Raw genomic sequence first — 55211 nt, forward strand, 5'->3', positions numbered from 1 at the left:
CCCCCCCCCCCCCCCCCCCCCCCCCCCCCCCCCCCCCCCCCCCCCCCCCCCCCCCCCCCCCCCCCCCCCCCCCCCCCCCCCCCCCCCCCCCGCGGACGTTACCGAAGCCCGGAACCGCACAGAGGACCCAGACGCCCATGCTGAACCCACTCGACGCTCCGGACGCAGTGTCGGCCGCAGCCGAACCACTGGAGGAACTCCTCGACGACTGCAACCACGTGTCGTCCGTAGAGCTCTTCCCTGTAGTGCCAGTGGCTGGGACCACAGCTGGGCATGGCTGGTTGGAGGGTCTCGCTCAAGCCGTGTGCGACGCGGGGGCCAGTGGGCACCAGGTGGGAATGCCGGTCGAGTTCGAGTCACCACAGGCCTGGCGGGACATATTCCGGCAAACGGTGACCGAGGGGTTCATGCAGCCCGCCGTCAGGTTCTCGGACCCCGGCGTGCGCACGCCCGCCGAGATCCGGCGGGCAGGCGAACTCGCCGACGGCCTCGCCGACCTCATCGAAGCCCATCTGGGGCCCGTCCGAAGCACCGCCGACGTCAGCGCCCCGCGCGCTGGCGACATAGGGTGGCGCAGCTTGCTGCTGGTCACCAGCGACTGGGCCACCATCCTTCATCTCGGGATTTCCGACTGACCGAGCACGCCCCCCGTCATGACATCCCGGCGTGGGTACGACGGGCGGTCGCAGCTCCGCGTCCCCGCCTGATTGGATGCCGGTGGCGGAGATCGGTGCCGAGGCCCGACCGGCTGTGTCGCCGGGGAGCACAATCCGGCCGTCGGGCGTTGGACCGTCGAAGGGAGCTATCTCGTTGGACACACGGCACTACCCGAGCGATGAGGAGGATGTGATGGGCGCGGCCGATGAGGGACGGCAGTGGCTGGACGAGGCCAGTGTCGACAACGCGAGGACGACGCTGCTGCAACTCCTCGCGCGGACGGGCGTACCCTCCGATGACGCGCGGCAACTGATCGGGCTGCTGGAAGCGGGTGCGCTGGCCCTCGCGCACCAGGAGCTGAGCGGCGGCGGCCGGAGCGCGCCGGGGGACAAGGGCGAGGCGTACGAGGCGGGCTGGCTCGACGGCGCCGGCGACCTCCTGGAGGAGCTCGGCACCGTCGCCGAGCGGACCCTGCTACGGGTCGTCGGAGCCGACGGGCAGCAGGGACCGGCGGGGGAGCACCCGCGGGCCGGGCGGGTGGAGGTGGAGCGGGCGCGCGTGGCGCTGACGCCTCTGTACCTGTCGTTCACCGCGGACTCGGACCTGGACCCGGAGGTCACCGAAGAGGTGCTCGGCGCCGTCCTCGGCACGATGAGCCCCCGGCAGCGGGCCGGGTACGCCGGGCGGCTGATGCAGTTCGCCGCGGCCCACCGGGCCCGGCTGGAGCGCCTGTTCGCGGCGTACGGACCGGGCAGTGCCATCACGGTGCACGGCCGCTACTCGCTCCTCCACTCCGCCACGAGCATCGCCGTGCTGGAGCGGCTCATCGCCGTGCCGCAGGAGCTCCGCGAGGAATGGGACGCCGCGGAGCTGCCGCCGGCGTGGCTGGACGGCATGACGACCGCCTGGGACGCCGCGGCCTGACCACGTCCTTCGGAGCGTCACCGCCGACCGACGCGAGAGACCCCCGCACCGGCCGTACGGGGGTCTCTCGCGTCGGTCGGCTGGCAAACGGTCAGCCCGGGACGACTGCGTCCCACTGGTCGCGGGTCGGGCCGTCGTACCGCGGCGAGAACTCGGGGTTGGCCGCCAGCCAGGCGGTGACGTGCCGTTCCACCTCGTCGGTGCCGTAGGCGTCGCGTGCCGGTCGCACGAGATGGCGTACCTGGGCCCGGGCCCTCATCACGACGGGATCGTCGAAGGCGCAGGCACCCACGGCGGCGGCCCGCCGGTCCGATGGTGCCGCGCTCTCGGCGAGGCGCTGCCCGGTGGTGCGGTCGGCCGTCACCTGCGCGTCGAACCACGGGCGCAGGCTCTGCGTCGTCCAGGTGTGGTAGCTGGTGGGGTCCGCCGCGATCCGGTCCACATGGGTGGCGAGGTACTGGGCGGCGCGCAGGCCGAGGGACACGCCGTGGCCCGAAGTGGGGTTGGTGTGGATGAGGCTGTCCCCGGCGTTGACCAGGCCGGTGACGACGGGTCCCGCATCGTCCACGAGGGAGGTCCAGCGGTTGTCCAGGCCGCCCATCGCCAGTACGGCGGACTGCGGTTCGGGGTCCAGGTCGAGCCAGGCCGCAGTGGCGGGGAAGCGGCGGGCGGCAGCCTCGAACACGTCGGGGTCGGTGAGCGCGCCGCGGGTCGGATCGGCCGTGGCGAGCACCACGTGGATGGCGAAGGTGTCGTTGTCGGAAGGGAAGACGCCCGCAATCGCGAACGGTGCCGCCGAGCCGGTCTTCACCCGCCCGGGGTCGCGCGGGCCGTCGGCGCGCAGGCGGTACCAGCGGCACAGGTAGGCGATCTCGGTGCGGTGGCTGTCGACCACGGGCGGGTGGCAGCCGGCCGCGACGAGCCAGGCGGGAACCGGCGAGCGACGTCCGGACGCATCGATGACGAGGTCCGCCCGGTGCACCTCCTCGCCCACTCGTACGCCGGTGACCCGCGGCGGGGCGCCCTCCCGGAAGGTGAGGCCAGTCACCCGGCGGCCCTGCCGCACCTCAACGGCGGGTTCCCGCCGCACGGCCGCGGTCAGGGCGGCCTCCAGCACGATGCGGCGGGTGCGCAGGGTCACCAGGTCCTCGTCGCCGGCCCGATGCGGGGGATGCTCGCCGAACCAGTCGAACTCGTGGTACTCACGGGCTCCGCGTGCCAGCAAGTCGGCGTAGACATCAGGTATTTCGGCGCGCAGTACGGTGCGTACCGGCGCGAGGAGCGAGTGGGGCTGGACGGCGTGCGGGCTCCGGGGCCTGCGCCAGTGGAAGAAGTCCCGGTGCAGGTCCTCTCCGGCCTGCCGGGCGTCCTGCTCGAACAACGTGACCCTGTGGCCCCGCCGTCCCAGCATGAGCGCCGTCCCCAGCCCGCTGATACCCGCACCGACCACTGCAACCCGCGCCATTCGGCATCCCCTCGCGTCGTGTTGCGGGCCGAGCCTACTGCTTGACGATCTTCGCGCCGGAACCGGGGCGCCGTCCCTCCTTCAGGGGCGTTCGAGCATCCGGCGCCGCAGGCTGTCGTAGATCGGTTCGCTCTCCAGCCAGTCCGCGGTCACGGTCGCGGCGAAACAGGCGATCAGCAGCGGGACCAGCAGCACGGACGTGCCGGTCATCTCCACGACCAGGACGGCGCCCGTGAGCGGCGCCCGCACGACCCCCGCGAACAGGGCCGCCATCCCCACCGCGGCGAACGCGGCGGGACCCGCCGCGTGGTCCGACAGGAGAGGGGAGGCGAGCGCGTGGGCGAGGGTTCCCCACAGGGCCCCCAGCGCCAGCAGCGGGGCGAACAACCCGCCGGGCGTCGCGGCCGCGTAGCTGAGCGGGCCCGCCACGAACCGGACGGCGAGGTAGGCCACCAGAGCCCCCACCGTCATGCTGCCGCCCGCCAGCAGGCGCAGGCTCAGCGGGTCGCCGCCGCCGGCCAGGAGCGGATCGATGGCCATGAGCGCTCCGACCACGGCACCGATGGCTGCCGCCCGGACGGTGAGCGGCACCCGGGTCAGCCCGTCGCACACCTCCAGGGTCCGTACGACCAGGGCGCTGTACGCGGCGCCCAGCGCCCCGGCGGCCACGCCGAACAGCAGGAAGACCGGCAGCATCCACACGGGCGGGTCGGGGACGTCCGGCATCGGGAGTACGGGCTCGCCCCCCACGACGAACAGGGAGCAGACCACCGCGGCGACGGTGCCGACGAGCGTCAACAGCACCAGGCGGGGCCTGATCGTGCGGGTCACCTCCTCGCAGACGAACAGCAGCCCGCCCAGCGGAGCGATGAACGCCGCCGCCAGTCCCGCCCCGCCGAGCGCGGTGTGGACCAGGCGTGCGTCCTCGGCGTCCAGCCGGCCGCGATGACCGGCCACGGACCCGATCGCGGCGCCCATGTGGACGAGCGGACCCTCCCGCCCCAGGACCAGGCCCGAGCCGATGGCGATGACCCCGCCGACGAACTTCGCCGGTACCAGCCACAGCGAATGCTGATCGGACTCCTGCCGCCACACGGCTTCCACGTGCTGGATCCCGCTGCCCGCCGCGTGCGGGACCCGTTGGGCGATCGCACACGCCACCGCCGCGCCCACCGCGCAGAGTGCGACCGGGACCAGCCACCCCACGACGCCCAGACCTGCGGCAGTCCCCACCAGCGAGGCGCGCAGCTTGTCGGCGTGCTCCAGGCACCACCGGAAGGCGCCGCCGACCAGCCCGACCAGACAGCCGGCCGCCGCAGCGACGACGAATGCGCGGCCGGTCCTGAGGAAAGGCCGAGCACCGGGCATGGACCGCCTCCACCGAGCCGCACGGGGACGCCCACCGAGCCGCACGGGGACGTCCGCCGAGCCTGCACCCATCAGCCGGCCATCCCCGCACACCTCGCCGTAGTCACCTCCCGACCCACCCCGACCGGGTGAACCCGACGCCCGGTGCGCGCGGCGCCCGGCACGCGCGCCACCTGCACCTGGTCGGGCCAGACGCAGGCCGTCGGCTGCCGCGAATGGCCCAGGATCGGGACACAGGGGAGGCAGCCGTGAGGATGAGATGGCTAACGTCGATGCCGGACACATCACATCGGATCGCGAAGGTTATGGAGACGTCATGTCCCATCGAGGCCGCCGCCTGGCCGGCGCCTGCATAGCTACGGTCGCCGCCGCCTGTCTGCTCGCCACCGGCGGCGCCGTCGCCACGCCGCCCGAAGAGGCTTCCGGCGGCAAAACCGGGCCCAAGGTCGCCGTGGGCGCCTACCTCCACTACGGCTCGCCCGGCGTCGAGAGGATGCGGGACCTCTCGCGCTGGCTCGGCGGTACCGAACTGCGCGCCGGGCACACCTACCTGCCCGGCGACACCTGGGCGAACATCGAGGGTGAGCCCGACTCCTTGCGCAGCTGGGCACGGTGGCGCAAGGCGGGAGCCGATCGGCTGTTCGTCCTGAACGTGCCCATGCAGGAGGAGAACGAGGCCGGCGTCCCCGACGAACGGGTCGCCGAGCTGATCCGCGCCGGCGCGGAGGGGGAGTTCGACCACCACTTCCACCGGCTGGCCCAGCGCCTGGTCGCCCTCGGGGTGCCGGACACGGTGATCGTGCTCGGCTGGGAGATGAACGGCTTCAACTACACCCACCGGTGCAGCCCCGACCCCGAGAGCTGGAAGCAGTACTGGCGCAACATCGTGTCGGCCATGCGCGCCGTGGAGGGGCAGCGGTTCCGCTTCGACTTCGCCCCCAACCGCGGCAGTGACGCGGTCCCCTGGACCAGGTGCTACCCCGGCGACGACGTGGTCGACATCATCGGCATGGACTCCTACGACCAGCCGCCCGGCAACACCTTCGACGAGCAGATCAACCAGCCCTACGGACTCCAGCATCAGGTCGACTTCGCGAGGGCGCACGGCAAGCGGATCTCGTACCCCGAGTGGGGGCTCTTCCGGAACGGCGACAACCCGGAGTACATGCGGCGCATGCTGGCCTGGATCGCCAAGCAGAAGCCGATGTACCACAGCATCACGGACTACTGCCCGCACGGCGTGTGGCAGTGCAGCAAGAACCCCCGCTCCACCCGCGTGTTCAAAGAGTTCCTGTCCAGCAAACGGTGAGGTTCACCAGATCGCGTGCAGGGCCCGGGGCGAGCGATGGATCAAGGTGGGCCGCATGGTCGGCGAAGGGGCGCCGGGATCCAGCCGCAGACCCGGCAGGCGGGAGGTCAACAGCTCCAGGGTCAGGCGCAGTTGTTCGCGGCCCAACTGGGAGCCGGGGCAGCCGTGCGGTCCGTGGCCGAAAGCCAGGTGGTGGCCGGCGGGGCGGCTGATGTCGAACCGGTCGGCCCGCTCGTGGCGGTCCTCGTCGCGGTTCGCCGAACCGTAGGCGACCAGCACATGGGCACCGGCCGGCAGCTTCGTCCCGGCGAGCGACACCGGCCGGGTGGCGGTGCGGCGGAAGGCCTGCACGGCCGTGTCGTAGCGTGCCGCCTCCTCCACGGCCGCCGGGATCAGCGCCGGATCGGCGCACAGCATCTCCCACTGCGACCGGTCGCGCAGCAGGTGCAGCAGGGTGCTGCCGATCATCGCGCTGGTGGTGAGGAATCCGGCGATCAGGAGGTTCTGGAGGCTCGCCACCAGCTCGTGACGCTGCTCCAGGGTGAGTTCACCGGTGCCGGGAGCCAGAGCCGCCACCATCGTCGAGCACAGATCGTCCCGGGGAGCGGTACGCCGGTCGCGCAGGTACCCGTCCAGCAGGTGCTGGAGCGCGACCACGTCCGCAGCGGCGGCCGCCTGCTCCTGCGGAGGCATCGGCCGGAACAGCAGCTCTTCGGCCCGGTACCCGCCGTGCACCGCGGCGGGCACGTCCGCCGGGTCCAGTCCGATCAGCCGGCCGATCACCAGCCCGGGCAGCCGGCGGGCGTACGCTTCCACGAGCTCCGCCGACCCGTCCGCGGCGATGCCGTCCACCAACTCCCGTGCACACTCCCGGGCGTACGGCAGCAGGGCCGCCACGCGCGCGGAGGACAGCCCGCGGTTGAGTACCGCCCGGTGCCGCCTGTGCTCCGCGCCGTCCGTGCTGACGACGGTGGGACGCGGTCCGAACCCCTGCGGCAGGATGCCCAGTGCCGCTTGCGACAACTGGACGTCCGGGAGCAGGGAGTTGACCGAGGAGAAGTCCTCGGGGCGCAGCAGCACCTCGCGTACGTCCTTGTCCCGCGCGACCAGCCACGCGTCGAACTCGGGTACGTAGGTCAGCCCCTCGGCCCTGCGGGCGCGGGCGTACAGCGGGTACGGGTCGAGGTACAGCTCGTCGCGCCCTGCCTGGTCGTGGGTCGGCACACGGGCCTCCGGGTCGCGGTCGGTTACGGGACGCGGGAAGGCCCGCGCGGGTGCACTCCGGTGCCGGGCCATGATGCAGGAGCCCGGCCGCGCAAGGAAGTACGCCTCCGCGCCCCGCCTCGGGCCCGCCGCCTCAGGCCCGCCCGGCGCCGGCCGCGGGCGCGATCGCGTGCAGGGCGGTGCGCGTGGCACGGGTCTGCGGGTGGTCCGCGCCCAGGGTCCGCGTGCGGCGGTCGAGGACCTGCGCGAGCTCCGCGGCCGCCTGCGCGGTGCGGCCCGACGCGGCGAGGATCTCGGCATGGGTGTGGCGGGTGGCCAGGGTGTAGGAGTGGTCGTCGCCGAGCACCTCGCGTTGCGCGGCGAGGACCAGGGCGGTCTCCGGTTCGGCCTCCTCGCCGCGGCCCTGGGCGAAGACGGCCCGGGCGAGCTCGTGGCGGGTGGCGAGTGTGTAGTAGTGGCTTTCGCCGAAGGCCTTCCGCTGGTCCGACAGGACGGCACGCAGCTCGTGTTCGGCGTCCTCGCAGCGGCCCCGGGCCAGGAAGGCCAGGGCGAGGTTGTGCCGAGCGGTGGTCACCAGGGGGTGGTCCGGGCCGAGCCGGCGCCGCCGGTCGCGGAGCAGTGCCTCGAACTCCTCCGTCGCCTTCTCCACGTCCCCCTGGGCCAGCAGCACCCTGGCCCGGTGGTGACGCGTGGTCAGGGAGGCGGGGTCGTCGGCGCGTGGGCCCGGCCCGGCGAGCACCGCGTCGAACTCGGCGAGCGACTCGGCGTACGCCCCCTGGGCGAAGAGCACCCGGGCCAGCCGGTGCCGGGTCCTGAGCGTGACGGGATGCCGCTCGCCGAGGAGCTCCACCCGGGCGCGGAGCACGAACTCGAACTCCGCCCGGGCCTCCGAGCGCCGGGCCAGGGAGTTCAGGACCGCGCCGAGGTCGTGCCGGGCGGCCAGGGTGGCGGGGTGCCGCTCTCCCGACGTACGGCGGCGCACCTCCACCACCTCGCGCAGCCCGTCCTCGGCCTCCCGCAGCCGGCCCATCGTCCGCAGCGTCGTCGCGCGGGCATGGGCGGCCGCCTGGACGACCGGGTGCTCGCGGTCCCAGCGGCGCTCCGCGGCGTCGCGCACGAACTCAATGTCGGCGTGGGCCTGTTGGAACAGCCCGCTGTCGCGGTGGTGCACGGCAGCCCCGAGCGCGGCGGTGAGGGCGGGTTCGACCACGGCGTCGGCGGCGTCCGTCTCGACGGCGCACCGTGCCAAGTGGCGGGCGTGCGCCGCGAGCACGTTCCAGTCCGGTCCCCGCTGCGCCTCGTGGGGGTCGGCGGAACGGTCGGCTCCGGCCGCGCGGCTCAGCAGCCGGACGGCGAGCGGGAGCAGGGAGCGGTCGGCGTTGAAGGCGCGGACCAGCGGATGGAGGTACAGCAGGTGGGGGGCGTCGTCCTCGGGCACGGGCAGGTCGAAGAGCCCGAAGTCGGCAGTGGCCCGCAGGTGGCTCCACAGGCCCGGGCCGTCGAGGCCGCTGAAGCGGTCCTCGGCCGCGAGCGTCGGCGGGTGCAGGAGGAGGGCGTACGGCACGGGGGCGTCCGCGAAGACGCAGAGCAGCCCGAGCAGGCCGCGGGCCCGGGGCAGGCCGCGCCGGTCCAGCAGGTCGAGGGAGAGCCCCCAGGTGCTCGCGAGGGACCCGTCAGGGTCGAGCAGTTCGGGCCCGGAGTCCAGGGCCTCCCGGTACGCCGAGAACCCGGTGGGCACGGTGGCCCCGCGGAACGAGTCGGGCACGGCCGTCGCCTCCGCGAGGTACTGTCCCGCGGTGCGCAGGGCCAGCGGCAGCCCGCCCAGCCGCCGCGCCAGCCCGGCGGCTTCCGCCGGTCCTCCCGCGCCGGAGCCGGCGTGGTCCAGCAGCACCCGGGCCGCGTCCCGATCCCCGAGGATGCCGAGGCGGTGCGGGGCGCAGGCAGCCCCCCAGGTGCTCCGGGCGGCGTCGCGGCTGGTGACGATGACGTGCCCGTACGGGGCGAGGTGGGGCCGGACCCATCCCGTACCGGCGGCCAGCCGGCCGTTGCCGTCCAGGACGGAGGGGTCGTCGGCGTTGTCCACCACGAGCAGCCAGGGTGCTTCGAGGTGCGTCAGCCGGTCCCACAGGCCGTCCGCCGGGTCACCGGTGCCGTGGTCCAGGGGAGCGCCCAGGCGGCGCGCGACGGCCAGCAGCCCGGTCTCCAGGGAGGACCGGTGCCGGGCGTCGATCCACCAGCGCCGGAACGGCACCCGGTGCGCCGCTTCGAGTGCGAGCGCGGTCTTCCCGCACCCGCCGGGCCCGCACAGGACGTGGACCGTCCCGTCGGACGGCCCGCGGAGCAGCCGGGTGAGGCGTTCGAGCTCCTCGTGCCGGCCGCGCAGCGGTCGCCCGGGGTCCCGCAGCCCGAACGGCGGCGCGGTGCTCACCACGGGGCCGGGCGGCGGGACCCGGCCGTCAGGGTTCTGGAAGCGGACGGTGACGTCGCCTCCGGCCTGGATCACCGGCATGTGGAAGGTGCCGTCGCGGATGACGTTCTCGCGCTCCGCCGCTGGGTCCGACCCCATGCCGCGCCCCCGTTCCCGCGCCCTTGGCGTGCCCGCCTCGTCGGGGGAAGTAGACACCCTGTGGGCCACCCCGTCGAGGAGTTCCGTCCTTCCGGACTATGCCGCCGGCTGCGCCTTGGTGAGGGTGCAGACGCCGTCCGCACACTCGCGCTCCAGACGGCCGCGGGAGATGGTCTGCGCCAGGCCGACCATCCAGCAGGTGGGGCAGCCGCGGAAGGCGATCAGGGCCAGCGGCGCCGCCAGCAGGGTGACCGGGCCGGCGACGGGCACCAGGGCGACCGAGCCGACGATCACCCCGAACCCGATGGCGCCGCGCGCCAGGTGGCGCGGGACGGACTTGCTGGCGTAGTTCATTGTGGTGAGCCTCCTCCGACTGGCTGGTCGATGAGTGGATCCGGTGTCCGGCCGTTCGCTTCCAGGGAGTGGCGCAGCGCCGCGCGCGCCCGGTGCAGCCGCGATTTCATCGCGGCGCTGCTCAGACCGAGCGCATGGGCGACGGTCCTGCCGGGCAGGCCCTGGACGTCACGCATGATCAGGACCTGCCGCTGATCGCGGGGAAGGGCGCTGACCGCGGCCGCGATCCGTGCCACCTCCAGCCGGTGCAGCACCGCCTCCTCGGCGGACGGTTCCGCGGCCGTCTCCGGTTCGGCCGGGTGCTCGTCGCTCCGCGAGACGAGCACCCGTACCTGCCGGAGGCATTCGTTGCGCACGATCCGGAACATCCACGAGGCGAGCGCGCCGGTGGCCCGCAAGGTGCCGATCTTCCGGTAGAGGATGATCAGCGCCTCCTGAGCCGCATCCTCCGCGTCCTGCGGCGACGAGCACAGCGACAGGGCGAACTTGCGCACGTGCGGCTGCGATTCCATGACGACGGTGGTGAGCGAAGCGACGTCGCCGTCCTGAGCGGCCTTGATCAGCCGCTCGTCCGGCCACGAGAACTGCCGGCTCATGCGCGGCTCTTGTAGCGCCGCACCAGGTGCCAGCTGCACGCGCCCACGAGCAGGGCTCCGATCACTACGAGGCCAGTGACCATCATGGGTGTTCCTCCCGGTTCTGCCGGCGCGTTCGGCCGGTACACAGACAAGAGTCGGGGAGCCCCGAAAAGGATTCACCTCTGGCCGAAGGTCATCTCCCCCGGAAGCGGAAGATACGCCACCACGCCCGACCGCGGCCCTCGCTGCGGGCCGTCTCTGGAGCGATCACCTCCAGCAAGAGGTCGAACGCGGCGTCCAGGTCTCCCCCTCTGGCATGGCGTAGGCCCTGGACGAGCCGGATGCCTCCGAGCGCCATCGACTCGCGCCGACGTTCGCCCAACTCCTTGTGGATGGCCGCAGCGGACTCCAGCGCGTCGCTCCGTCGCGTACAGGCGGACAAGGTCATGCATCCGCCAGAGGCCGTCACTCGCGGGTTCGATCAGATGCGCGCGGCCGAGTGCTTCCAAGCAGCGCCTCGCAGCGCGTCCGTGGACATCGGCCGGCGAGGCGGCGGCTCCTACCGAGACGTGGGGCCCGGGTGCGAGCGGGAGCAGGCGGAAGAGGTGCGCCTGCTCCCGAGGCAGGTGGCGGAACGACAGGTCGAACGCCGCCCGGACACCCAGGTCTTCGCGTTCGAGTTCGTCGAGCCGGGACCGTGAGTCCGCCAGGTCCTCGGCCATCCTGCCCAGGGTGCGCTCAGGCTGATCGGCGAGCAGGGAAGCGACGACCTGCAGAGCCAGGGGAAGGTGCCCGCACGGCTCCGCGATCCTCTCGGCGTCCCCCGGGGAGTCGTCCACCCGGGTATCGGTACGTCCGTGGGCTCGGAGGAGGGCGTTGCGCAACGGATCCAGTGCGGCACCGGGGCTGAGGGTCTTCAGATCGTGCAGGCGGGCGCCCAGATCGGCGAGGGTGTGCCGAGAGGTCACGAGAACAGCTGTCGTCCCGTCGGCCGGGAGCAGTGGTTTGACCTGGTGCGTGGCGGAGGCGTTGTCGATGACGACCAGAACCCGTCGGCCCTGTTCGGCGTACTGGGCAAGGATCGAGGCATAGAGCCGTGAGCGGTCCTGCAGTCCGTCGCGAATGTGCTCGGGCGGTACGCCGAGTGCGTTGAGGAAGCCGTAGAGGGCGCGCTCGGGTGGCACCCGGCGTTCGTCGTCGTATCCGAGGAGGTCGTAGAACAGGACCCCTCCCGGGAACCAGTTGCTGCGGCGAGGGCTTGGCCGGCGAACGCGCGGGAGGGGGCAGGGATGCCGGCGAGGGCGGGAACGATCTGCGGCGGCAGGTGCACGGTGACGTGCCGGCCTTGCACCACGTACCCGATGATCAGGCCCCCGCTGATGTGGTTGTGGACCACGTCCCCAGCCTCCCGGCCCGCGGTCATCGGTCCGTTCCGGCTTCCTCCTCGCCGTCCGCGGTCTGCCGGACGTCCCGCGCTACGAGCCGGGGCGAAGCCGTGGTGGTGAAGGTCTGTCCGTGGAAGTCACGGCCCTGCAGGACAGGGCCGTACAGGGTCCCGCCACTGATCTCATTGCGAATGGTGGTCTGCCCGGGAGGGGTGGGTGGGGATGCTGCTGCTTCGATGAGCGCCCGCAACTCTGCTGCGGCCTCAGCGCGCCGGTCTTCGGGCAGGGCCTCCATGAACACCTCGAACCGGGTCTGCCAGGAGATCGCCTGACGCGTCCTGGCCTCCTCCACGGCGCCTTCGTCGGCATGGGCCAAGGCCTCGGCGGTCCGGTCCAAGCGCTCCAGTTCCGCCTGCTCCCGTGCGCCATTGCTGCGGCCGAAGAACCTGGCCACCTGGTCCCGCACCCCCGGCCAGGCATCCGACATGGCCGCCTCGACCACCGCGGTGCCACCTGCGGCAGCCAGCCCTGCCAATACCTCCGGCAACATCCAGTAACCCCCGTCAGGACGTGTTGTGTTGTCACCGCGACCGTATCGAGGGCATCGCCTGCGACAACGGCACAACTCGGCGACGTCCCGGTCGGCCGAGGGCGGCCGGCCGGGACGTCAGCCGGGGTTCCGGGATCAGGCGAGGGCGAGGTCGAACCTGTCGAGGTTCATCACCTTGTCCCACGCCGCCACGAAATCACGTACGAACGTCTCTCCCGCGTCCTGGGACGCGTAGACCTCCGAGATCGCGCGGAGCTGGGAGTGCGAACCGAAGACGAGGTCGACGGCGGTGGCCGTCCACTTGACCTCGCCCGTGACGCGGTCCCGGCCCTCGAAGACGTTCTCGGCCGAGGTGGACGCCTTCCACTCCGTACCCATGTCGAGCAGGTTGACGAAGAAGTCGCTGGTCAGCGTCTGCGGCCGCTTGGTGAGGGCGCCGTGCGCCGACTGATCGAACCCGGTGTTCAGGGCCCGCATGCCGCCGATGAGAACCGTCATCTCCGGTGCGGTGAGCGTCAACAGGTTGGCGCGGTCCAGCATGAGCATCTCCGGCGACAACTTCTCCCCCGCCGGTAGGTAGTTGCGGAACGCGTCCGCCCGCGGTTCGAGCACGGCGAACGACTCGACGTCGGTCTGCTCCTGCGAGGCGTCCGTACGCCCGGGCGCGAACGGGACCGTGATGTCGTGCCCCGCGTCCTTCGCGGCCTTCTCCACGGCCGCGCACCCACCCAGCACGATCAGGTCCGCGAGCGAAACCTTCTTTCCGCCGGCCTGCGAGCCGTTGAAGTCCTGCTGGATCCCTTCGAGGGCCTGCACCGCCGCGGTCACCTCGGGCAGGGCATTGGACTCCCAGTCCTTCTGCGGCGCGAGCCGGATCCGTGCCCCGTTGGCCCCGCCGCGCATGTCGGTGCCGCGGAAGCTGGCGGCCGCCGCCCAAGCGGTGGTGACCAGCTGGGAGACGGAGAGTCCGGAGGCGAGGATCGTGCCCTTGAGGGCGGCGACGTCCTGGTCCGAGACCAGCTCGTGGTCGACCCGGGGGACGGGGTCCTGCCACAGTTGCGGCGCGGCGACCCACGGGCCGAGGTAGCGCGAGAGGGGGCCCATGTCGCGGTGCAGCAGCTTGTACCAGGCCTTGGCGAAGGCGTCCGCGAGCTCAGCGGGGTTCTCGTGGAAGCGCTTCGCGATCGGAGCGTAGACCGGATCCACCTTCAGCGAGAGGTCGGTCGTCAGCATCATCGGAGCGTGCCGCTTCGACGGGTCGTGGGCATCGGGCACGGTGCCCTTGGCCGAGGGATCCTTGGGGGTCCACTGCTTCGCACCGGCCGGGCTCGTCGTCAGCTCCCAGTCGTACCGGAACAGGTTGTCCAGGTACCCGTTGTCCCACTTGGTCGGCTCAGTGGTCCACGCACCTTCGAGACCACTGGTGAGCGTGTCGACGCCCATGCCGCTGCGGCAGGTGTTCCGCCAGCCGAGGCCCTGCTCCTCCAGGGGGCCGGCCTCGGGCTCCGGACCGATGTACTCGGGATCGACCGCACCGTGACACTTGCCGAACGTGTGGCCGCCGATGATGAGGGCGGCCGTCTCCTCGTCGTTCATCGCCATACGGCCGAACGTCTCGCGGATGTCCCGGGCGGCGGCGACCGGATCCGGATTGCCGTTGGGCCCTTCCGGATTGACGTAGATCAGCCCCATCTGCACGGCGCCGAAAGGACCGGTGAGTTCCCGGTCGCCGACGTAGCGCTCGTCTCCGAGCCAGGTGTCCTCGGGTCCCCAGAAGATTTCCTCGGGTTCCCAGACGTCCTCCCGTCCGAAGCCGAACCCGAACGTCTTGAAGCCCATGGATTCCATGGCGCAATTTCCGGCGAATACCAGGAGATCGGCCCATGAGATCTTCCGACCGTACTTCTGCTTGACCGGCCAGAGCAGACGGCGCGCCTTGTCGAGGCTGGCGTTGTCCGGCCAGCTGTTGAGGGGCGCGAAGCGCTGGGCGCCGGCGCCGCCGCCACCCCGGCCGTCGGCGATGCGGTACGTGCCGGCGGCATGCCAGCTCATGCGGATGAAGAGCGGCCCGTAGTGGCCGTAGTCCGCGGGCCACCAGTCCTGCGACGCCGTCATGACCTCGAAGACGTCCCGCTTCAGCGCGTCGACGTCGAGGGTCTTGAACTCCTCCGCGTAGTCGAAGTCCTCGCCCATCGGATTGGACAGGGGCGAGTGCTGGTGGAGAACCTGAAGGTCGAGTTGGTTCGGCCACCAGTCCCGGTTCGTCCTGGGGCGGGTCGGCGCGGGGGTCGGGGAGGGGATCGCTGGGTTCTCGCTGTCGCTGCCGGACACGTCCGTCCTTCTTCCTGTCTCGATGTTTCCGCCTGCCGGCTGCTCGGCACTTGGCGCTCAGCGCTTTCCGCTCTCGCTTCCCGCTTTCGCCTTTCGGCCTTCCGCCTTCCTCTCTTCCTCTTTTCTGCTTTCCGAGTCGAGCATTGCGACCCGCGCCCGCAGCGCGCCATGGCGTATCGGCGTCCGTATGGTCGCGCACCGCAGACCGCACGGCTACGAGAACACGCGTGGGCGGCTCTCCCGGTATCGGAAATGCGCGAGGAGTGGTGACATTTTCAGATCGCGACCGGCCGCCACCGCGCCGTCGGCCACAAGTCGAAATAGGCCCGGACGGTCGTCCCCGCGGCGCCGGTGTGGATGCGGACCAGCGTGGCGAACTCGTTGACGAGGAGCAGACCGCGGCCTCCGGGCCGTTCGACCGGGGCCGGTACCCGACCGGCGAGCGGATCGCGCAGCAGCCCGACGTCCCGTACGTCGCACACCAGCTGGCCCTCTTCGGCCCAGAGCCGCAGGGTTCCGCGCCCGCCGCCGTGCACCACGCTGTTGGTCGTCAGCTCGGCGACGGTCAGCAGAACCGCCGCACGGTCCTCGTCGGCCGCGCCGAGCCGTGCGGCGGTCCGGTCGGCGAAGAGTCGCGCCTCGTGCAGGAGCCCCTCGTCGAAGTCGAAGGCGGGGGCGCCGTCGGGGTGGGCCAGCGGCTCGTTGCCGAGCGCGAGGGCGCGGGTGGGGGAGAAGACGCCGCTCGCCCGCTCGCGGCTGTTCTCCATGACGGTCGGATGGGTGACCCGCGCGTCGGCGAGCGCCTCGGCGGGCAGGCGGTCCGCGTCGTACGGGCACAGGATGGTCACGTCCCGACCGTGGAAGGCGGCGTTGATCAGGGCCTCGTGCTGGACGCACGCCGGGTACTCCAGCGGGGTACGCCCCGGCCACACGGGCTCGCCGACGATACGGACGTGCCCGGATCCTTGGGCGTCGGCGAAGGCCCGCAGAACCCTGGGGATGATCCGGCCCGGGTTGCGCCCCGCCTGCGTCATGTCGAGGAAGCGCACACCGGGCCCCGCCGGGTCCGGGTCCCAGTCGCCGATCTCCGCCCTGATCAGTTCGAGGTTCCCCGGCGGTACGGCCACGGCGACGGGCTCTCCGGCCTCCGTGCCGTTCCTGATGAACGGCACCACGGCGGCCACGTACTCGCGTTCGCCCCGGTAGAAGAAGGCAGGGTGTCGGAAGGGCTCCTCAGGCGGCATGAAGTCCTTCACGGTTCGGGCGACGCCCCCGCTGGTCATGGCGATCCTTTCCTGGTGTTCATCTGTCTACGAGCTGCGCACCGCCGGTACCGCGATCACCCGTTCCGGTCCTTTCCCGGGCTCTGCCCCGGACGGCCCGATTGGGCCCGCGTACGCCGGGGTAGGCGCGAACGGAGTGAGAATGCGGCTCTTCCCGGTGCACGCTGACGTGGAGGAAGCGCCGGCCGGGCGCAGCACTGGTGAGTCAGGTAGCGGAGGAGCATCATGGGCGATCGCCCGCCACTCGATCAGACCCGCAGCCTGGTGCTGAACGGCACCCAGGACGCTGTCGGTCGGTGCCGGGACTTCGCCCGCCGGACGCTGGCGGAGTGGAGCTGGGCGTCCCGTGACGGTGCCGCCGAGGCAGTCGATGACGTGCTGCTGCTGGTGTCCGAGGTGGTGGCCAACGCCTGCCTGCACGGTGGAGGTCCGAGGTCGCTGCTGATGCACCGTGCAGGTGCGCGGCTGCGGATCGAGGTGACCGACCACAGCCCGGTCGCTCCCACGCGGCGCCCCAGGCCCGATCCGTCCTTGCCGGGAGGTCACGGCATGCTCATCGTGGAGCGGCTGGCCCGGGAGTGGGGTTCGGTCCCGGTGGACGGCGGCAAGTGCGTGTGGCTGGAGGTCTCCTCGCCGCCGGGGTCCGACGACGGCAGTCGGCCGCGCGCCGGGTGGCTCGGCTTCTTGGCCGGTCGTTCCGGCCGCGATCCCGGACGGCCCTCGGGCGGCGGTTGATCGGCGCGAGCGTCTGCGTCGGCCAGGTCGTCGTCGGTCGGCCCGTCGGTCAGAAGGCCGGTCCTCAGCTGCTGCATGATCCGGTTCAGTAGCCGGGAGACGTGCATCTGGGAGAGGCCGAGCCGGTCGCCGATCTCGGACTGGGTGAGTTCCTCGCCGAATCGCAGGGCCAGGATCTGCCGGTCGCGCTCGCTGAGGGAGGCCAGCAAGGGCTTGAGCGTCTCCAGGTACTCGATGCGGTCGTACGCCGCCTCCTCGGCGCCGAGCGAGGACAGCAGCGGCGTCACGTTCGTGTCCTCGTCGAGAGGTGCCTCCAGGGAGCCCGCGGTGTAGCCGTTGCTGGCCAGCAGGCCCTCGGTCAGCTCCGCGTCCGTGATTCCGAGGCTCAGCGCCAGCTCGTGCTCGGTCGGACGGCAGCCCCGCCGCTGTTCGAAGGCGTCGTAGGCCTTGGCGATGTCGAGCCGGAGCTCCTGGAGGCGTCTGGGAACCTTCACCGACCAGCTGGTGTCACGGAAGAAGCGTTTGATCTCGCCGGTGATGGTGGGGATGGCGAAGGTGGCGAATTCGATCCCGCGTTCGACGTCGTACCGGTTGATGGCTTTGATGAGGCCGATCGTGCCGACCTGGATGATGTCGTCCAGCGGTTCCCGGCGTGCGCGGTAGCGGCGTGCCGTGTACTTCACCAGGCTGAGGTTGAGCTCGACCAGGGTGTTGCGCACGTACGAGTACTCCGGCGTGCCCTCTTCCAGGGTCTTCAGGCGCCGGAACAGCGCGGCCGACAGCGGTCGGGCGTCGGCGGTGCTCACGCCGATCGGGTGCTCGGGAACGAGGGCGCGGAGGGAGTCCGGGAGGACCTCGGTATGGAGGGGGTCCGCGGTGTCGCGGGAAATGGGTGACATGTGAAACCTCCGACGGCTGGGGCTGCAGCTGAGAGGCGCAGCGGGGGCCGTCGTCGTCTTCCCGATCGGTATATACCCCTCGCGGGGCGCAATGACCCTTCCCCGTGTCAGAGTGGATCGCAGCGAGGTCCGATATGAACGATTCCGACCGGATTCTGGAAAAGCTGCTGGCCGGGCTCACCGCGGTGCGGGACGGGGATCTGAGCACCCGGCTCCCCGACGACGCGGCCGGCCTCCCGGGTCAGATCGCCGCCGTCTACAACGGCATGGTCGACCAGCTGTCCCTGGTCACGGCCGAGGTCACCCGAGTGGCCCAGGAGGTCGGCGGCCAGGGCCTGCTCGGCGGCCACGCCCGGGTTCCGCGTACCGGCGGCGTCTGGCGCGAGCTGACCACGGGCGTGAACAGCATGGCCGACAACCTGACCTCGCAGGTGCGCAACATCGCCCAGGTCGCCACGGCCGTGGCCAGGGGCGACCTCACCCAGAAGATCAGGGTGGACGCGAGCGGTGAGATCCTGGAGCTCAAGGACACCATCAACACCATGGTCGACCGGCTCTCGGCCTTCGCCGAGGAGGTCAGCCGCGTCGCCTTCGAGGTCGGCACCGAGGGCAACCTGGGCGGGCAGGCGACCGTCCGCGGCGTCTCCGGTACCTGGAAGGACCTCACCGACAACGTCAACTCGATGGCCACCAACCTCACCAACCAGGTGCGCAACATCGCCCAGGTCACCACCGCCGTGGCCAGGGGCGACCTCACCCGCAGGATCGACGTGGACGCCCGCGGCGAGATCCTGGAGCTCAAGACCACCATCAACACGATGGTGGACCAGCTGTCCTCCTTCGCCGCCGAGGTCACCCGCGTGGCGCGCGAGGTCGGCAGCGAGGGCCGGCTCGGCGGCCAGGCCGAGGTCGCCGACGTCTCCGGCACCTGGAAGCGCCTCACCGAGAACGTCAACGAGCTGGCCGGCAACCTCACCCGGCAGGTCCGCGCCATCGCCGAGGTGACGAGCGCCGTCGCCGAAGGAGACCTCACCCGCTCGATCACCGTGGAGGCCCCCGGCGAGGTCGGCGAACTCCGGGACAACATCAACGCCATGGTCGAGTCCCTGCGCGCCACCACCCGGGCCAACGAGGACCAGGAGTGGCTCGGATCCAGCCTCGCCCGCGTCTCGCGGCAGATCCAGGGCATCCGGGAACTCCCCGCCGTCGCCCAGCTGATCATGCGCGAGGTCCCGCCCCTGGTGAACGCCCAGTACGGCAGCTTCTTCCTGGCACAGGACGGCCCGGACGGCCCGGAGCTCGTCGCGATGGCCACCTACGGACTGCCGGACGACCCGGGCACCGGCCCCCGCCGGTTCCGGATCGGCCAGTCCCTCGTCGGCGAGGCCGCCGCCGGCCGCCGCGCCATCACCGTGGAAGACCTCCCGCCCGGCTACGCGACCATCGCATCCGGCACCGGAGCCACCGACGCGACCACCCTGGTCGTCCTCCCGATCGTCGCCGAGGACCAGATCCTGGGCGCCGTAGAACTGGCCGCCCTGCGTCCGCTGCGCCCCCTGCACCGCGACTTCCTCGACCAGTTCACCGAAATGCTCGGCGTCAACGTCCGCTCCCTGATCGCGAACGCCCGCACCGACGAGCTGCTCGACCGGTCCCAGCAGCTCACAGCCGAACTGCGCTCGCGGTCCCAGGAACTGCAGAACGGACAGCAGGAACTACAGCGCTCCAACGCCGAGTTGAAGGACCAGGCGGCGCTGCTCGCCGACCGCAACCGCGACATCGAACGCAAGAACCTGGAGATCGAGCAGGCCCGCCAGGAACTGGAGGCCCGGGCGCAGCAGCTGTCGCGCACCTCCATGTACAAATCGGAGTTCCTGGCCAACATGAGCCACGAACTGCGCACCCCGCTCAACAGCCTGCTGATCCTCGCCCAGCTCCTCGCCCAGAACCCGGAAGGGAACCTGACGGAGAAGCAGGTCGACTACGCGACCGTCATCCACTCCGCCGGATCCGATCTGCTGCAACTGATCAACGACATCCTCGACCTGTCCAAGGTCGAGGCCGGCAAGATGGACGTACACCCCGAACCGGTCCCGCTGGCCCAGGTGCTCGACTACGTCGACGCCACCTTCCGGCCCGTGGCGGACGAGCGGAAGCTGGAGTTCGTGGTGACCGCGGCCCCGAACGTGGCCGAAGAGCTGACCACGGACGAGTCCCGGCTGCGCCAGGTGCTGCGCAACCTGGTGTCCAACGCGCTCAAGTTCACCGAGTCGGGCCGGGTCGCCCTGAGAGTGGAGCGGGTCGGGGCGGGCGACCTGCCGGCCGCCGCGGGCGCCATCGGTGATGCGGTCGCCTTCCACGTCACCGACACCGGCATCGGTATCCGCGCCGATCGCCTGGAGTCGGTGTTCGGCGCCTTCCAGCAGGGCGATGCCGCGACCGCGCGCGCCTACGGAGGAACCGGGCTCGGGCTGTCCATCAGCCGCGAGGTGGCCCGGCTGCTGGGCGGCGCCATCGGCGTGGACAGCGTGGAGGGCCAGGGCAGCCGCTTCACCCTGTACCTGCCCCTGCGCGACGGCCGGGGCGCCCCCGCCAGGGCCGCCCCGGACCGCTCCCGGTCGCGGGGGGACGGGCCGAGGCAGCCGGCCACGGACCTGGCGGGCCGCACCGTACTCGTCGTCGACGACGACGCCCGCAACGTCTTCGCGCTCAGGGCCATGCTGCAATCGGCCGGCATCCGAGTGCTGAGCGCGGACAACGGCGAGGCCGGGATCGCCCTGCTCAGCAGCCGCGATGACGTCGACCTGGTCGTCATGGACCTGATGATGGCGGGCCTCGACGGGTACGCCACCACCCGCGCCATCCGGCGGATGCCCGGCCGCGCCGACCTGCCCGTCATCGTCGTCACCGCCAAGGCCATGGCGGACGACCGGGCCGAAGCGCTCGCCGCCGGGGCAACGGAATACGTGACCAAACCGGTGGACGGCGATCAGCTGATCGAGATCCTCCGGACGTGCCTCACCGACCGTTGAACCCCCGCCCGCGGGCGCCGGGGCCCCGGCAGGGTCCGGCGCGGCAGGTCACGTCACGCGGATCACCACCAAGCTCGTGTCGTCGTCCGTATCCCCGCTGACCAGGGACATCAGCTGGTCCGCCTGTTCGTCGGGCGACCCGGGCCCCAGCTGCTCCGCCACCCGCCGCAGCACCGCCAGGCTCTCGTCCAGCTCCACGCGCCGCCGCTCGACCAGCCCGTCCGTGTAGAGGAGCAGGGTGTCGCCGGGGAGGAGCTCGGTGACCGTCTCCTCGTACGAGGCTCCGGCCAGCGCCCCGAGCAGGATGTTGGGGAACGTCTCCACCAGCCGCGCCCGTCCGTCACGCAGCAGGAGCGGCGGCAGGTGTCCGGCGCTGGTCCAGCGCAGGGTGCGGTCGGCCGGGTCGTACAGCGCGCACAGGACGGTGGCCGTCGGCTGGCCGACCGTGCGCAGAGCCACCTCGTTGAGCCACTCCATCAGCTTGCCCGGGGTCCGACCGGTGAATCCGAAGCCGTGCAGCGCGCCCCGTAGCGTGACCATGCCGGTCGCGGCGGCCATCCCGTGTCCCGCCGTGTCCCCGACCGTGACCAGGACCCGCCCGGTCGGCAGCTGCTGGACGTCGTACCAGTCGCCGCCGACCCGGTGCTCCTCGACCGCGGGCCGGTAGCGGGCCGCGACCTCCAGCCGGGGCGTCGCTTCCAGTGCGGGTGCCTGGGGCACGATCATCTCCTGGAGCTGGAGGACGACCCGGTTGCTCAGGACGGCCTGCGCCTGCGCGGCGTTGAGCTGGTCGAAGCTCGCGCTCAGGGCCACCTCGGTGCGGTGCTGCGCGGAGACGTCCTGGTAGACGCCGGCCAGGGCGCTGAGTGCGCCGCCGGTCAGGACGGGCTCGGCCGCGATCCGGACATGGCGCACGCCTCCGTCCGCGCGGATCACCCGGCACAGTGCGTGGGCGCCCTCGTGGCGCTCGGTCAGGGCGGCCAGCAGCTCCCGCAGCGCCTCGGTATCGGCTGGGTGCAGCCACGGGCCGAGCTCGCGCAGCGGTAGCGCGTCCTCGGAACGGTCCAGGCCGAAGATGGCGTAGGCCTGGTCGCTCCAGTGGGAGCGGCCCGTCAGCAGGTCGTCCTCGAAGGACGCGACCTGCTCCAGTCGGCCGAGCACGCGGGCGAGGACGGGGGTGCCGTCCGCGGCGTCCCACAGCACGGCCGCACGGCCGCGCCCGAGCGACAGCACGCGGACGTGCGCCATGGACCCCGGTGAGGTCCCGTCCTCCGGCAGGCAGGGCGCGTAGTGCGGGCCGGGGCCGCTCGCCGCCTGTGCGAGCAGACGTGCGAGACCGTGATGGGTGTAGGGAAAGACCTGGGGAACCGGCCTGCCGACCGGATCGTGCACACCGGCGACCGCCCTGAGGGCCGCGGGGTTCAGGTGCTCGACCAGTACGGCGCCCTGCGGCTCCGCGTCGACGATCGCGGCGGGCTGCGGCAGGACGTCCAGCAGCGCCGCCATGGTGCCCGGGCCGCCCGCACCGTCCGTGTCCCAGTCCAGCACGATGGCCGCCGGTCCACAGAGTTCGGTGACGTTCCTGCGCAGCGGCTCGTCCAGGGCCGTGGGTTCGCCCCAGACGGCCAGCAGAACCCCGCAGATCCGGCCCTCCCGCCGCAGCGGGAGCATCGCACGGGCCGCGGCCTCGGGGGACCCGGGAAGCCGGGACTCGCCCCGGGGCGTGCCCCCGGGCAGCCAGAGCGGCTCGCCTCCGGTCACCACCCGGTGCAGCGCCCCCGGGCTCTCCGGCGGAACCCACTGCCAGTGCGCCGCCTCCTGGGCGCTCACTCCGCCGTGGCCGACCAACTCCAGGCAGCCGGTCTCGGAACGCCGCCACAGGAGGAGCGACTGGACGCCGAGCTGCCGCAGGCCCCCCTCCAGGAGGGTGCCGACCGCCGCCGAGGCGCTGTCGGCGGCGAGTACCGCCATGTCGTTGCGCCGGGTCCGCCGGACCCGCGAGGTGGCCGGGGGCCGACCGTCGGGAGTGTCGACGACCACCGCCCCGGCGGCGGCATTGACGATGTCCGCGGCCAGGTCCGCCGCCCCGAGCCCGGTGGACACGGCCAGCCGCACCAGATGGTCGGCTGCCTCGTCCGGCGAGGTCCCCATCTGCTCCGTTAGTACGCCCGTGGCCAGGTCGAGGATCCGGCGCCGCGCCCTGTCGGCGTGCAGGGCCGAGATCTCCGCGGCGAGCTCGGTGACGGTCGCGGCCAGAGCGTGCTCGCCCGGCTCCCCGGCCCCCTGCGGGGCGGGCGACTCGGCGGACGGCGACGTCATATCGGCTCCTGTGGCGACACGTCTGGTAGCCGGATCCCCCGTGCCCGAGTCTACGGCTCGCCCCTGTGGCCGAACCGACAGCGCCCCGGGGCCGTCGTGAGGCACGACCGCTCCGGGGCGGGTGGGTAGCGGGACAGCCGCGATTCAGCGCTTGGACTTCTTGAGCTGGTCCGCCGCCTTCTCTCCCATTTCCTGGGCCTTGCCGGTCAGACGTTCGGCGGCCCCTTCGGCTTCCATGCGCTTGTCGTCCATCGCGTCGCCGGCGGTTTCCTTGATCTTGCCCTTGACCTGCTTGGCCTTCGCCTTCGCCTTGCTCATGACGGTTCCGGTCCTCTCGGTCGTGCGGTGCTTCTTCCGACGCGCCGCGACTGCCCGCGACCTCCCGGTGTATGCCTCCCGAGCCGACCGACTTCGAGCAACGGTCCGGGCCACGGGGGCCCGTACGAGTGAACCCGTACGAGTGAACCCGTACGAGTGAAGGCGTGGGCCCTTCCGCCCACCCCGTAGCGCCTGCTCCGCGTCACGGACGCATACTCGGGGCCATGGACGATGGCGGTGACGACTTTTCCTCCGAGGACGCGCGGCTGCCGGTCGACGTGGCAGTGACCGTCTCCTACGAGACGCCCGGCACCTGCGTGATCGCGGCCCGGGGCGAGTTCGACCTGACCACCGTCGCACCGCTCTCCGACGCCCTGGCCGAGGCGGCCCGCTCGCACAGCCGGGTGGTCCTGGACGCCGCCGGGATCCGGTTCGGGGACTCCTCCCTCCTCAACCTGCTGCTCCACGTCCACCGGACCACCGACCTGCGGATCGCCGCCCCCGGGCACCAGCTCCGGAACCTGTTCGCGATCACCGGAGCCGACACCGTCCTCGTCGTGAGGGACTCCGTACAGTCCGCCGCGCAGGACTGATCGCGGGCCCGGCCGCCGCCGGGATCCGGTGCCCGCGAAGGGTTGGGGCGCGCATGCGCGGGTAGCCGCGCGCTGGACCGAAAGGAGCGCAGCCATGCCCCGTGGATCCGGCCCCAAGCGGGAGCGACAGTACGAGCACATCAAGGACAGCGCGCTCGACCGGGGGGAGTCCGAGAAGCGCGCCAAGGAGATCGCCGCCCGGACCGTCAACAAGGAGCGTGCGCGCCACGGCGAGTCGAAGACGGCGAGCCGTCTCTCGCTGGAGGACATGTCGTCCGGCGAACGAGGCGGTCACCGCTCGCACAGCGGAGCCCAGGGTCGCACGTACGACCAGCTGTACCAGGAAGCCAAGCACCGCAACATCGAGGGCCGCTCGAAGATGAACAAGGAACAGCTTCGGCGCGCCCTCGGCGGCGGCAGCTGAGGAGGGCGTCGTGTCCGCCCGCGGAATCGCAGGGACGAGCCGCAGATACGGACGGAATTCCCGGGTACACGCGATACCAGGGCGGATCAAACCGTTCCGCCGCATTCCCGACGCGGGAACGAGGACATCATGATTGTCGCCGGACTCATCCTTCTGCTCATCGGATTCCTGACCGGAATCTCCATCCTGTGGACCATCGGGATCATCCTGCTCGTGGTGGGGGCCGTGCTCTGGATCATGGGCTCGGTCGGGCACGCGGTCGGCGGCCGAAACCACTACTGGTGACCGGTCCATCGCGACCAGAGGCTTTCGAGATCGGAGAACATCATGATTGCCCTCGGAATCGTCCTGCTGATCATCGGCTACATACTCGGGATTTCCATCCTGTGGACCATCGGAATCATCCTGCTCGTCGTCGGCGCCGTGCTGTGGATCCTCGGCTCCGTCGGACACTCGGTCGGAGGGCGCCGCCATTACTGGTAGCCGTACAGCGACCCGGGGCGAGTCGGCGGAACACCACCGCCGACTCGCTTCTGCACGCTCACGACACGCGCCTACGACCCGCGCACGGGCACGCGCAGCGCGGTCCGGCTTCGTAGCCTGACGTGATGCGTCAGCACGATCTTGTCGTCATCGGTGCGGGATCCGGCAACGCCGTCATCGACGATTCCTTCGCCGATCTCGACGTGGCCATCGTCGAGGAGAAGTGGTTCGGCGGAACCTGCCTGAACTCGGGCTGCATCCCGAGCAAGATGTTGGCCTACACCGCCCAGGTGGCCCGCACGGTCACCGCGGCCGGCACCTACGACGTGGACGCGGAGCTGCGCGCGGTGCGCTGGCGGGCCATGCGCGACCGGGTTTTCGGGCGCGTGGACGCTGAGCGGGACGAGGGCCGCCGGGGCCGCCGGGAGTCGGACTCCGTCACCGTGTACGAGGGCAGGGCGCGCTTCACCGGCCCGCGGGAGCTACGGATCGACCTCGCGGACGGCGCCGTCGACATCAGCGCCCGGCAGATCGTCATCGCCGCGGGCGGGCGCCCCTCGGTGCCCCCGCCCGTGGCGGACTCCTCACTGCCGTACGAGACGTCCGACACCGTCATGCGGATCGACGCGCCACCCCGCCGGCTGGCCGTCCTCGGCGGCGGCTACATCGCGGCCGAGCTGGCGGAGGTGTTCGACGCGGCCGGCAGTTCCGTCGTCATCGTCGAGAAGGAGCAGCGCCTGCTCGGCCCCCAGGACGAGGCGGTCGCCGAACGGTTCACCGAACTGGCCCGTACCCGCTACGACCTCAGGCTCGGCCGGGAGGTCACGGCCGTCGCAGGCCGTGCGGGCGCGATCCGGCTGACCCTCGACGACGCTTCGACCGTCGAGGCGGACATGCTGCTGGTCGCCGTGGGCCGCGTGCCCAACAGCGACCGGCTCGACCTCGGCGTCGCGGGTGTGGCCACCCACGACGACGGCCGCACCAACGCACCACGGCGGAAGGGGTCTTCGCCCTCGGTGACATCTGCACACCGGTACCGCTCAAGCACGTCGCCTCGATCGGCGCCACCGAGCAGGACTGCCGGGACCGAGGGCTGGATCCGCTGGTGGGCGAGGCCCGCTACGAGGACGTCGCCCACGGCTGGGCGATGGAGGACACCACCGGCTTCTGCAAGGTGCTCGCCGAACGCGGCACCGGCCGCCTGCTCGGTGCCCACCTCATGGGCCCGCAGGCGGCCACCCTCATCCAGCCCCTCGTCCTGGCGATGACCCTGGGCATCGACGCGTCCACCCTCGCCAGGTCCCCGTACTGGATCCACCCGGCGCCCACCGAGCTCGTCGAGAAGGCCCTGCTCGACCTGGGCCTGTGACGCGACGGCGCACGGCATGGGGTGGCCGTCCCGGGGTAGGCGCAGCCGTACACGACGTTCCAAGGAGGCGTCATGCCTGGTGACAGCACGGCCGGACGTGACGAGACCGTGGAGGAACGCGCGGACCGGCAGTGGCAGGAACTCATCCAGGAGATCCGCGTCGCCCAGACCGGCGTCCAGATCCTCTTCGGCTTCCTGCTCACGGTCGTCTTCACGCCGATCTTCCACGGGCTCGAACAGGCGGACAAGACGATCTACATCGTGACCGTGGTGCTGGGCTCTCTCGCGACGGGCGCGCTCATCGGTCCGGTTGCCTTCCACCGCATCGTCTCGGGCCGTCGGATCAAGCCCAAGGCGGTCACGTGGGCCGCGCGACTCACCTTCACGGGGCTCCTGCTGCTGTTGGCCACCTGTACCGCGGCCCTCTTCCTCGTGCTGCGGGTGGCGACCCACAACGCTCTCGCGCCGTGGCTCGTAGGAGGCGTACTGGCCTGGTACCTGCTGTGCTGGTTCGCACTGCCCCTGTGGGCGCGCATCCGGTACACGGCCGAGAGGTGACCTCGGAGGTGACCTCTACGCCGCTACGCCCCACCGCCACCGTCATCCGCCAGTGCGGTCATCACGTCCGTGTGGGTCCGGAAGAGCCGGTCGGCACCCGTGATGTGGAACATCCGGGCAACCGGCTGGTGCAGGCCGACCAGCTCCAGGCTGCCGCCGGCCGCCTGGACCGCGAGCCGGCCGTGCAACAGCAGGTTCAAGCCCGTGGAGTCGCAGAAATCCAGGCGGCTCAGGTCGACCAGCAGCCGCCCGCCGTCCCGCCACGCGGCATCGAACATCTGCTGGAAGGGTGCGGCGGTGTCGTGGTCGAGTTCCCCCGACATGACCATGACCGTGGCACCGGAAAGGGGGAGCGCCTCAAGGGTGAAACGTTCTCCCTTGGTCATGGGCATCACGCACACACCCTTCCATGCCTGGATTCCGCGGGTCTTCCGCGCATACCCGGTCGTCGGCCGTCCAAGCGCACGGCCGACGCCGTTTCAGGCACGTTCGGCGGGGCAGGCGCCGTGCGCGGCGTACGTCACGCATCACGCCGCGCACGGCCAGGAAATCAGAGGTGAACGGCATGGACTGGACCACCGAACCGCAACCCGAGGGCCCCGGACCCGTCCCGAGCAACCCGGATCCCGTGCCTCGGGAGCCCGAACCCGCACCTCCCGGCCCCAAGCCCCGCGACCCCCGACCGGCGCCCGACCAGCCGTCGCCCGTCGAACGGCCGCCGGTGCCGGAACCCCCCGACTAGGTCAGGGCGTAGCCGAGCGGGCCTTCGGTCTGCTGGCCCTCGCAGTCCGCCTGGTTGGACTCGAAGTGCTCCCCGTTGGCCCGCACCAGGCAGCGGTAGACCGGAATACTGCCCCGGTCGGCGGGCGGCGAGCTGGGGATCCAGCCGAGGCGGGTCACGTACTTGCGGCCCTCGCAGTTGACGTCCGTCGAGGTGAAGGTGTCGGTGTTCACCTTGCACATGTACAGCGGGTGCGTACCGGCTGCCGGGAACTGGTACAGCTGACCGACGCTGCCCTCGTGCCGGTAGCTGTCCGGAACGTTCCACGGACTGCTCATGTGGTCGTTCGAGGACAGGTAGCGGCCGAGGCTGAACGTCGAGCCGGTCGGGGTCGGCTCCCCGGTGCAGTGGATCTCCAGGAGCACCTGCACGTAGCCGTTCGGGAAGCTGCTGACCACGGTCGGACCCTTGCTGACCCGGCATTGCGCCGGGGCGAACCCCCGCTGCCCGGCCAGGCCGTAGGCGTTCTCGCGCGCCGCGCGTTCAGCGATGTTGTACGGGCCTCCGCCGCCCCCGGTGAAGTACAGGTCGACCGGGCCGACCGCGGCCGAGGCCGCCGGCGCGGGCAGGGGCTGGACGGTGGGCGAGGCGGAGGCAGGGGTGGTGACGGCCAACGCGATGGCACCTGTGATGCCGAGCGACGTGGCGAAACGGCGTATCAGACTCATGACGAGCCCTTCCGGGTACGTAGGGGAGGTAGCCGCGGGCACGCGGGCCCGGCCTGCCGCGGCCCCTCCGATCAACCGCGAACGGGCCATGCCTATCAGAGGGCCGAATCGACGCGAGGGGGAACGCACCGCGGGTGACCGGATAGCGCTCAGGAATGTCTCGCTCCCGGACACATCGTCATACGTCGGCCACCGGGGGGTGATGGCCGGACAACGGCCGCTTTTCAGCGCAGGTCGAGCCGCATCAGGACCCGGGGATGGCCGGCCAGTACCGAGGTGGTGTCCGCGGCGTGGGTGAAGCCGGCACGCTCGAAGTTCTTCCGGATCCCGGCGTACGCCATCGTCAGGTCGACCTTGGCGTCCCCGCTGTCGAGGGGGTACGCCTCGATCACCGGCGCGCCGTGGGAGCGGGCGAACTCGACCGCACCGGCGATCAGGGCGTGGGAGATGCCCTTCTTGCGATGCCCGGGGCGGACGCGGATGCACCACAGTGACCACACCGGCAGGTCGTCGACGTGCGGGATCTTACGGCTGTGCGCGAAGGCGGTGTCCGAGCGCGGCGCCACGGCGGCCCAGCCGACCGGCTCGTCGCCGTCGTAGGCGAGCACCCCCAAAGGGGGACCGGTACGGCACAGCTCGGCGACGTACTCGCCCCGCGCCGGCCCGCGGAGCTCGTTGTTGAGCTTGGACGGGATCCGGTAGCTCAGGCACCAGCAGACGTTGGCCCCGGCCGACTTCGGGCCGAGCAGGGTACGGACGTCCTCGAAGTCCGAAGCGGGGCGCACTGCAATGGTCATGGCAACACGATGTCATGACGCGGCACGGCGCACGGGCGCAGGACCATGAGCGAGTCTTCGAGGCTCGCGGCCATGGCGAAGGGGAACCGGTCGAGTTCGAGGCAGAGCGCGACGTCATCAGGGTGGACCCCTTGGCGCACCCCCGTCGCCAACTCGGCGGCGGCGCGCGACCCGGCAGCGCGGCGGAGGTACTCGGCAGGGTCCGTCTCGGCCTCGGCCTCGGTGACCCTTCGGCCGATGTACTGGGCGCAGGCCAGATCCTCGTCGGCCCGCCCGTCCTCGCCGGTGACCACGAACGTGACGCCGTCACTCCTGCGCGCCCGCACGACCCGGGCCGTCGCCTCCGCCACGACGAAGCTTGCGCACAGCACCAGCGACGCCTCCTTGACCGCAAGGGCGCCGACCGTCCCCGCCGTGGTCTTCTGCACGACGGTCCGTCCGCGAAGGTCGAGGGACCGCAGCATGCCGGGCGAGTTGACCATGTCGAACCCTGGCGCCGGGGGACCGTCCTTGAGTGCAGTCCAGCCCGGGTGGCGGGCCTTGAGCGCCAGGGCCTCGTCCAGCGACTCGGCCAGAACGATCTTCTCCGCACCTTGGCCGAAGGCCCAGGCGGCGACGGTGAAAGCACGCATCACGTCGATCACGACCGCCACGGACGGGGCTTCGGCCAGCTCTGCGATGCCAAGGATGCGAGTGTCCATTCCGATCATGATCGTGCATGCCCGACCCGAAGGACGAGGGTGATGCGCGTCATATCGACGCCGAAGGGGAGTGACTCCCGTCACTTCCAGTGACGGATGGGACATAGCTCCCACGAACGGGGGCAGGCGGCCACGAGCACCACCACTGCGGGTGAGCCGCAGTGCGGAATCGGAGGTACAGCGAGTCGTGTCCGACCAGACGACCATCCACATCGCCGGAACCTGGCGTTCCGCGATATCAGGAGCCACCCGAGAGGTCCTCGACCCGGCGGACGCCACGGTCCTCGCCGTCGTCGCCGAGGGTGGCATCGCAGACGTGGACGCGGCCGTCGGCGCCGCCCGCGCGGCCTTCGACGGCGGAGAGTGGCCCCGGACCCCGGTCCTGGAGCGGGCGGCGCTGCTGCGCCGCACCGCCGACCTGCTCCACCGCGACCGCGAACGCCTCGGGCTGCTGGAGAGCCGCGACGCGGGCAAGACCCTGAAGGAGGGCTGCGTGGACGTCGACTGCGTCGCCGACGCCTTCCGCTACTTCGCCGACCTCGTCGCCGGCGAGAGCGCGGGCCGCGTGGTCGACGCCGGCACCCCCGACGTCCACAGCGTCGTCGTCCACGAGCCCGTCGGGGTCTGCGCCCTGATCACCCCGTGGAACTACCCGCTCCTGCAGGCCTCCTGGAAGATCGCCCCCGCACTCGCCGCGGGCAACACCTTCGTGCTCAAGCCCAGCGAGATCACCCCGCTGTCCACGGTGGCCCTGATCGGCCTGCTCGCGGAAGCCGGACTGCCGGCCGGCGTCGCGAACCTGGTCACCGGCCCCGGCGACCCCGTCGGCGCCCGCCTCGCCGCCCACCCCGGCGTCGACCTCGTCTCCTTCACCGGCGGTCTCACCAGCGGTACGAAGGTGATGCGCGCGGCCGCCGACTCCGTCAAGAAGGTCGCCCTCGAACTCGGCGGCAAGAACCCCAACGTGGTCTTCGCCGACGCCTGTGCCACCGAGGAAGGCTTCGACACCGCCGTTGACCAGGCCCTCAACGCCGCCTTCATGCACAGCGGCCAGGTCTGCTCCGCCGGCTCCCGGCTCATCGTCGAGGAGAGCGTCGCCGAGCGCTTCGTCGCCGAACTCGCCCGCCGGGCCGACCGGATCCGCCTCGGCCGCGGCACCGACCCGGACGTGGAGTGCGGACCGATGGTGTCCGGCGCCCAGCGCGACCGCACCGAGGAGTACGTGGCCTCCGCCCTCGCCGAAGGAGCCGTACTGCGCTCCGGCGGCAAGCGGCCCGACGGGCCCGGCTACTTCTACCGGCCGACCGTGCTGGACCGCTGCCACCGCGGGATGCGCGTCGTACGGGAGGAGGTCTTCGGGCCGGTCCTGACCGTCGAGACCTTCCGTACCGAGGCCGAGGCCGTGGCGCTCGCCAACGACACCGAGTTCGGCCTCGCCGGCGCGGTGTGGACCTCCGACCCGGGGCGCGGCCGCCGCGTGGCGGGCCGGCTGCGCCACGGCACCGTCTGGATCAACGACTTCCACCCCTACCTCCCGCAGGCCGAGTGGGGCGGTTTCGGCAAGTCCGGCACCGGGCGCGAACTGGGCCCGTCGGGACTGGCCGAGTACCGCGAGACCAAGCACGTGTACCAGAACCTCGCCCCGCGCCCCGTGCGCTGGTTCGCGGGCTGAAGGAGCAGCAGAGCCATGACCACCCCCACACATACCCCCACACCCACCCCTGCGCCCCCGAGCCAGGAGTACGACTACGTCGTCGTCGGCGGCGGCACCGCCGGCTCGGTGATCGCCTCCCGCCTGACCGAGGACCCGGACGTCACCGTCGCCGTCATCGAGGGCGGTCCCAGCGACGTCGACCGCCCCGAGGTGCTCACCCTGCGCCGCTGGATGGGCCTGCTCGGCGGCGAACTCGACTACGACTACCCCACCACCGAGCAGCCCCGGGGCAACTCGCACATCCGCCACAGCCGCGCCCGCGTCCTCGGCGGGTGCTCCTCGCACAACACCCTGATCGCCTTCAAGCCGCTCCCCTCGGACTGGGACGAGTGGGAGCGGTCGGGAGCCGAGGGCTGGCACGCGGCCGCCATGGACCCGTACTTCGACAGGCTCCTCAACAACATCGTCCCGGTGGCCGAGAAGGACCGCAACGCCATCGCGCGGGACTTCGTCGACTCCGCGCAGAGCGCCCTGGGCGTCCCGCGCGTCGAGGGCTTCAACCGCAAGCCCTTCCACGAGGGCGCCGGTTTCTTCGACCTCGCCTACCACCCCGAGGACAACAAGCGTTCCTCCGCGTCGGTGGCCTACCTCCACCCCGTCATGGACGAACGCCCCAACCTCCGGATCCTCCTGGAGACCTGGGCCTGCCGCCTCGAACTCGACGGCACCCGGGCGCGCGGAGTCCACGTACGCGCCGCGGACGGCACGCAGTCCCTGGTCACCGCGCGCCGCGAGGTGCTGGTCTGCGCCGGCGCCGTGGACACCCCGCGGCTGCTGCTGCACTCGGGCATCGGCCCGCGCGCGGACCTGGAGGCCCTCGGCATCCCGCCGGTCCACGACCTGCCCGGCGTGGGGGAGAACCTGTTGGACCACCCCGAGTCGGTGATCGTCTGGGAGACCGACGGCCCGATACCGGAGAACTCCGCGATGGACAGCGACGCGGGGCTGTTCGTCCGGCGCGACCCCGACTCCGCGGGACCCGACCTGATGTTCCACTTCTACCAGGTCCCCTTCACCGACAACCCCGAGCGCATCGGCTACGAGCGCCCCGCGCACGGGGTTTCGATGACCCCCAACATCCCCAAGCCGCGCAGCCGCGGCCGCCTCTACCTCACCAGCGCGGACCCCGAGGTGAAACCGGCCCTGGACTTCCGCTACTTCACGGACCCGGACGACTACGACGGCCGGACCCTGGTGGACGGCATCAAGCTGGCCCGGAAGATCGCCGCGACCGAGCCGCTCGCCGGCTGGCTGGGGCGCGAGGTGTGCCCCGGCCCGGAGATCACCGGCGACGAGGAGCTGAGCGCGTACGCCCGCTCCGTCGCGCACACCGTCTACCACCCGGCCGGTACCTGCCGGATGGGCGCCGCCGACGATCCCGGGGCCGTCGTCGGCCCGGACCTGAAGATCCGCGGGCTCGAAGGCATCCGCATCGCGGACGCCTCCGTCTTCCCGACGATGCCCGCGGTCAACCCGATGATCGGAGTGCTCATGGTCGGCGAAAAAGCAGCCGAGCTGCTGTCCCGGGAAGGCGGTACCCGGTGAACAGCACCGTGAACACCACCCCTGACGGGTCCACCGGCCCCGCCGCGCCCCCCGTCTTCGCCGTGGACGGCCTGTGGAAGGTCTTCGGGCCGCAGAAGGCGGCCGCGCAGGTCCCCGGCTCCGCCGAAGCCGACCTGTCCGCCACCGAACTGCGCGAGCGCACCGGCTGCACCGCGGCCGTCCGGGACGTCACCTTCGACGTCCGCAAGGGCGAGGTCTTCGTCGTGATGGGCCTCTCCGGCTCCGGCAAGTCCACCCTCGTACGCTGCCTCACCCGGCTCATCGAGCCCACCGCCGGAAGCCTCGCCATCGACGGCGAGGACGTCCTGGCCATGGACACCACCCGGCTGCGCGCCCTGCGCCGCCACCGCGCCGCCATGGTCTTCCAGCACTTCGGCCTGCTCCCGCACCGCACCGTCCTCGACAACGTGGCGTACGGACTGGAGATCCAGGGCGTCGGACGCGGCGACCGCCGGAACAAGGCTGCCGAGCTCGTCGCCAAAGTCGGCCTCGAAGGACTGGAGGACCGGCGCCCCGGCCAGCTCTCGGGCGGCCAGCAGCAGCGCGTCGGCCTGGCCCGCGCCCTCGCCGCGGACCCGGAAGTACTCCTGTTCGACGAGCCGTTCAGCGCGCTCGACCCCCTCATCCGGCGCGAGATGCAGGAGGAGGTCGCCCGGCTCCACCACGAAGAGGGCCGCACCATGGTCTTCATCACCCACGACCTCGCCGAGGCCCTGCGCCTGGGCGACCGGATCGCGCTGATGCGCGACGGCCGCATCGTGCAACTCGGCACGCCCGAGGAGATCGTCGGCTCGCCCGCCGACGACTACGTACGGGCCTTCGTCCGCGACGTCCCCCGCGAGCAGGTGCTCACCGTTCGCACCGCGATGCGCCCCGCCACTGCCGGCGAGGCCGAACAAGGACCCGCACTGGGCCCCGCCACCACCGTGGTCGAGGCCATCCAGGCCGTCGCCCTCAGCGGCGGCCCGGCCCGCGTGGTCGACCGCGGCCGCTGCCTGGGCGTCGTGGACGACGCGGGGCTGCTCGCCGTCGTGGCCGGACTCCCGCCCACCGACGGACGGGAGGTGGCGGCATGACCTGCCCTGCCCGTCCCGCGGCCACCGCCCCCGGCGCCCGGAGGTGGTGCGCATGACCGCGATCCCGACCCGCACCCCGGCCGACACCGGCGCCGCCGCCCCTTCGGAAGCCCCGCAGTCCTCCGAACGGGCGGCAGGCCCGCGTACTTCCCGCGCCGCGGCCGCCCCGCAGGACCGTCCCCGCAGACCCTGGGCCCGCCCGGCCGTGCGCCGCGGAGTCCTCGTCCCGATGGGCGTCGCCGTCGCCCTGCTGGTCCCGCTCGCCCTGGCCTTCCCGGGCTCGGGCAGCTGGCCCGCGGCCCTGACCGTCGACCTCTCCGGCCCGCTCGGCCGCGCCGGCGACTGGATCATCGACCACCGCGACAGCCACCCGCTGTTCCTCTACTTCTTCGGCCACGTCAGCAACGCCGTCGTGGTGTCCGTACGCGCCGTGTACGTGATCCTGCTCGCCGCCGGCTGGACCGGGGTCACCGCCCTGGCCGCGCTGGTCGCCTGGCGCCTCGCCGGCATCCGGCTCGCCCTCACCTGCGCCGCCGCCTTCGCCGTCTGCGGACTGCTCGGCATGTGGGTGCCGACCATGCAGACCCTCGCGCTGATGGTCGTGGCCGTCGCCGCCTCCGTCGTACTCGGCGCCCTGCTGGGCCTCGCCGCGGGGCTCTCCCCGCGCGCCGGCCGCGCCCTGCGCCCCGTACTCGACACCATGCAGATCCTGCCGGCCTTCGCGTACCTGCTGCCGATGGTGCTCGTCTTCGGCATCGGCGTGCCCGCCGCCGTCCTCGCCACCGTGGTCTACGCCGCCCCGCCCATGGCCCGCCTCACCGCCCTCGGCCTGCGCGAGGCCGACGCGGGCGTCATGGAGGCCGCCGCCTCGCTGGGCGCCACCGGACGCCAGCGGCTGCTGACCGCCCGCCTCCCGCTCGCACGCCGACAACTCCTGCTCGGCGTCAACCAGGCCATCATGACGGGCCTGTCCATGGCCGTCATCGCCTCCGTGATCGGCGCGGGCGGCCTCGGCGACCGCGTCTACCAGGCCCTCGCCTCCGTGGACGTCGGCGCCGCCCTGGCCGCCGGCATCCCGATCGTCCTGCTCGCCGTAGTACTGGACCGCACCGCCGACGCCGCCGGCCGCCGGATCGGCGCCGCCCCCGTACCCACCCGCGAACAGCACTTGCTGCGCCAGGTGTTCTCGGGCTGGTACGGCCGCCTGCTCACCGTCCTCGCGGCCGTTGCCGTAGCGGTCGCCGGCCGCATGGCGGGCACCACGCTGTGGCCCGAGTCCTGGACCGTCCCCCTGGCCGATCCGGTGAACTCGGCCGTCGCCTGGATGACCGATCACCTCTACTCCGGCGTACCCGTCGTCGGCGGCACCGCCGACTGGGCCGCCCGCTTCACCGGCTGGATACTGGACCCGCTGCGCGACGGGCTCCAGGCCGCTCCCTGGTGGCTGCTCCTGCTGGCGGTCTGCGCGCTCGCCCTGCTCACGGGCACCTGGCGCACCGCGCTGACCGCCGTCCTCGCCCTGGGCGCCGTCGGGGTACTGGGCGTGTGGGAAGCCTCCCTGGACACGCTCTCCCAGGTCCTGGCCGCCGTGGCGGTCACGCTCGTACTGGGCTTCGCCATCGCCGTGGGCGCCGCCCGCAGCGCCCGCGCCGAACGACTGCTCCGGCCCGTCCTCGACGTGTGCCAGACGCTGCCGCAGTTCGTCTACCTCATCCCCGTGGTCGCCCTGTTCGGCGTCGGTCGCGCACCGGCCGCCGCGGCCGCCGTGGTGTACGCGCTCCCGGCCGTCGTCCGGATCACCGTCCAGGGCCTGCGCGAGGTGGACCCGACCGTCGTGGAATCCGCCCGCTCGCTCGGCGCCACCCGGATGCAGCTACTGCGACAGATCCAACTTCCCCTGGCCCGGCCCGCGTTGCTGCTGGCCGTCAACCAGGCCGTGGTACTGGTCCTCGCCGTCGTCATCATCGGCGGCCTGGTCGGCGGCGGCGCGCTCGGCTACGACGTCGTCCTCGGCCTCGCGCAGGGCGACCTGGCCACCGGCCTGGTGGCCGGAGCCGCGATCGTCTGCCTCGGCCTGCTCCTCGACCGCCTCACCCAGCCCGCGAAGGAGGCATGACATGCGCGACGCACAACGCAGGGGCCGCGGCCTCCGACACAGGAGCGGCGCGGCCGTCCTCGCCGCCGCGACCGGACTCGCCGTCCTCACCGGCTGCGGGGCCGCCGACATGACCCGCCAGTCCTCCCCGTACGCCGCCGCACAGGGGGCGCGGACCGTCACCCTCTCCGTCCAGTCGTGGGTCGGGGCCCAGGCGAACACCGCCGTCGCCTCCTACCTCCTCGAACACGAGCTGGGCTACCGGGTGGACACCGTCCAGGTCGACGAGGTCCCCGCCTGGGACGCCCTCAGCCAGGGCCGTGTCGACGCGATCCTGGAGGACTGGGGCCACCCCGAGCAGGAGAAGCGGTACGTGGAGGGCAAGAAGACCATCACCCCCGGCGGGGATCTGGGTGTGACGGGCCACATCGGCTGGTTCGTTCCCACCTACTTCGCCGAGGCCCATCCCGACGTCACCGACTGGAAGAACCTCGACAAGTACGCCGACCAGCTGCGCACGCCCGAGAGCCGCGGCAAGGGCCAGCTCATGGACGGCTCCCCGTCCTACGTCACGAACGACAAGGCACTGGTGGAGAACCTGGACCTGGACTTCGAAGTGGTCTTCGCCGGCTCCGAGGCGGCGCAGATCACCCAGATCAAGCAGTTCGCCAAGGAGCACAAGCCCTTCCTGACGTACTGGTACGAACCGCAGTGGCTCTTCGAACGCGTCCCGATGACCGAGGTGAAGCTCCCCGAGTACACCGAGGGCTGCGCGGACGATCCGCAGAAGGTGGCCTGCGCCTACCCGCGCACCCCGTTGCAGAAGTACCTGAACACGCGCTTCGCTGAGTCGGGCGGAGCGGCGGCCGACTTCCTGAAGAAGTTCCACTGGACCCAGGCGCAGCAGAACGAGGTGTCCCTGATGATCGCCGAGGAGAAGCTGTCTCCGCAGCAGGCGGCGAAGAAGTGGGTGGAGCGCAACGAGAGCGTCTGGAAGCCCTGGGTGGGGTGAGCGCCGGACCAGGCGTGCACGAAGAATGAATTGAACACGTTCAGCCCGGCTGGCAGAATGGATCCACGTCGCCGGCCGGGCGGACGGGTTCATTTCGCCGTGCCACGAGGGGGGTTGACCGTGCACCAGAAACGGTCGTACGGCCGGATGCTGCTGGTCTCGACGCTGGTGGGCTGCCTGGAGGTGGCGCTCACCGTCGTGGTGATCCTCCTGTACGTCCGGACGCAGCCGCCACCGGACAGCCGCATCGACCACACCACCCTGGTGGCGTCCCTGTTCTCCCTCGGCACGATCGTCGCGGTGATCGCGGTCGTGCTGTCCCTGGTCTTCGTGCTGCCTGCCGTGGCGCTCGCCGACCTGCTCGGCCGCCGGATCGGCGGCCGTGAGGCGTGGTGGTGGGTGCCGCTGACGGTGGCGGTCCTGGTGGCGCCGCCGATCTGGGCCTTCGCCGCGTACAACGACGTGGAGACGCAGTCCGTGCTCGTCTTCTGGGCGGTGGCCACGGCATCGCTCACGCTGGGCGGCGTGGTTGCCCGGTCCCGGCGCCCGGGGCTGGTCCGGCAAGTGGCCCTGTGGGGCGCGGTGGTGGTGGCGGGAACCGGCCTCCTCGGCGCCCTCGGGTTCGAGGCCCGCCTGCCTCCCCGGTACGAGCCGCCGAGGATCGGTCCGGCGACCATGCCCGGTACGTGGGTCGACCACACGAGCGGAGACCTGGTCTTCACCTCGGACGGCCGCGTCACGGCCTCCGGCGTAGGCGACCCCGGCCCCGACGACCGCGCCGACGGCGTGATGCGGCGCTGCTCGGGCTCCGGCACCTGGTCGTACGAGCCCGGGCGGGATGCCTGGACCCAGAAGGTCCGCATCGATGTCCCGGGGTGTTCCTGGACGGCGTGGAACATCGGCGGCACCGACGCGACGCCCCGGCTCTACCAGCACATCGGTCACCCCGATTCCGGGGACAAGTACCAGCTGCGGAAGGCCGCCGACGGCTCCTGAGGCAGGAGGGTCTTACCGGTGGGCGTGCGGCGCCGCCGCGGGCAGCTCCACGGTGATCCGCAGCCCGCCCCCGGAGCGCGGGGTGAGGGTGAGTGTTCCGGCGTGTGCACGGGTGATGGTCTGGACGATCGCCAGGCCGAGGCCGACTCCGGCGTGATCGGTGTGGACGCGCTCGGTGCCGCGCTGGAAGGGTTCGGTGAGCGTCGCGGCCAGCTCCGGGGTGACCTGCTCGCCGGTGTTCTCGACGGTGAGCACCACGCTCCGGGGACGGACGGCGGTCTTGACCCATACGGCGCCCTGTTCGGGCAGGTTGTGGACGATCGCGTTGTGCACGAGGTTCGTGGTCAGCTGCAGCAGGAGCGCGGGCGATCCGAACGTGGGGGTGATGTCGCCGCTGGTCTCGATGGTGACGCCGCGCCGGTCCGCGAGGGGGAGGAGCGTTTCGGTGGCCTCCTCCGCCAGGAGGGACAGGTCGACGGGTTCTCGGGTGAAGGACCGCTGGTCGGCGCGGCTGAGCAGGAGCAGCGCCTCGGTGAGGTCGATGGCCCGGGTGTTGACGGAGTGAAGGCGTGCGAGGAGTTCACCGGTGTCGCGGTTCGGATCGGTGCGGGCCAGGTCGAGGAGCGCCTTCGAGATCGCGAGCGGGGTGCGCAGTTCGTGAGAGGCGTTGGCTGCGAATCTCTGCTGTTCGGCGACGTGCGCTTCGAGCCGTTCGAGCATCGCGTCGAAGGCGTCGGCCAGTTCGCGGAACTCGTCCTTGCGGCCCGGCAGCCGGATCCGGTGGGAGAGCGATCCGTGCGTGGCCATGCGCGTGGCTTCCGTGATGCGGGTCAGCGGGGCGAGCATGCGGCCCGCGAGGAGCCACCCTCCCAGGAGACCGAAGGCCAGCAGGAACGCCAGTACCGCGGCCGCCCTCGGGGCGAAGACGTCCAGGAGGGCGGACCGGACGGGAAAGACCCCGTTCGTGGGCTTGTCCTCGGGGTTGATGAGCATCGCACGGTCGGGGACGTAGCGCAGGAGGAACACCCACACCGCCGCGAGCAGCAGGACGCCGGCCAGCATGAGGAATCCGGCGTAGCTGAGGGTGAGTCTGAGGCGAACGCTCAACCCGGGCGCCCTATCCACGCCCGTCTCCTCCATCTCCCTGGCCTCCCTCGTCGATGCGGTAGCCGACGCCGGCCACGGTGGCGATGATCCAGGGTTCGCCGAGCCGCTTGCGCAAGGCCGAGACGGTGATGCGTACGGCGTTGGTGAACGGGTCGGCGTTCTCGTCCCAGGCGCGTTCCAGGAGCTCCTCGGCGCTGACCACACCGCCTTCGGCATCGACGAGGACTTCGAGCACGGCGAACTGCTTCCTGGTCAGCGCGATGAAGCGGCCGTCCCGGTAGACCTCGCGGCGGAACGGATCCACCCGCAGCCCCGCGATCTCCCGTACGGGCGGTCTGCTGCGGGCGCGCCTGCGGTCGAGTGCTCTGAGCCTGAGCACGAGTTCTCGGAGCTCGAAGGGTTTCGTGAGGTAGTCGTCGGCGCCGAGTGCGAACCCGGACGCCTTGTCGTCGAGACGGTCGGCCGCGGTGAGCATGAGGATCGGCATGCCGCTGCCGGAGGCGACGATGCGCTGGGCGATCTCGTCACCGGACGGTCCGGGAACGTCGCGGTCGAGGACGGCGATGTCGTAGGCGTTGCTGCTCAGCAGGTCCAGAGCGGTGTCGCCGTCACCCGCGATGTCGGCCGCGATGGCTTCCAGGCGCAGGCCGTCGCGGATGGCTTCCGCCATGAAGGGTTCGTCCTCGACGATCAGCACACGCATGTACGGATGCTACGAGTCGGCACATATCGCCGGCGTATCGAAAACCCCATACGTGCCGGCAACACGGCGCCGCCTTGACTGGCGGCATGTATCGAAACCCGCCATCCGTACGAACGGGCATCCGCCCGGCGATCCGCTCCACCATCCGCTCCACCATCCGCTCCACCATCCGCGCTGCCTCCCGGCCGGGGCCCTGGAAGCGCGGCCGGGTGCTCACCGCGATGGCGCTGCTGCTCGGCCTGCTCATGCTGGCGCACGCCGGGATCACGGACCGCGCGGGCCTCGGCAGCCTGGTGGAGACCTTCCTGCCCTGGTTCGGCCTGCTCGTCCCGGTGCTCCTCGCCGCGGCCCTCCGGCGCCGCTCCGCCTCCGCGGTGGTCGCCCTGCTCCTGCCGGCCGTGGTGTGGCTGAACCTCTTCGGCGGGCTGCTCGGGGACAAGTCCCGCCCGGGCAGCGGCCTCACCCTGGTCAGCCACAACGTCGACGCCGACAACCCCGACCCGGCCGGCACCGCCCGCGACCTGGCCGCCTCCGGGGCGGACGTACTGGCGCTGGAGGAGATCACCCCGCAGGCGAAGCCGCTGTACGAGGAGGGCCTGGAGAAGGCGTACCCGCACCACACGGTGCAGGGCACGGTCGGGCTGTGGAGCAAGCTGCCGCTGTCGGACACCCGGCCGGTCGACATCAAGATGGACTACGGGCCGCTGGCCGACACCAAGCCGGCCGACGTCAAGATGGCCTACAACCGGGCGCTGCGCACCACGGTGGCCACGGAGCAGGGGCCGCTGGCGGTGTACGTGGCCCACCTGGGGTCCGTACGCGTGCTTCCCCGGACCGGGTTCTGGACGGGCAGCCGGGACCGCGGCGCGAAGGCGCTCGCCGAGGCCCTCGCCGCCGAGCGGAACGAGCGGGTGGTGCTGCTCGGCGACCTGAACGGCACGACGGGCGACCGCGCGTTCGACGACATCACCTCGCGGCTGCGTTCGGCCCAGGAGGCGGTGGGGGACGGCTTCGGCTTCAGCTGGCCGGCGAGGTTCCCGGTGGCGCGGATCGATCAGATCCTGGTGCGCGGGGTGGAGCCGGAGAGCTCGTGGGTGCTGCCGGCCACCGGCAGCGACCACTTGCCGGTGGCGGCCGCGATCAGCTGAACGGGCGGCTGGACGAGTGGGCCCGTCCCTCTCAGGGAGCGTCTTCGTAGCGGGCGGCGAGCGCGGCGGCGCGGTCGCGCAGGCAGGTGCGCAACGACTGCGGGGTCAGGGCTTCCGCGTCCGTACCGAGCTGCCACAGCGCCCATTCGGCGTGCCGGAAGTCCTGGAAGGTCACCTCCAGGCGCAGCCGGCCGTCTGCCTCGGGTTCCTCCGCGCGGACGGCCAGGACGGTGTCCAGCAGTTCCTCCCGCCGCGCCGGGTCCACCCGTAGCAGTACGGTGACGTGGTCGCCGCCGGAGAGGAACCGGGCGGAGCGGTCCCGCCAGATCCGGTCCAGGTCGACCTGGTTCGGCCGCTGCGCCGCTTCGGGGAGTTCCTCGGCGGCCAGCACCCGCGACAGCCGGTACGTGCGGTCCGCGCCGGCTCTCGTGGCCAGCAAGTAGGCCCGGTCGCGCACGGTGACCAGGCCGATCGGGTCCACCGTGCGCCACTGCGGTGCCTGGCCCGTGGCGGCGTAGTGGATCCGCAGCTGGTGTCCGGCGAGCACCGCGCGCCTGACCTCGACCATGGTGGAGCGGGGTACCTCCTCGGTGGCCGTCCGCCGGGAGAGCAGGTCGGTCTCCGGGTCGACGAGAAATCGCTGCACCGCGTCGCTCGCGGAAGCCCGGTGGCTCTCGGGCAGCGCGTCGACCACCTTCCGCATGGCCGAAGCGAGCGCCGAGCCGAGGCCGAACACCTGCTCTCCGCGCCCCGATCCGGCGGTCAGCAGGGCGAGGGCCTCGTCATGGTTCAGCCCGGTGAGCTCGGTACGGAAACCGGGCGAGAGCACGAAACCGCCGTGCCTGCCGCGTTCGGCGTAGACCGGGACGCCGGCCGCGGACAGCGCCTCGATGTCGCGCAGCACGGTGCGGGTGGACACCTCCAGCTCGCGGGCCAGCGTGTCCGCCGTCATCCGGCCGCGCTGACGCAGCAGGAGCACCAGTGAGACCAGCCGGTCGGCGCGCATCCGAGAACTTTATCGGAATACATGACAGAGGGTGTCGTGATGCCTTGCGAGGCTCGTCCACGTACGAACTCCCCATGAACCGAATGAATCGAATGGAGCTGACGTGGCAATGGAACGAACCGCGGTCAACCCGGTGACGTGGTCGCAGGAACTCGGCTTCAACCAGGGTGAGGTCGTCTCCGGACACACCCGGACCCTGTACATCTCGGGGCAGACCGCGATGAGCGGCGACGGCAAGCCCGAGCATGACGGCGACATGGCGGCGCAGTTGGCGCTGAGCGCCGACAACCTGGAAGCCGTGCTCGGCGGGGCCGGCATGTCCCTCGCGAACCTCGTCCGGCTCAATGTCTACACGACCGACGTCGATCTGCTCTTCCAGCACTACGGCGTGCTGGCGGCGCGGCTGGGCGCCGCCGGGGTGGCGCCGACCTCCACGCTGCTCGGTGTGGTGCGGCTGGCGATCCCCGGGCAGATGGTGGAGCTGGAGGGGACGGCCGTCGCGTGAGTGCGGCGTAGGGCGTGCCCCTCGCCGTGGCGATGGTCAGGGGCCCTCCGCACCCTCACGGGGGTCGGTGGCGGTGATCCGTTCGAGGAAGCGCCGCACCTGGTCCTCGACGGGTTCCCGCGCGGACACCGGCATCGTGTACCAGCGGAACGATCCGCCTCCGCCGGAGCGGTCGGTCGTGAAGGGCATGAACACTTCGGCGGACTCGCCCCGTTCCCGAACACGGATGCCGTGCGGGAACGGCCGGCAGTCCCACCGCTCGTACCAGTCGCAGGCGGCGACCCCGTGGGCCAACAGGCGGGCGGCGGTGTCCACGGGCTCCTCCCAGCTGTGGTCAGCCTGGACCCGGACCAGTTCGGCGTCGTACTGCGCGGCGTCGAACCGGACCTCGGGTGGGACCGGGACCCGGTTGTCGTCGGTGTTCTCCCAGCCCGTCCACGCGACGCGATCCCCGTGGCGCTGGATGGTGACGAACACTCCTCCGCAGCAACCGGTGTCGCAGTCGTTGTTCGACAGCTCGACGCGGCGAGGTTCCTCGACGGCCCACAGCGGCCAGGTCTCCGGTGAGCCGAACCACTTCTCGTGATAGCAACTCGAATCACCGTCCGGGTGGATCTCCTCCAAGACGTCCCGGCCGTCGATCAACGGACGTACGCCCGCCCCCTTCATGAAGGCCTTCGGATGCGGAAGGACGGGGCGAAGGGCAAGCACGCTCACCGGCGCGAAGTGATCCATGCCGCCCATTATCGGACATCGCGAGCGTGCAAGGGGCTGGGTCGAAACAGCGCGGCTAGGGGGTGTCTGACGGATGTCCGCGACGCCACGGACACCCGTCAGGCACCCCCTAGACCCATCCCTCGTCGAGGTGGATCGTCCAGGTGTCTCCCACGGCTTTGTTCAGTGGGACCAATGCCGCGACGTCCGCGATGGCTGCTGGTGCGTCGGACAGTCGCAACGGGGAGGCCGGGACGCCGTTGCGGGTGTAGGTCGGCAGCTCGCCGTCACAGCCGAAGGCGTGGAGCGTCGGGGGACCAGGGCCGAACCATGCGGGGCGGTGAGCCTGCGCCCACATCGCTGCGGCGTCAACGCGGTCCACGTGCGCCAGCAGGTGCTCCGGGGCGGGCCCGCAGCTGAACTGCACGAGGAAGCCCTCTGTGTCGACGGCCCACCAGTCCCACGTGACTCCAGGTCGAGGGTGCCGCAGGATCGTCGCCATGCCGCCACCATACGAGGCGACGCGACGGCAGCTCGACGGTTAGGGGGTGTCTGACGGATGTCCGCGGCGTCGCGGCGTCCGGTGCGTGCTCTCGCCGCACCGGCCGGAAGCCCGAGTACGGCCAGTGCGCGGGCTTCCGTTCGGTACGCCGAGAGCACGCACCGGACGCCGCTCCTTCCCCACGGACACCCGCCAGACACCCCCTAGGCGCAAGCTCAGCTGTCAGGGGTGGGCAGCCTGCGGAGTTCGAGGAGGGCCACCGAGATCTTCACCGCGGTCGAGATCGTGAGGGCCTGGAGGAAGGGCATGCCCATGAGCCACAGGGCCACCATCATGACCGTGAGCACCAGGAATGCCGGTAGCAGATTGGTCCGCCGGATCACCGTCCGCAGGTGACCGGCGCGGTTGCGGCGCTGATCCTCCGCGCCGAACGGGCGCGCGGCGGTGTCTTCCTCCTCGGCCTGCGGCATCGGCTGCTGCCCTTCTCTCGTGTCCGTCTCCGGTTACGAGTCTTGGGCGCGCCCCGGGGGACTGCCAGTGCTGGCGGACGTCCCGCCGCCGTCCGAGGTACAGGTTCACCTCACCGCCAGACACCCCCTAGTCGTGGACCTGAGTGTTCACCGCGGGCTGCGGGTCCGCGCCCAGGCATGCGAGGAGACGCAGCCCGTCCTCGGTGGGGCTGCCGGGGGCCGCGGACAGGACCAGTAGCTCCATGCCCGATTCGTCGGGCAGCGCGAAGTTCTCCTGGTGCAGTTCCAGCAGTCCGACCAGCGGGTGCCGGTACGCCTTGCGTCCATGCGTGCGGGCGCGTACCTCCGCGCGGGCCCAGAGGCGGCGGAAGCGCTCGCTGCCCATCGCCAGCTCGCCGATGAGGGAGGCCAGGCGCGGGTCGTCGGGGTACGTGCCGGCGGCCAGGCGCAGGTGCCCGACCACGTCGAGGGAGCAGGTCTCCCAGTCCTCGTAGAGGCCGCGCTCGGCCTCCTCCAGGAAGAGGTGCCGGGCGATGTTCAGGCCGGGTATCGGCCGGCCGAAGAGGAGCCCGGCGAGGCGGTTCCCGGCGAGCACGTCCAGGCGGTGGTCCATGATCAGCGCGGGTGCCCCGGCGACCAGGTCGAGGACGCGCAACAGCTCCGGCCGGACCCTCCCGCCCGGCGCCTTCGCGGGGCGGCGGCGCTGCTGGGTGAGGCGGCAGAGGTGCCCGCGTTCGGTCTCGTCGAGGCCGAGGACGCGGGCGAGCGCGTCGAGGACCTGCTCGGAGGGCTGGGTCGCGCGGCCCTGCTCCAGGCGTACGTAGTAGTCGACGCTGACTCCGGACAGGTGCGCGACCTCCTCGCGGCGCAGCCCTTCGACACGGCGACGGCTGTCGGTGGGGATGCCGACGGCCGCCGGGTCGACCCGGGCGCGCCGGGTCCGCAGGAAGCCCGCAAGATCGTCCATGCCTCCCAGTATGGCCTCGGTCGCGCCCGCGAAGGTGGCCCTGCCAGTACCAGGAAGCCGCGTCCGACGGAAGGGGCGCCCCTGAACACCGGGCGCCGCAGCCCCCAGGATCGAAGGCATCCGATCCGAAGGAGTTCCCGTGAAGACGCTGATCGTCCACGCCCACCCCGAGCCCAAGTCGCTCAACGGCTCGCTGAAGGACCTCGCGGTGTCCACCTTGGAGAAGGCCGGGCACGAGGTACGGGTGAGCGACCTCTACGCGATGGACTGGAAGGCGGTGGTGGACGCCGCGGACTACGGCCCCGACGCGTCGAGTCCGCTGAAGGTCGTCCTGGACTCGGGCCGGGCCTTCGACGCCGGGACGCTCACCCCGGACGTCCTCGCCGAGCAGGAGAAGCTGCTGTGGGCGGACACGATCATCTTCCAGTTCCCGCTGTGGTGGTACACGATGCCCGCGATCCTCAAGGGCTGGGTGGACCGGGTGTTCACGTACCGCTTCGCGTACGGCGTGGGCGAGCACAGCGCCACCCAGTACGGCGAGCGCTTCGGCGAAGGCACCCTCGCGGGCAGGAGGGCCCTGCTGTCGGTGACCGTCGGCGGCCCGGAGTCGCACTACGCCGCTCGCGGGATCAACGGCCCCATCGAGGACCTGCTGTTCCCGTTCCAGCACGGCATCCTCTACTTCCCGGGCATCGACGTGCTGCCGCCGTTCGTCACGTACGGCGCCGACCGGATGGCCGGCGAGGACTACCCGGCCGTCGCCAAGGCCTGGGAACAGCGCCTGCTCACCCTGGAGTCGACCGAGCCGATCGCGTACCGGCGGCAGAACTTCGGTGACTACGAGATTCCTTCGCTGCACCTGAAGGAGGGACTGGAGCCCGCGGGCCGCACGGGCTTCGGGCTGCACGTACGCGGCTGACCGCCGGGCGGGGGACAGGGAGCGCGGAGCCTTCATCGGGATTCGCCGGACCCGGCCCGGGCGGCAGCCGTAGCGTAGTGACAAGCGTTGCCGCGCGTCCTGTCACCCGGGAGGATCCTGTGCCATCGTCCTACGACCCTCAGTACGCACCGGCCGGCGATGTGGGCGCCGCGCTCATGGTGATCGACTCCCGACTCAAGTCGATCTACGACGGCAGCACCGATTCCGGCCCCGAACAGCGGCTGCTGATGGAGCAGTTCATCGCGTCCCTGGGCCCTGAGGGAGTCGATGACCTGCTCGACGGCACCTGCACGCTCATCTACATGTTCATGACGTGGCTGCGCAAGACGCACGAGGACCACGACAAGGACGTCATCGAGTACGTGGTGCCCAACCTCGTGGCCACGATGTGCACGATGTCCAGGAGCGTGCGGCCCGAGGCCATCCCGACCATGGCCGGGATGGTCATCGCGGCGGCCACCGGTCTGAGCCCCAGCCTGTGGCGCCAGCAGTACGGGCAGTGGACCGAGGGGGAGATGAACGCCCTGGAGGCCACCGCCCTCCTGCTCGCCGAGCACATCAACCGGATGACGGGCGACCGCGACTCCGCCACTCGCCTGATCAGTACGGCTCTGTCCAGCGCGGAACGGGACTGAAACCGGCGCCCGCGGCCCTGAACCGTGTCGGGGGCGGTATCGGGGTCGGCCCCGGGTCGGTCCCCGATGTGGGGCGCGGGCGCCCTCCGTAGCGTCATGGACATGCCGAAGATTGGGAGCTTCGACGGTCCCGCGGACCCGGACACCCCGTACATGTACCACTGCCACCTGCTGTACCACGAGGACAAGGGCATGATGGGCCAGTTCACGGTCGTCGACCCCGGCCAGCCGGCGGCCGCGCCGAAGCCACCGCCCGTGTCCGGCTCGCACCAGCACTAGGGTCGGCGGCCCCCTCAGGGGGACGGGGGCGAAGCAGGCTTCGGCCGGGTCGTACCGGGAAGGCAGGTGACCGCCGGGTTGTACGTCGCGTACGTCCCCGAGGGGTTCTTCTTCCAGAGCCACAGGTGCAGGGCGTAGTGGACGGGCTGCCCGGGGAAGTTGCCGCGGTGCGGGCCCGTGAAGGACCTGCCGAGCAGCGTCGGGCGGTCATCGTCCGTCCCCGTGTCCTGGTCGCGGTCGTAGACGACCCACTGGACGCCGAGGAGGCGTTTGCCCCCGTGCCCGTCGTCCTCGTAGTAGAGGGCGGCGGGCTTCGCCGGGTCGACGGAGTTGTCGTACGCGTGGTTGAAGTGCGGGTAGCCGAGAGCGCCCGACCCCGCCCGGTCCACGACGCAGTACTTGTCCGGGACGTAGCCCGCCCTCACCGCGACGGCATGCCGCTGGAAAGGGGCGGTCGCGCGGTAGACGATCGCGCGCTGGGCGCTCGCCCTGCCGCTGTCGATGCCGGCAGGGGACGCGGAGGCCGGGGCGGCGGCGGCCGCGAAGGCGAAGGCGGCGGCCGTTACGAGGGCCGGGGCGGGACTGCGGACCATGCGCGGACTCCTCGGTGAAGGGCTCGTAGCGAGCAGGATGTCCCCGGCCCGCCGGCCCCGCCACACGGCCGGACCGGACGGCTGACCCGCTGCCTCGAAGGAACCAAGGACCGTTTCGCGGGCGGTCCGCGCGGGGAACCGGTGTGTCCAGTCACAGGACCAGTCGACGGGACCGGTCCACGCGACCGGTCCACAGGACACCGATGCCACGAAGGGACGCGGAACATGGCGCAGGAGAACGCGGCACCGAACAGCGGCCAGGCGCTGCAGGACCTCGTGTCGGCCGTGTCCAGGGGCGCGCCGGAATTCCGCGCATGCCCGTACCCGGCCTACGCCGCCCTGCGCGAGCAGGCGCCGGTGTGCCGCCTGACGCCTCCGCACGGGGTCGACACCTACCTCATCACCCGCTACGTCGACGCCCGCGACGCCCTGTCGGACCGGCGCTTCAGCAAGAACATGCGCGGGGCCATGGACACCTACCACGCGGTGTTCGGCAGCTTCTTCGACGCACTGGACGACAACGTCCTCTTCGCGGACCCGCCGCGCCACACGCGGCTGCGCCGCGTGCTCAGGAGCGCCTTCACCCCCCGCCGGGTGGAGGACATGCGCGCGCGGATCACGGAGATCACCGAGGGTCTCCTGAAGGAATGCCGCAAGAGCAACGCGGTCGACCTGATGTCCTCCCTGGCGTTCCCGCTTCCCGTCGCGGTCCTCTGTGAGCTGCTGGGGATCGAGGAAGCCGACCGTCCCGAGATCCTGGAGCAGTTCGGGGTGGTGACGCGGTCCAGGTTCGACCCCAAGCTGAAGGCGGAGCTGAAGGCGGCCGAGGAGTGGCTGCAGAAGCGCCTGGGGCAGATGGTCTCCCACATGCGGGCCAACCCGTCGGACTGCTTCCTCAGCGACCTGATCACCGCGGAGGAAGGCCTCGACGACGCGGATATGGTCGCGTCGATGTGGGTCCTGTTCTTCGCCGGCCACAAGACCACTGCGTTCCAGATCGGAAACTCCGTCCTCGACCTCCTCCTCAACCCCGACCAGCTGGAGAAGCTCCGCAGAGATCCGTCGCTGATCCCCGGCGCGGTCGAGGAACTCGTACGGTTCGACGGATCGGTCGAGACCTCGACGTTCCGGTACGCCGCCGAGGAGGCCGAGATCCGGGGAACCGTGATCCCCAAGGGCGCCCTCGTCCAGATCGCCATCTCCTCGGCGAACCGCGACCACGAGAAGTTCGAGTCCGCCGACGTCCTGGACGTGACCCGCGAAGGGATCCAGGGGACGCACCTGGGCTTCGGGCACGGTACGCACTACTGCCTGGGTGCCCCGCTGGCACGGCTCGAACTCGAGATCGCGCTCGGCTGCCTGCTCCGGGAGTTCCCCGAGATGGAGCTGGCCGACGAGGAGGAGAGCGGGGCAGCCTGGCTCAAGGGCCCCGTCGCGGCGTTCCGGGGGCTGGAGCGGCTCCATGTCGTCCTGGAGCCGTCGCGGCCGATCGAGGACCTCGCCATGACGCCGACGGTTGCCGTCAAGTAACCGAACCGATTAACCGAACCGATGGGTGGTGGATCGGCATGCCGAATTCCGGGAGCACGCCCGGCCTGAACTTCGAGGAACTGTCCGCGGACAAGGTGCCGGTCTCCGTCGTCGGGGCCGGCGAACAGGTACGCGAGCCACGCGCGGCAGGAGGCGACGCACCTCCGGACCCGGACCACGGGCAGGGAGCCCAGTCGAAGATCGACATGCACCACCACTTCTGCGCACCGGAATGGCGCGAGTGGGCCGCACAACACGGGTTGATCGACCCCGCACAGTTGCCCCGATGGGCGCACCTCGGCGCCGAGGACGCCATCCGCTTCATGGACAGCGCGGGGATCGGGACCGCCGTGCTCAAGCCCATGCTGCCCGCGCGCTACCGTTCATCGGCGCAGCTGCGTGAAGCCATCAACATCACCTTGCGTTCGATGATGAACGTCGCGCAGGAGCATCCGGCCAGGTTCTCGTTCTACGTCCCGCTGTTCCTGGACGACCTCGAAGCGTCCTCGTGGGCCGTGCGCCGCGGACTGGGGCAACTCGGCGCCGTCGGCGTGAACGTGACGGCCAACTACGGGGGCGTGTACCTCGGAGATCCCGCCTACGACCAGATCTTCGCCGAGCTGAACGACTTCTCGGCCGTGGTGGACACCCATCCGCACCACCTGCCGGGGGGCCGGCCCGGTGCGATGACGCTTCCCGGCATCCCCAACTTCATGTGTGACTTCCTGCTGGACACCACCCGGGCCGCCGTCAACATGATCAGCAGGAGGACCCTGGACCGCTTCCCCGACCTCTCCGTCATCCTGCCCCACGCCGGCGGGTTCCTGCCGTACATCGCCCATCGTCTCCAGGCCCTCGGACGGTTCTGTGACCCGCCGCTCGACCCTGCGGCCGTCCGCCACCACCTGGGGCGCTTCTACTACGACACGGCAGGGCCCATGGCGCCGGCCGCGACGCTCCTCGCCCATGTGCCCGCCGACCGCATCCTCTTCGGCACCGACTGGCCGGCCGCGCCCGAGGACACGGTCACGGACCTCGCGCTCCCCGCTCTGGAGGCGGACCCGGCCTTCACCCCTGAGCAACTGACGGGGATCTACCGCGACAACGCCCTGCGACTGATTCCGCAGCTGGCAACGGTCTGACCCCGCCGGGCCCTCGACCGGACCCCGCGCCCCGACCGGGGGCGCGGGGTCCGGCGTGTTCAGGGGTACGGGGCCTGCGGGTCGCGGGGGCTACGAGCCGGTCACCGCGGCCCGCCCGGCGTGGGGCCGGGACCCGCCGGGCCGGGACCCGCCGAGGCGGGGCGGCCGGGGAGGAAGAGGGAGCCGATGGCCGCACCGGAGGTGAAGAGGGCGGCGAAGAGGAAGGCGTGGCCGTAGCCGGCAGTGAGGGCCCGTACCCCGGGGCTGGCGTGGCCGTCGGCGGAGTAGGAGGCGATGGCGGCGAGGATCGCGAGGCCGAGTGCGCCGCCGACCTGGCGGGAGGTGTTGACCAGCCCGGAGGCCAGTCCCGCTTCGCGCGGCTGGATGCCGGTGGTGGCCGCGGCGGTGACGGGCAGCATGGACATCCCCAGCCCGAGGGCGCAGAGCACGAAGGGCGCGGCCACGTCGGTGGTGAAGGAGCCGCCGACGGCGATGCGCGAGAGCCACAGGAAGCCGAGGGTGCTGACGGCCATGCCGGTGACCAGCAGGGGGCGCGGGCCGATGCGGCGCACGAGGTGGGTGGAGGTCCGGGTGCCGAGGATGACCGCGAGGCAGCCGGGCAGGAACAACAGGCCGGTCTTCAGGGCGCTGAAGCCGAGGACCTGCTGCATGTAGAGGGAGAGCAGGAACCACATCGCGAACATCGCGGAGCCCACGCAGATCATGACCAGGTTGGCGATGGCCAGGGTACGGCGGCGCAGGACGGCGAGGGGGACCAGCGGGGCGGCGACCTTCGACTCGATGACGACGAAGGCGGCCAGGAGCAGGATGCCGACGGCAAGGGCCGCCCAGACCTGGGGGGAGGCCCAGGACGAGCTCTCGGTGGAGATGATCCCGTAGACCAGGGCGGTCAGGCCGACGGTGACCGACAGCGCGCCCGGCAGGTCCAGGCGGCTCAGGCCGCCGCGGCTGCCGTGCGTCGCGGGCGCGTAGAGGAACGCGGCGGCGAGGATCGCGATCCCGATGGGCACGTTGACGAAGAAGACCCAGCGCCAGCCGGTGTACTCGGTCAGGAGCCCGCCGATCACCGCGCCGGCCGCGCCGCCGACGGCGTTGACCGAGCTCCAGGCGCCCATCGCGCGGGTACGGGCGCGGGGCTCGGTGAAGGTGGTCATGATCAGCGTCAGGGTGGCGGGGGCGAGGATCGCACCCCCGAGGCCCTGGACGGCTCGGGCCGCGATCAGCGTCGTACCGTCGCCGGCGAGTCCGCAGGTGAGCGAGGCGGCCGTGAAGACGCCGAGGCCGACCATGAAGGTGCGGCGGGCGCCCACCAGGTCGGCGGCCCGGCCGCCCAGGAGCAGCAGCCCGGCGAACCCGAGGGTGTAGGCGTTGACGATCCACTGCTGCCCGGCCGGGCTCAGGCCGAGGGAGGTCTTCATGTCCGGGAGGGCGACGTTCACGATGGAGACGTCCAGCACGACCATGAACTGGGCCGCGCAGGCGATCAACAGGATCATCGCCGTCCAGGCGCCACGGCGCTCGGACGGCGCGGGTTCGGTACTGAGCGCGGGCGGAGCACTTGCCATGGGGTTCCTCCGGGGCAGTGGACGGATTCGGGTCGGGAACAAACCCCACCGCATGTCTGCCCCCGCACGGGACCGCCGTCACAGGCGCGCGGCAACCGGGTGACCGGCCGGCCGAGCGCCCTCGCGCCCCGCCACCCGACGGACCGACCGGGCCGGATCGAGGTCTTCGACCCCGTCCCGGGGGCCCCGGCATCACGCCGTCCCTGGACGTCGAACACGGCCGGATCGGTGTGCGCCACACGACAGGCGCCGGCGAGTACCGCATCTACGACCTCGCTGCCTTCAAGCGCCGCGAGTTCACGCCGCTGTACACCTTCCCGGCGTGCTACCGCACCCAGTCGTGGTGTCTGTACGGGGACCTCGTCTACCAGAACGAGGGCAACGCCTACGGGCCGCAGCTTGTCTTCGGTTTCGCCACCCAAGAACCAGGACCGCGCCGCATGGCCCTTTTCGGCATCACCAGCACCACCGACGGCACCGGCGACCACGTCCCGTGGACCAACCTGGACTACGACACCGCCGTCTACGTCCCCAACTCCAGCAACTGCGTGCCGCAGTACCGCCAGCTCGGCATTCGCATCGACCTGCACCTGCGGCTGTCCCGCGTCGACGGCGCCGCGTGGACGAACGGGGAGAAGATCCTCACCCTCCCGCCGCACATCCGCCCCAACCGGACCCAGGGCCTGATCGGCCAGGTGAGCGGTGCCGGGGTCTCCGACTCCCTCACCGTCCGCCGGGAGGTCCTCTCGGACGGCTCGCTGCACGTCTACGACCAGCGCAAGCTCACCGGCTGGATAGGCCTCGACGGCGGCTACTCCACCAGCTGACCGCCTGCAGCAGGCTCTGCCCCTGCGCCTCGGGACGGGTTGGTCTCCCACGCTACGAGTGGGAGGCCGACCCGCCCGTCCGTCCGGGCAGTCCACCCCCAACACGCCCCGCACGAAACTCTGTTCGTCAACACGGGGGTGGCGCGCGACCCACGTCCAGGTGGTACTTGCGCGCGCGGGCGCATTCTGGCCGCTGCGGCTCCGGAGGGCGGCAAGAGTTGGGCCATGATCATGGATCCCGATGCCCACTCCGAAACCCCCGAACCCTCCGCGACCTCCGGCGGGCCCGCACCGGCGCCCTCCCGCAGGCCCTCGCGCCGTACCGTCATCGCCGGCGCGGCCGCCGTCGCGGGAGCCGGCGGACTGACGCTCGCCTTCACCTCCGCCGAGACCTCGCAGGCCGTCCCCGGTGCCGCGGTCGCCGACTGGGACGCCTGCCTGACGATCGCCCGCGCCATCCTCGTACGCGACGAGGAGGACCAGCCGCTCGTACCGCGCTACGCCGACATCCTCCTGAAGAACGGCCTGCCCCGCTCGCGCCGCCCCGGCAAGAGGGTGCTGATCGTCGGCGCCGGACCGGCCGGCCTCACCGCCGCCCACCTCCTGCGCGAAGCAGGCCACCGGGTCACCGTCATCGAGGCCAACGCCAACCGGGTGGGCGGCCGCATCAAGACCTTCCGCGCCGGCGGCCACGAGAACGCCGCCCCGCCCTTCGCCGACCCCAAGCAGTACGCCGAGGCCGGCGCGATGCGCATCCCCGACAGCCACCCGCTCGTCACCGGACTGATGGACGGCCTCGGCCTCAAGCGCCGCCGCTTCCACCTGGTCGACGTGGACGGCGCCGGCCGCCCCGCCTACCGGACGTGGATCCACGTCAACGGAATCCGCGTCCGCCGCGCCGACTACGCGCGCGCCCCGCAGGTGCTCAACCGTTCCTTCGGAGTCCCGAAGGCGTACGAGGCCGTCCCCGCCCCGCAGATCGTCCGCGAAGCCTTCGCCCCCGTGCGCAAGGAGATCGAGGGCAAGAAGGACAAGGACCTCGTCGAGGGCTGGGCGCGCGTCATCCAGCGCTACGGCCACATGTCGATGTATCGCTTCCTGACGGAGGAGGCCGGGCTCGACGAGCGGACCATCGACCTGATCGGAACCGTCGAGAACCTCACCTCCCGCCTGCACCTCGCCTTCGTCCACAGCTTCATCGGCGCCTCGCTGATCAGCCCCGACACCGCCTTCTACGAACTGCCCGGCGGCACCGCCACCCTGGCCGACGCACTGTACGCGCGCGTCAAGGACCTCGTCCGGCTCGACCGCCGCGCCACCCGCATCACCCACGGCGAAGGCGGGGTCACCGTCGAGACCGTCTCCGAGGGCCGCGGCGGCGGCCCCGTGCGCCGCGAGACCTTCACCGGCGACACCGCGATTATCACCGTCCCCTTCTCCGGACTGCGCCACATCCCGATCACCCCCGCGCTCTCCTACGGCAAGCGGCGCGCGATCACCGAGCTGCACTACGACGCCGCCACCAAGGTGCTGCTCGAATTCAGCCGCCGGTGGTGGGAGTTCGACGAGGCCGACTGGAAGCGCGAGCTCGAAGCCGTGCAACCCGGCCTGTACCGGAAGTACCAGACCGGGCAGAGCCCCGCGACCGGAGCCCTGCTCGGCGCCCACTCCTCCGTGCCCGACGGCCACATCACCGACGGCCAGCGCTCCCACTACGCCGCCAGCCGAGTGGTCACCCGCGACGAGCCCGAGGCGGCCGGCGTCATCGGCGGCGGCTCGGCCACCGACAACCCCAACCGCTTCATGTTCCAGCCCTCCTACCCCGTCGAAGGCAGCGCCGGTGGCGTCATGCTGGCCTCGTACAGCTGGTCGGACGACGCCCTGAAGTGGGACTCCCTGGACGACGAGGAGCGCTACCCGCGCGCCCTCGCCGGGGTCCAGGAAGTGTTCGGGCAGCGCATCGAGGTGTTCTACACCGGCGTCGGCCGCACCCAGTCCTGGATGCGCGACCCGTACGCCTACGGTGAGGCGTCCGTACTGCTGCCCGGCCAGCACACCGAGCTCTTCCCCCACGTCCGCAAGGCCGAGGGCAACCTGCACTTCGCGGGCTGCCACACCTCCATCAAGCCCGCGTGGATCGAGGGAGCCCTGGAATCCGCGGTGCGGACGGCCCTGGAAGTACACACGGCGTAGCGGCTCTGCTCAGCCCGGGAAGGAGATCGAGCCCAGCGGCGGGCAGGGCATGAGCATGGTTCCGGCGCCGGGGCGTTCGACGAAGGCCCGGGCGTCGGCGGCCCGCTGGTACCGGGATTCGAGAGCGTCGGCGTGCCAGGCGTCCTGCCTGGCACGGGTGTAGTCCCACGTGTCGTCGATGAGGCTCAGGCTGGTGTTGCCGGAGCTGCGCTGGAACTCCGCCTTCAAGGCGGC

General features: G+C 71.6%; 53 protein-coding genes and 2 pseudogenes (1 of these 55 running past the window's edge). 29 read left to right on the top strand and 26 right to left on the bottom strand.

Annotation, left to right across the window (positions count from 1 at the left end; genetic code table 11):
* The first annotated feature begins 338 nt into the window (after nucleotides 1–338).
* Both ACZ7GJ_RS31425 and ACZ7GJ_RS31430 read left to right on the top strand, forming a co-directional pair.
* Entirely contained in the window at nucleotides 339–635 is a 297-nt protein-coding gene (locus ACZ7GJ_RS31425; RefSeq protein WP_470756360.1) for a hypothetical protein, read from the top strand.
* A gap of 214 nt (nucleotides 636–849) precedes the next feature.
* Nucleotides 850–1581 (top strand): hypothetical protein, encoded by a 732-nt coding sequence (locus ACZ7GJ_RS31430; protein ID WP_470756362.1) that lies wholly within the window; start codon nucleotides 850–852, stop codon nucleotides 1579–1581.
* Between the two features lie 91 nt (nucleotides 1582–1672).
* Here the strand turns inward: ACZ7GJ_RS31430 and ACZ7GJ_RS31435 are convergent, their stop codons facing one another.
* Nucleotides 1673–3046, bottom strand: coding sequence for an FAD-dependent oxidoreductase (locus ACZ7GJ_RS31435; protein ID WP_470756364.1), 1374 nt, complete (start codon nucleotides 3044–3046; stop codon nucleotides 1673–1675).
* Nucleotides 3047–3127: 81 nt separating this feature from the next.
* Entirely contained in the window at nucleotides 3128–4414 is a 1287-nt protein-coding gene (locus ACZ7GJ_RS31440) for a chloride channel protein (protein WP_470756366.1), read from the bottom strand.
* Between the two features lie 316 nt (nucleotides 4415–4730).
* On the opposite strand from ACZ7GJ_RS31440, the gene ACZ7GJ_RS31445 reads away from it, so the two are divergent.
* On the top strand, nucleotides 4731–5723 hold the full coding sequence (locus tag ACZ7GJ_RS31445; protein WP_470756367.1) for a glycoside hydrolase family 26 protein: 993 nt from the start codon (nucleotides 4731–4733) through the stop codon (nucleotides 5721–5723).
* A gap of 3 nt (nucleotides 5724–5726) precedes the next feature.
* On the opposite strand, the gene ACZ7GJ_RS31450 is transcribed toward ACZ7GJ_RS31445, so the two are convergent.
* The 4 genes from ACZ7GJ_RS31450 to ACZ7GJ_RS31465 all read right to left on the bottom strand — a co-directional run bounded on the left by ACZ7GJ_RS31450 (nucleotide 5727) and on the right by ACZ7GJ_RS31465 (nucleotide 10463).
* Nucleotides 5727–6947: a cytochrome P450 gene (locus ACZ7GJ_RS31450; protein ID WP_470756369.1), complete on the bottom strand. Its 1221-nt coding sequence runs from the start codon at nucleotides 6945–6947 to the stop codon at nucleotides 5727–5729.
* 133 nt (nucleotides 6948–7080) lie between these two features.
* Nucleotides 7081–9513, bottom strand: a complete 2433-nt coding sequence (locus ACZ7GJ_RS31455; protein WP_470756371.1) for a tetratricopeptide repeat protein — start codon at nucleotides 9511–9513, stop codon at nucleotides 7081–7083.
* 96 nt (nucleotides 9514–9609) lie between these two features.
* Nucleotides 9610–9867: a hypothetical protein gene (locus ACZ7GJ_RS31460; protein ID WP_470756372.1), complete on the bottom strand. Its 258-nt coding sequence runs from the start codon at nucleotides 9865–9867 to the stop codon at nucleotides 9610–9612.
* Complete coding sequence (locus ACZ7GJ_RS31465; RefSeq protein WP_470756374.1) at nucleotides 9864–10463, bottom strand: RNA polymerase sigma factor; 600 nt, start codon at nucleotides 10461–10463, stop codon at nucleotides 9864–9866. Before ACZ7GJ_RS31465 ends, ACZ7GJ_RS31460 begins: the two co-directional genes overlap by 4 nt.
* Nucleotides 10464–10930: 467 nt before the next feature.
* Between ACZ7GJ_RS31465 and ACZ7GJ_RS31470 the strand changes: the two genes are divergently transcribed.
* Nucleotides 10931–11146, top strand: a complete 216-nt coding sequence (locus tag ACZ7GJ_RS31470; protein WP_470756376.1) for a hypothetical protein — start codon at nucleotides 10931–10933, stop codon at nucleotides 11144–11146.
* A gap of 156 nt (nucleotides 11147–11302) precedes the next feature.
* A complete protein-coding gene (locus tag ACZ7GJ_RS31475; protein WP_470756377.1) occupies nucleotides 11303–11545 on the top strand; it encodes a hypothetical protein in 243 nt (80 codons plus the stop codon).
* Between the two features lie 319 nt (nucleotides 11546–11864).
* Here the strand turns inward: ACZ7GJ_RS31475 and ACZ7GJ_RS31480 are convergent, their stop codons facing one another.
* From ACZ7GJ_RS31480 to ACZ7GJ_RS31490, 3 genes are all read right to left on the bottom strand, one after another.
* A complete protein-coding gene (locus ACZ7GJ_RS31480; protein ID WP_470756379.1) occupies nucleotides 11865–12380 on the bottom strand; it encodes a hypothetical protein in 516 nt (171 codons plus the stop codon).
* A 135-nt stretch (nucleotides 12381–12515) separates the two neighbouring features.
* Nucleotides 12516–14711 (bottom strand): catalase/peroxidase HPI, encoded by a 2196-nt coding sequence (gene katG / locus ACZ7GJ_RS31485; protein ID WP_470756381.1) that lies wholly within the window; start codon nucleotides 14709–14711, stop codon nucleotides 12516–12518.
* 275 nt (nucleotides 14712–14986) lie between these two features.
* Nucleotides 14987–15994 carry an anti-sigma factor RsbA family regulatory protein gene (locus ACZ7GJ_RS31490; protein WP_470756383.1) on the bottom strand — a complete coding sequence of 336 codons (1008 nt, stop codon included), beginning with the start codon at nucleotides 15992–15994 and terminating at the stop codon, nucleotides 14987–14989.
* Between the two features lie 225 nt (nucleotides 15995–16219).
* Between ACZ7GJ_RS31490 and ACZ7GJ_RS31495 the strand changes: the two genes are divergently transcribed.
* Complete coding sequence (locus tag ACZ7GJ_RS31495) at nucleotides 16220–16729, top strand: ATP-binding protein (protein WP_470756385.1); 510 nt, start codon at nucleotides 16220–16222, stop codon at nucleotides 16727–16729.
* A 44-nt stretch (nucleotides 16730–16773) separates the two neighbouring features.
* On the opposite strand, the pseudogene ACZ7GJ_RS31500 reads toward ACZ7GJ_RS31495, so the two are convergent.
* Nucleotides 16774–17628, bottom strand: a pseudogene (locus ACZ7GJ_RS31500) (SigB/SigF/SigG family RNA polymerase sigma factor); the annotation flags it as partial.
* Between the two features lie 134 nt (nucleotides 17629–17762).
* On the opposite strand from ACZ7GJ_RS31500, the gene ACZ7GJ_RS31505 reads away from it, so the two are divergent.
* Nucleotides 17763–20660: a HAMP domain-containing protein gene (locus ACZ7GJ_RS31505; RefSeq protein WP_470756387.1), complete on the top strand. Its 2898-nt coding sequence runs from the start codon at nucleotides 17763–17765 to the stop codon at nucleotides 20658–20660.
* Between the two features lie 48 nt (nucleotides 20661–20708).
* On the opposite strand, the gene ACZ7GJ_RS31510 is transcribed toward ACZ7GJ_RS31505, so the two are convergent.
* Together ACZ7GJ_RS31510 and ACZ7GJ_RS31515 are read right to left on the bottom strand one after the other, a co-directional pair.
* On the bottom strand, nucleotides 20709–22979 hold the full coding sequence (locus ACZ7GJ_RS31510) for a SpoIIE family protein phosphatase (RefSeq protein WP_470756389.1): 2271 nt from the start codon (nucleotides 22977–22979) through the stop codon (nucleotides 20709–20711).
* Between the two features lie 144 nt (nucleotides 22980–23123).
* Nucleotides 23124–23297 carry a CsbD family protein gene (locus ACZ7GJ_RS31515; RefSeq protein WP_470756391.1) on the bottom strand — a complete coding sequence of 58 codons (174 nt, stop codon included), beginning with the start codon at nucleotides 23295–23297 and terminating at the stop codon, nucleotides 23124–23126.
* A gap of 224 nt (nucleotides 23298–23521) precedes the next feature.
* Here ACZ7GJ_RS31515 and ACZ7GJ_RS31520 point away from each other — a divergent pair, with 224 nt between their 5' ends.
* From ACZ7GJ_RS31520 to ACZ7GJ_RS31550, 7 genes and pseudogenes are all read left to right on the top strand, one after another.
* Nucleotides 23522–23890 carry an STAS domain-containing protein gene (locus ACZ7GJ_RS31520; RefSeq protein ID WP_470756393.1) on the top strand — a complete coding sequence of 123 codons (369 nt, stop codon included), beginning with the start codon at nucleotides 23522–23524 and terminating at the stop codon, nucleotides 23888–23890.
* A gap of 94 nt (nucleotides 23891–23984) precedes the next feature.
* Nucleotides 23985–24314, top strand: a complete 330-nt coding sequence (locus ACZ7GJ_RS31525) for a plasmid stabilization protein (RefSeq protein ID WP_470756395.1) — start codon at nucleotides 23985–23987, stop codon at nucleotides 24312–24314.
* 129 nt (nucleotides 24315–24443) lie between these two features.
* Entirely contained in the window at nucleotides 24444–24599 is a 156-nt protein-coding gene (locus ACZ7GJ_RS31530) for a DUF6131 family protein (protein ID WP_470756397.1), read from the top strand.
* Nucleotides 24600–24641: 42 nt separating this feature from the next.
* Entirely contained in the window at nucleotides 24642–24797 is a 156-nt protein-coding gene (locus ACZ7GJ_RS31535) for a DUF6131 family protein (RefSeq protein ID WP_470756398.1), read from the top strand.
* Nucleotides 24798–24922: 125 nt separating this feature from the next.
* Nucleotides 24923–25717 (top strand): annotated as a pseudogene (locus ACZ7GJ_RS31540) (FAD-dependent oxidoreductase); the annotation flags it as partial.
* Nucleotides 25718–25902: 185 nt separating this feature from the next.
* Nucleotides 25903–26166, top strand: a complete 264-nt coding sequence (locus tag ACZ7GJ_RS31545; RefSeq protein WP_470756399.1) for a hypothetical protein — start codon at nucleotides 25903–25905, stop codon at nucleotides 26164–26166.
* Nucleotides 26167–26238: 72 nt separating this feature from the next.
* Nucleotides 26239–26724: a DUF6328 family protein gene (locus tag ACZ7GJ_RS31550; RefSeq protein WP_470756401.1), complete on the top strand. Its 486-nt coding sequence runs from the start codon at nucleotides 26239–26241 to the stop codon at nucleotides 26722–26724.
* A gap of 23 nt (nucleotides 26725–26747) precedes the next feature.
* On the opposite strand, the gene ACZ7GJ_RS31555 is transcribed toward ACZ7GJ_RS31550, so the two are convergent.
* The 4 genes from ACZ7GJ_RS31555 to ACZ7GJ_RS31570 form a co-directional block, all read right to left on the bottom strand.
* Nucleotides 26748–27116, bottom strand: a complete 369-nt coding sequence (locus tag ACZ7GJ_RS31555) for an STAS domain-containing protein (protein ID WP_470756403.1) — start codon at nucleotides 27114–27116, stop codon at nucleotides 26748–26750.
* A gap of 346 nt (nucleotides 27117–27462) precedes the next feature.
* Nucleotides 27463–28173 (bottom strand): hypothetical protein, encoded by a 711-nt coding sequence (locus ACZ7GJ_RS31560; protein ID WP_470756405.1) that lies wholly within the window; start codon nucleotides 28171–28173, stop codon nucleotides 27463–27465.
* A gap of 224 nt (nucleotides 28174–28397) precedes the next feature.
* The gene (locus tag ACZ7GJ_RS31565) at nucleotides 28398–28970 is read right to left on the bottom strand and encodes a GNAT family N-acetyltransferase (RefSeq protein ID WP_470756407.1); all 573 of its coding nucleotides are present in this window, start codon (nucleotides 28968–28970) and stop codon (nucleotides 28398–28400) included.
* Nucleotides 28967–29671 carry a 2-phosphosulfolactate phosphatase gene (locus ACZ7GJ_RS31570; RefSeq protein ID WP_470756408.1) on the bottom strand — a complete coding sequence of 235 codons (705 nt, stop codon included), beginning with the start codon at nucleotides 29669–29671 and terminating at the stop codon, nucleotides 28967–28969. Before ACZ7GJ_RS31570 ends, ACZ7GJ_RS31565 begins: the two co-directional genes overlap by 4 nt.
* Nucleotides 29672–29858: 187 nt before the next feature.
* Here ACZ7GJ_RS31570 and ACZ7GJ_RS31575 point away from each other — a divergent pair, with 187 nt between their 5' ends.
* From ACZ7GJ_RS31575 to ACZ7GJ_RS31600, 6 genes are all read left to right on the top strand, one after another.
* Complete coding sequence (locus ACZ7GJ_RS31575) at nucleotides 29859–31343, top strand: aldehyde dehydrogenase family protein (protein WP_470756410.1); 1485 nt, start codon at nucleotides 29859–29861, stop codon at nucleotides 31341–31343.
* 15 nt (nucleotides 31344–31358) lie between these two features.
* Nucleotides 31359–32930 carry a GMC family oxidoreductase gene (locus tag ACZ7GJ_RS31580; RefSeq protein WP_470756412.1) on the top strand — a complete coding sequence of 524 codons (1572 nt, stop codon included), beginning with the start codon at nucleotides 31359–31361 and terminating at the stop codon, nucleotides 32928–32930.
* On the top strand, nucleotides 32927–34027 hold the full coding sequence (locus ACZ7GJ_RS31585; RefSeq protein WP_470756414.1) for a quaternary amine ABC transporter ATP-binding protein: 1101 nt from the start codon (nucleotides 32927–32929) through the stop codon (nucleotides 34025–34027). The genes ACZ7GJ_RS31580 and ACZ7GJ_RS31585 overlap by 4 nt, the downstream gene beginning before the upstream one ends.
* 52 nt (nucleotides 34028–34079) lie before the next feature.
* Nucleotides 34080–36143, top strand: coding sequence for an ABC transporter permease (locus tag ACZ7GJ_RS31590; RefSeq protein ID WP_470756416.1), 2064 nt, complete (start codon nucleotides 34080–34082; stop codon nucleotides 36141–36143).
* A 109-nt stretch (nucleotides 36144–36252) separates the two neighbouring features.
* Entirely contained in the window at nucleotides 36253–37134 is an 882-nt protein-coding gene (locus ACZ7GJ_RS31595; RefSeq protein ID WP_470756509.1) for an ABC transporter substrate-binding protein, read from the top strand.
* 120 nt (nucleotides 37135–37254) lie between these two features.
* A complete protein-coding gene (locus ACZ7GJ_RS31600) occupies nucleotides 37255–38130 on the top strand; it encodes a hypothetical protein (protein ID WP_470756418.1) in 876 nt (291 codons plus the stop codon).
* Nucleotides 38131–38142: 12 nt separating this feature from the next.
* On the opposite strand, the gene ACZ7GJ_RS31605 is transcribed toward ACZ7GJ_RS31600, so the two are convergent.
* Nucleotides 38143–39255 carry a sensor histidine kinase gene (locus ACZ7GJ_RS31605; RefSeq protein WP_470756420.1) on the bottom strand — a complete coding sequence of 371 codons (1113 nt, stop codon included), beginning with the start codon at nucleotides 39253–39255 and terminating at the stop codon, nucleotides 38143–38145.
* Nucleotides 39248–39940: a response regulator transcription factor gene (locus ACZ7GJ_RS31610; protein ID WP_470756422.1), complete on the bottom strand. Its 693-nt coding sequence runs from the start codon at nucleotides 39938–39940 to the stop codon at nucleotides 39248–39250. Before ACZ7GJ_RS31610 ends, ACZ7GJ_RS31605 begins: the two co-directional genes overlap by 8 nt.
* Nucleotides 39941–40161: 221 nt before the next feature.
* On the opposite strand from ACZ7GJ_RS31610, the gene ACZ7GJ_RS31615 reads away from it, so the two are divergent.
* Nucleotides 40162–41088: an endonuclease/exonuclease/phosphatase family protein gene (locus ACZ7GJ_RS31615; RefSeq protein WP_470756511.1), complete on the top strand. Its 927-nt coding sequence runs from the start codon at nucleotides 40162–40164 to the stop codon at nucleotides 41086–41088.
* A 31-nt stretch (nucleotides 41089–41119) separates the two neighbouring features.
* Here ACZ7GJ_RS31615 and ACZ7GJ_RS31620 read toward each other — a convergent pair whose 3' ends face one another.
* A complete protein-coding gene (locus tag ACZ7GJ_RS31620; protein ID WP_470756424.1) occupies nucleotides 41120–42094 on the bottom strand; it encodes a helix-turn-helix transcriptional regulator in 975 nt (324 codons plus the stop codon).
* Between the two features lie 109 nt (nucleotides 42095–42203).
* Between ACZ7GJ_RS31620 and ACZ7GJ_RS31625 the strand changes: the two genes are divergently transcribed.
* A complete protein-coding gene (locus ACZ7GJ_RS31625; protein WP_470756513.1) occupies nucleotides 42204–42599 on the top strand; it encodes a RidA family protein in 396 nt (131 codons plus the stop codon).
* A gap of 36 nt (nucleotides 42600–42635) precedes the next feature.
* Here ACZ7GJ_RS31625 and ACZ7GJ_RS31630 read toward each other — a convergent pair whose 3' ends face one another.
* The 4 genes from ACZ7GJ_RS31630 to ACZ7GJ_RS31645 form a co-directional block, all read right to left on the bottom strand.
* Nucleotides 42636–43334 carry a hypothetical protein gene (locus tag ACZ7GJ_RS31630; RefSeq protein ID WP_470756426.1) on the bottom strand — a complete coding sequence of 233 codons (699 nt, stop codon included), beginning with the start codon at nucleotides 43332–43334 and terminating at the stop codon, nucleotides 42636–42638.
* A 109-nt stretch (nucleotides 43335–43443) separates the two neighbouring features.
* Entirely contained in the window at nucleotides 43444–43815 is a 372-nt protein-coding gene (locus tag ACZ7GJ_RS31635; RefSeq protein WP_470756428.1) for a hypothetical protein, read from the bottom strand.
* Between the two features lie 215 nt (nucleotides 43816–44030).
* A complete protein-coding gene (locus tag ACZ7GJ_RS31640) occupies nucleotides 44031–44285 on the bottom strand; it encodes a hypothetical protein (RefSeq protein ID WP_470756430.1) in 255 nt (84 codons plus the stop codon).
* 127 nt (nucleotides 44286–44412) lie between these two features.
* Nucleotides 44413–45252, bottom strand: a complete 840-nt coding sequence (locus ACZ7GJ_RS31645; RefSeq protein WP_470756432.1) for a helix-turn-helix transcriptional regulator — start codon at nucleotides 45250–45252, stop codon at nucleotides 44413–44415.
* A 139-nt stretch (nucleotides 45253–45391) separates the two neighbouring features.
* On the opposite strand from ACZ7GJ_RS31645, the gene ACZ7GJ_RS31650 reads away from it, so the two are divergent.
* The 3 genes from ACZ7GJ_RS31650 (at nucleotide 45392) to ACZ7GJ_RS31660 (ending at nucleotide 47106) form a co-directional block, all read left to right on the top strand.
* A complete protein-coding gene (locus tag ACZ7GJ_RS31650) occupies nucleotides 45392–46171 on the top strand; it encodes an NAD(P)H-dependent oxidoreductase (RefSeq protein WP_470756434.1) in 780 nt (259 codons plus the stop codon).
* 119 nt (nucleotides 46172–46290) lie between these two features.
* Nucleotides 46291–46827, top strand: a complete 537-nt coding sequence (locus ACZ7GJ_RS31655; RefSeq protein WP_470756436.1) for a hypothetical protein — start codon at nucleotides 46291–46293, stop codon at nucleotides 46825–46827.
* A gap of 102 nt (nucleotides 46828–46929) precedes the next feature.
* Nucleotides 46930–47106 carry a multicopper oxidase domain-containing protein gene (locus tag ACZ7GJ_RS31660; RefSeq protein ID WP_470756438.1) on the top strand — a complete coding sequence of 59 codons (177 nt, stop codon included), beginning with the start codon at nucleotides 46930–46932 and terminating at the stop codon, nucleotides 47104–47106.
* Between the two features lie 14 nt (nucleotides 47107–47120).
* Here the strand turns inward: ACZ7GJ_RS31660 and ACZ7GJ_RS31665 are convergent, their stop codons facing one another.
* A complete protein-coding gene (locus ACZ7GJ_RS31665; RefSeq protein WP_470756440.1) occupies nucleotides 47121–47699 on the bottom strand; it encodes a hypothetical protein in 579 nt (192 codons plus the stop codon).
* A 225-nt stretch (nucleotides 47700–47924) separates the two neighbouring features.
* Here ACZ7GJ_RS31665 and ACZ7GJ_RS31670 point away from each other — a divergent pair, with 225 nt between their 5' ends.
* Together ACZ7GJ_RS31670 and ACZ7GJ_RS31675 are read left to right on the top strand one after the other, a co-directional pair.
* Complete coding sequence (locus ACZ7GJ_RS31670) at nucleotides 47925–49229, top strand: cytochrome P450 family protein (RefSeq protein ID WP_470756442.1); 1305 nt, start codon at nucleotides 47925–47927, stop codon at nucleotides 49227–49229.
* 38 nt (nucleotides 49230–49267) lie between these two features.
* On the top strand, nucleotides 49268–50371 hold the full coding sequence (locus tag ACZ7GJ_RS31675) for an amidohydrolase family protein (protein WP_470756444.1): 1104 nt from the start codon (nucleotides 49268–49270) through the stop codon (nucleotides 50369–50371).
* Nucleotides 50372–50472: 101 nt separating this feature from the next.
* Here ACZ7GJ_RS31675 and ACZ7GJ_RS31680 read toward each other — a convergent pair whose 3' ends face one another.
* Complete coding sequence (locus ACZ7GJ_RS31680; protein ID WP_470756446.1) at nucleotides 50473–51957, bottom strand: MFS transporter; 1485 nt, start codon at nucleotides 51955–51957, stop codon at nucleotides 50473–50475.
* 230 nt (nucleotides 51958–52187) lie between these two features.
* Here ACZ7GJ_RS31680 and ACZ7GJ_RS31685 point away from each other — a divergent pair, with 230 nt between their 5' ends.
* Nucleotides 52188–52784 carry a hypothetical protein gene (locus ACZ7GJ_RS31685; protein WP_470756448.1) on the top strand — a complete coding sequence of 199 codons (597 nt, stop codon included), beginning with the start codon at nucleotides 52188–52190 and terminating at the stop codon, nucleotides 52782–52784.
* Nucleotides 52785–53015: 231 nt separating this feature from the next.
* Entirely contained in the window at nucleotides 53016–54977 is a 1962-nt protein-coding gene (locus ACZ7GJ_RS31690) for a flavin monoamine oxidase family protein (protein ID WP_470756515.1), read from the top strand.
* Between the two features lie 9 nt (nucleotides 54978–54986).
* On the opposite strand, the gene ACZ7GJ_RS31695 is transcribed toward ACZ7GJ_RS31690, so the two are convergent.
* On the bottom strand, nucleotides 54987–55211 hold the end of the coding sequence (locus ACZ7GJ_RS31695) for a hypothetical protein (protein WP_470756450.1). Its footprint extends 585 nt past the window's final position; 225 of the gene's 810 nt are visible here — the last part of the coding sequence; the start codon falls outside the window, past its right edge; the stop codon is at nucleotides 54987–54989.

This window comes from Streptomyces sp. NPDC037242, assembly GCF_055604165.1.

Bases quoted from the DNA above. Each gene is read 5' to 3' on its own strand.
- ACZ7GJ_RS31515 (WP_470756391.1), bottom strand. From the start codon at position 23,297: ATGAGCAAGGCGAAGGCGAAGGCCAAGCAGGTCAAGGGCAAGATCAAG.
- ACZ7GJ_RS31560 (WP_470756405.1), bottom strand. From the start codon at position 28,173: ATGAGTCTGATACGCCGTTTCGCCACGTCGCTCGGCATCACAGGTGCC.
- ACZ7GJ_RS31620 (WP_470756424.1), bottom strand. From the start codon at position 42,094: ATGCGCGCCGACCGGCTGGTCTCACTGGTGCTCCTGCTGCGTCAGCGC.
- ACZ7GJ_RS31525 (WP_470756395.1), top strand. From the start codon at position 23,985: ATGCCCCGTGGATCCGGCCCCAAGCGGGAGCGACAGTACGAGCACATC.
- ACZ7GJ_RS31640 (WP_470756430.1), bottom strand. From the start codon at position 44,285: ATGCCGCAGGCCGAGGAGGAAGACACCGCCGCGCGCCCGTTCGGCGCG.
- ACZ7GJ_RS31690 (WP_470756515.1), top strand. From the start codon at position 53,016: ATGGATCCCGATGCCCACTCCGAAACCCCCGAACCCTCCGCGACCTCC.
- ACZ7GJ_RS31570 (WP_470756408.1), bottom strand. From the start codon at position 29,671: ATGGACACTCGCATCCTTGGCATCGCAGAGCTGGCCGAAGCCCCGTCC.
- ACZ7GJ_RS31645 (WP_470756432.1), bottom strand. From the start codon at position 45,252: ATGGACGATCTTGCGGGCTTCCTGCGGACCCGGCGCGCCCGGGTCGAC.
- ACZ7GJ_RS31535 (WP_470756398.1), top strand. From the start codon at position 24,642: ATGATTGCCCTCGGAATCGTCCTGCTGATCATCGGCTACATACTCGGG.
- ACZ7GJ_RS31480 (WP_470756379.1), bottom strand. From the start codon at position 12,380: ATGTTGCCGGAGGTATTGGCAGGGCTGGCTGCCGCAGGTGGCACCGCG.
- ACZ7GJ_RS31590 (WP_470756416.1), top strand. From the start codon at position 34,080: ATGACCGCGATCCCGACCCGCACCCCGGCCGACACCGGCGCCGCCGCC.
- ACZ7GJ_RS31465 (WP_470756374.1), bottom strand. From the start codon at position 10,463: ATGAGCCGGCAGTTCTCGTGGCCGGACGAGCGGCTGATCAAGGCCGCT.
- ACZ7GJ_RS31470 (WP_470756376.1), top strand. From the start codon at position 10,931: ATGCGCGCGGCCGAGTGCTTCCAAGCAGCGCCTCGCAGCGCGTCCGTG.
- ACZ7GJ_RS31680 (WP_470756446.1), bottom strand. From the start codon at position 51,957: ATGGCAAGTGCTCCGCCCGCGCTCAGTACCGAACCCGCGCCGTCCGAG.
- ACZ7GJ_RS31615 (WP_470756511.1), top strand. From the start codon at position 40,162: ATGGCGCTGCTGCTCGGCCTGCTCATGCTGGCGCACGCCGGGATCACG.
- ACZ7GJ_RS31565 (WP_470756407.1), bottom strand. From the start codon at position 28,970: ATGACCATTGCAGTGCGCCCCGCTTCGGACTTCGAGGACGTCCGTACC.
- ACZ7GJ_RS31675 (WP_470756444.1), top strand. From the start codon at position 49,268: ATGCCGAATTCCGGGAGCACGCCCGGCCTGAACTTCGAGGAACTGTCC.
- ACZ7GJ_RS31440 (WP_470756366.1), bottom strand. From the start codon at position 4,414: ATGCCCGGTGCTCGGCCTTTCCTCAGGACCGGCCGCGCATTCGTCGTC.
- ACZ7GJ_RS31490 (WP_470756383.1), bottom strand. From the start codon at position 15,994: ATGACCAGCGGGGGCGTCGCCCGAACCGTGAAGGACTTCATGCCGCCT.
- ACZ7GJ_RS31630 (WP_470756426.1), bottom strand. From the start codon at position 43,334: ATGGATCACTTCGCGCCGGTGAGCGTGCTTGCCCTTCGCCCCGTCCTT.
- ACZ7GJ_RS31510 (WP_470756389.1), bottom strand. From the start codon at position 22,979: ATGACGTCGCCGTCCGCCGAGTCGCCCGCCCCGCAGGGGGCCGGGGAG.
- ACZ7GJ_RS31435 (WP_470756364.1), bottom strand. From the start codon at position 3,046: ATGGCGCGGGTTGCAGTGGTCGGTGCGGGTATCAGCGGGCTGGGGACG.
- ACZ7GJ_RS31460 (WP_470756372.1), bottom strand. From the start codon at position 9,867: ATGAACTACGCCAGCAAGTCCGTCCCGCGCCACCTGGCGCGCGGCGCC.
- ACZ7GJ_RS31505 (WP_470756387.1), top strand. From the start codon at position 17,763: ATGAACGATTCCGACCGGATTCTGGAAAAGCTGCTGGCCGGGCTCACC.
- ACZ7GJ_RS31530 (WP_470756397.1), top strand. From the start codon at position 24,444: ATGATTGTCGCCGGACTCATCCTTCTGCTCATCGGATTCCTGACCGGA.
- ACZ7GJ_RS31445 (WP_470756367.1), top strand. From the start codon at position 4,731: ATGTCCCATCGAGGCCGCCGCCTGGCCGGCGCCTGCATAGCTACGGTC.
- ACZ7GJ_RS31430 (WP_470756362.1), top strand. From the start codon at position 850: ATGGGCGCGGCCGATGAGGGACGGCAGTGGCTGGACGAGGCCAGTGTC.
- ACZ7GJ_RS31425 (WP_470756360.1), top strand. From the start codon at position 339: ATGCCGGTCGAGTTCGAGTCACCACAGGCCTGGCGGGACATATTCCGG.
- ACZ7GJ_RS31610 (WP_470756422.1), bottom strand. From the start codon at position 39,940: ATGCGTGTGCTGATCGTCGAGGACGAACCCTTCATGGCGGAAGCCATC.
- ACZ7GJ_RS31555 (WP_470756403.1), bottom strand. From the start codon at position 27,116: ATGCCCATGACCAAGGGAGAACGTTTCACCCTTGAGGCGCTCCCCCTT.
- ACZ7GJ_RS31660 (WP_470756438.1), top strand. From the start codon at position 46,930: ATGCCGAAGATTGGGAGCTTCGACGGTCCCGCGGACCCGGACACCCCG.
- ACZ7GJ_RS31595 (WP_470756509.1), top strand. From the start codon at position 36,253: ATGACCCGCCAGTCCTCCCCGTACGCCGCCGCACAGGGGGCGCGGACC.
- ACZ7GJ_RS31495 (WP_470756385.1), top strand. From the start codon at position 16,220: ATGGGCGATCGCCCGCCACTCGATCAGACCCGCAGCCTGGTGCTGAAC.
- ACZ7GJ_RS31670 (WP_470756442.1), top strand. From the start codon at position 47,925: ATGGCGCAGGAGAACGCGGCACCGAACAGCGGCCAGGCGCTGCAGGAC.
- ACZ7GJ_RS31455 (WP_470756371.1), bottom strand. From the start codon at position 9,513: ATGGGGTCGGACCCAGCGGCGGAGCGCGAGAACGTCATCCGCGACGGC.
- ACZ7GJ_RS31625 (WP_470756513.1), top strand. From the start codon at position 42,204: ATGGAACGAACCGCGGTCAACCCGGTGACGTGGTCGCAGGAACTCGGC.
- ACZ7GJ_RS31635 (WP_470756428.1), bottom strand. From the start codon at position 43,815: ATGGCGACGATCCTGCGGCACCCTCGACCTGGAGTCACGTGGGACTGG.
- ACZ7GJ_RS31665 (WP_470756440.1), bottom strand. From the start codon at position 47,699: ATGGTCCGCAGTCCCGCCCCGGCCCTCGTAACGGCCGCCGCCTTCGCC.
- ACZ7GJ_RS31520 (WP_470756393.1), top strand. From the start codon at position 23,522: ATGGACGATGGCGGTGACGACTTTTCCTCCGAGGACGCGCGGCTGCCG.
- ACZ7GJ_RS31550 (WP_470756401.1), top strand. From the start codon at position 26,239: ATGCCTGGTGACAGCACGGCCGGACGTGACGAGACCGTGGAGGAACGC.
- ACZ7GJ_RS31580 (WP_470756412.1), top strand. From the start codon at position 31,359: ATGACCACCCCCACACATACCCCCACACCCACCCCTGCGCCCCCGAGC.